Source organism: Burkholderia sp. D-99, from assembly GCF_011605345.1.
In the GTDB taxonomy this organism is placed as follows: Bacteria; Pseudomonadota; Gammaproteobacteria; order Burkholderiales; family Burkholderiaceae; genus Burkholderia.
The window spans coordinates 57672-112888 of sequence record NZ_JAAOXM010000019.1 but is presented as its reverse complement, the minus strand read 5'-3'; the positions used below and the strand labels follow the sequence as shown (position 1 = coordinate 112888).

Sequence of the window (55217 nt, the reverse complement as noted above, 5' to 3'; positions counted from 1 at the left end):
GCGGCGGCATCGGGCTGCCAGTCGAAGGCAATCAGACACATCGGGCGAATCTCTCGCAGGAAACATCGGGCGCCGGCTGCGACTCGCGAGCCGGCACGCGAACGGGTTGTCAGTGCGTCACGCTTCCGTCGGCCAGGCGTACGGCAGCGTATCGAATGCGAGCACCGGGCCGTCGGCCGAACCGAGGTGCACCGTGCCGTTGTCGAGCGCGGCGAGCTTGATTTCGACGAGCGCGTCGACGCCGCCCGCGGGCGCGGCCGCCGCGTTGACGATCATCCCGCACGGCTGACCGGGATCGTCGCTGTGGAACAGCTCGACGCCGGCATGCACGGTATCGGTCTCGCCGGCGACGTGCGCGAGCGCGGTGCGGCGCTTGATCGTGCCGCGGTACTGGCTGCGTGCGACGATTTCCTGGCCCGGGTAGCACCCCTTGCGAAAGTTAACGCCGCCGATCACGTCGAAGTTGACCATCTGCGGCACGAACTGTTCGACGGCAGGCTGCGTGATGCGCGGTTCGCCCGCGCGGATGTCGAGCCAGTCCCATACGGCAGGCGACACGACCGGCAGCGTAGCGCCGAGCGCGGCGAGGCGCGCGTCGACTTCCGCACGCGGGCCGATCCACAGATAGCGCTTGCGGCCGGCTGCATCGGGCACGCGGATCAGCGTCCCGGCCGGGCCGTCGACCTTCACGTGCACGCCGTCCGGCAGCGCGTCGAAGATGCCCGACAGCGCGTCGCGCACGTCGCCCGCGAAGCCGACCACCGCGAGCGCGTCGCTCGCATCCGTCAGTTTCGCCTTCGCACGCAGCACGAACATCGACAGCCGCTTCTGCACGGCGGGCTGCACGTCCTTCGATATCAGCAGGCGCACGCCGTGGCCGGCGCGCCACGTGAGGAACGACCCGAGGAGGCGACCCTTCGGCGAGCAATAGCCGGACAGCCGTGCGCTCGCGGCGTCGAGATGCTCGATGTCGTTGGTGAGCTGGCTGTGCAGGAACGTCGCGGCGTCGTCGCCGGCCACGTCGATCACGCCGAACTGCGGCAGCGGCATGCAGGCGCCCGGCGCGTCGAAATCAGCGGCCAACGGGCGGGGGAAAACGGGGAGCGAGGCAGATGCGGCCTGGGCAGCCGGTGAAGCGAACGGTGTGCTCATGGAATGAGGGAACAGTCAACCCTGACTTTGACGAAGGCGAGCAAGTATTATATGGGTCTTACCTGAGTCACGTTTCCATGTCCCTACTGAAGAAATGCGCCGCGACGATCGTGGCGCTGGCCGTCGTTGTGGCCGCTGCCGGCGCGGGCGGCGGGTATTACTGGGCAACCCGGCCGCTGTTGCTGGGTTCCGCATCGCTCGACGTCACGATCAAGCCGCGCAGCACCGTGAAGAGCGTCGCGCTGCAGCTCAAGCGCGGCGGCGTGCCGGTCGAGCCGTTCGGCTTCGTTGTGATGACGCGCGTGCTCGGGCTGTCGAGCCGGCTCAAGTCCGGCAACTACGAATTCAAGACCGGCATCACGCCTTACGAGGTCCTGCAGAAGATCGCGCGCGGCGACGTGAACGAGTATGTCGCGACGGTCATCGAAGGCTGGACCTTCAAGCGGATGCGCGCGGAACTCGATGCGAACCCCGATCTTGCGCACTCGACGACCGGCATGAGCGACGTCGAGCTGCTGCGCGCGATCGGCGCGTCGGACAACGCGGTGCAGCGCGGCAGCGGCGAAGGGCTGTTCTTCCCCGATACCTACCTGTTCGACAAGGGCACGAGCGACCTGAACATCTACCGGCGCGCGTACCATCTGATGCAGACGCGTCTCGACGAGGCCTGGGCCGCACGCGTGCCGGGCCTGCCGTACAAGACGCCTTACGAAGCGCTGACGATCGCGTCGATCGTCGAAAAGGAAACGGGCCATGCGGCCGATCGCGCGTTCGTCGCGGCCGTGTTCGCGAACCGGTTGCGCATCGGCATGCCGCTGCAGACCGATCCGTCGGTGATCTACGGGCTCGGCGATGCGTATGACGGCCGCCTGCGCAAGCGCGACCTGCAGGCCGACACTCCTTACAATACCTACACCCGACGCGGGCTGCCGCCGACGCCGATCGCGTTGCCGGGCGTTGCCGCGCTGCAGGCGGCGATCAATCCGGCACCGACGAGCGCGCTCTATTTCGTCGCGAAAGGCGATGGCACGAGCGTGTTCTCGGACACGCTCGGCGACCACAACAAGGCCGTGGACAAGTACATACGAGGTCAATAATGGCGAGCGGTAAATTCATCACGTTCGAAGGCATCGACGGGGCGGGGAAGACCACCCACCTGCAATGGTTCTGCGAACGCCTCCAGGGCAAGCTGGCCGCGGCCGGCCGGCAGGTCGTCGTCACCCGCGAACCGGGCGGCACGCAGCTCGGCGAGACACTGCGCGAGATCCTGCTGAACCAGCCGATGGATCTCGAGACGGAAGCGCTGCTGATGTTCGCCGCGCGTCGCGAGCATCTCGCGCTCGTGATCGAGCCGGCACTCGCGCGCGGCGACTGGGTCGTGTCCGATCGCTTCACCGATGCGACGTTCGCGTACCAGGGCGGCGGCCGCGGGCTGCCGCGTGACAAGCTCGAGACGCTCGAGCGCTGGGTGCAGGGCGGCTTCCAGCCCGACCTGACCGTGCTGTTCGACGTCGCGCCGCAGGTCGCGAGCGAGCGGCGCGGCGCCGCGCGCATGCCCGACAAGTTCGAAAGCGAGTCTGACGCGTTCTTTGCGCGCACGCGCGGCGAATACCTGCGGCGTGCGGAAGAAGCGCCGCACCGCTTCGCGATCGTCGACGCGACGCGGTCGATTCCCGAGATCCGCCAGCAGCTCGAGCGCGTGCTCGCCGCGCTGTAATTCGCAAGGAACGCACCCCATGATCTATCCGTGGCAGACCGACGACTGGAACCGCTTGCAGCAACTGCGTGCGCAATGGCCGCACGCGCTGCTGCTGCATGGCCAGGCCGGGATCGGCAAGCTGCAGTTCGCGCAGCATCTCGCGCAGGGCTTCCTGTGCGAATCGCCGCAGCCGAACGGCGAGCCGTGCGGCACCTGCGCGGCCTGCACGTGGTTCTCGCAGGGCAACCATCCGGATTACCGGATCGTGCTGCCCGAGGCGCTGGCGGGCGAGGCGCCGGGTGCCGCGGACGACGCGAAAGCGGCCGACGCGGACGAAGGCGGCAAGAAGACGCGTGCGCCGAGCAAGGAAATCAAGATCGAGCAGGTGCGCGCGCTGCTCGACTTCTGCGGGGTCGGTTCGCACCGCGGCGGCGCGCGCGTCGTCGTGCTGTATCCGGCCGAGGCGCTCAACGTCGCCGCGTCGAACGCGCTGCTGAAAACGCTCGAGGAACCGCCGTCCGGCGTCGTGTTCCTGCTCGTGTCGGCGCGCATCGACCGCCTGTTGCCGACGATCATCAGCCGTTGCCGGCAGTGGCCGATGACGGTGCCGGCACCCGACGTCGCGGAGGCCTGGCTCGCGGCGCAGGGCGTCGAGCATGCGAGCGCGCTGCTCGCCGAGGTCGGCGGCGCGCCGCTCGCCGCGCTGGCGCTCGCGAGCGACGAGAACCGCCCGCTGCGCGACTACACGCTCGGGCAGCTCGCGGCCGGTGCGGCATGCGACCCGTTCGCGTGCGGCGAGACGCTGCAGAAGCTGCCGGTGCCGCTGGTGCTCGGCTGGCTGCAGCGCTGGCTGTACGACCTGCTTGCGCAGCGGATGGCGGGCGCGCCGCGCTACTTCCCGATGCACGCGGCGGCGCTCGCGCGTTGCGCGGAAGCGGTCGATGCGAACGCGTTCGCGCGCTTCATGAAGGCCGTGACGCGGCAGCGGACGGTCGAGAACCATCCGCTCAACGCGCGGCTCGTATTCGAGGAATTGTTTCTCGGCTACCGGGAAATATTCGCGTGATCCGGCATTGTTTCTCGTGGGTTGTGAAACGATGACCGGCTCGCGCCGCGACGCGACTGTGGCCGGCCGGCCCGCGAACGCCGCCCGTTGGCGCATGCCGGCGTGCGCATGAGCGCACGCCTTACGTATTCAGGAAACACGATGTTCGTCGACTCTCACTGCCACATCAATTTCAAGGGCCTGGCCGACCGCCTGCCGGCCGTTCTCGAGAACATGCGCGAGCACGACGTCACGCACGCGCTGTGTGTGTCCGTCGATTTCGAGACGCTGCCGGAGGTCATTGCGATCGCGGACGCGCACGACAACGTCTATGCGTCGGTCGGCGTGCATCCCGATCACGAGGACGCGCGCGAGCCGACCCTCGCGGAGCTCGTCGAGCTGGCCGCGCACCCGAAAGTCGTCGCGATCGGCGAAACGGGCCTCGACTACTACCGTCTCGAGGGCCGCTCGATCGCCGACATGGAATGGCAGCGCGAACGCTTTCGCACGCACATCCGCGCGGCGACCGCGACGATGAAGCCGCTGATCATCCACACGCGCTCGTCGTCGGAGGACACGCTGCGGATCATGGCCGAGGAGCGCGCGGACGTGCCGGGCGGCGTGATGCACTGCTTCACCGAGCCGTGGCCGGTGGCCGAGCAGGCGCTCGCGCAGAACTTCCATATTTCGCTGTCGGGCATCGTCACGTTCAAGAACGCGACCGACGTGCAGGACGTCGCGCGACGCGTGCCGCTCGACCGGCTGCTGATCGAGACCGACTCGCCGTACCTTGCGCCGGTGCCGTATCGCGGCAAGCCGAATGAACCTGCGTACGTCAGCCATGTCGGACGCTTTATCGCGTCCGAGCGCGGGATCGCCGTGGAGGCACTGGCCGACGCGACGACGCAGAACTTTTTCCGGCTGTTCAAGATCGCCCGCTAACGACGTGCGCGCAGCCGACAACCCAGGGAAGGAGCCCACAACAATGACGAAGCCGACCAACCATCTGCCGAAACGTGCACTCGTTGCCGCCGCGCTCGTCGCGAGCGGCCTGTTCGCGGCAGCCGGCGCGCATGCCGAATCGCTCGATGCGATCGTCAAGGCCGTCAAGTTCGACGACATCGCCGACATCGGCAAGCAGCTCAAGAGCGGCAAGCTCGACCCGAACACGATCGCGCCGAATGGCGACCCGCTGATCGTGATCGCCGCGCGCGAGAAGTCCGACAAGGTCGCGGCGGCACTCGCCGCGACGCCGAACGTCGACCTCGAGAAGGAAGACAAGGCCGGCGAAACCGCGCTGATGCTTGCGTCGCTGAACGGCGACCTCGGCCTCGCCAAGGTGTTGATCGACAAGGGCGCGGAAGTCAGCAAGAAGGGCTGGGCGCCGCTGCACTACGCGGCCACCAACGGCCAGGACGCGGTCGTGAAGCTGCTGCTCGACCACGACGCGTATATCGATACCGCATCGCCGAACGGCACGACGCCGCTGATGATGGCCGCACGCGGCAACCATGCGTCGACGGTGACGCTGCTGCTCGACCAGGGCGCCGATCCGCAGGTGAAGAACCAGCTCGGCATCACCGCGCTCGAATTCGCGAAGCACTACAACGCGCCGGACGCGATCGAGATCCTGAGCAAGCGGACGACGCGCATCGGGGCGTCGACGCCGGGCGATGCGCAAAAGAGTGCAAAATGACGGTTTTCGGTGCGGCAGACGGTGCCCGCCTGGCCGGATTCCGGCCGGAGCAGGGTGTCCCGGTGCCGCGCCGGCCAAGGCAGCAGGCGGTCTCGGGCCGCATTGACATAAGGAACACCATGTTGCGCGCAATGTTTTGTGCCGCGGCGTTTGCCGTGCCGTTGTCGGCGGCGGCTTTCACGGGCGCGGATCTCGACCGGCTGTGCGCGAAGACGGACGTCAAGTCGCGGGCGTCGTGCGCGGCCTACATCGAAGGTGCCGCCGACGGCGTCTACAACACCATCGATGCGATCGGCGGCACGACGGGGCCGCGGGTCGGCCAGTATTTCTGCCTGCCGCCCGACATCCGGGCGCAGCAGATGACCGACGCGGTGCGCAAGTACATCGCGGAGAATCCGAAGCTGGCCGACTACAACGCGAGCACCGCGGTGTCGCTCGGTCTTGGCAAGGCGTTTCCCTGCAGGAGCGGCAGCTGATCTGACGCCGTGTCCGGGCACGCGTGGCCCGGACGTCGCCGACGCATCCAGGACGAGGGCTGCGCGCCTCATCACCCACGGGCGCCGATGATTTCAATCGAGGAACTGCAGCGCATCACCGATGCGCCGTTACATTCGTGGCTCGGCACGCTGGCCGTGTCGGTCATCGTCGTACTCGTCGTCGCGATCGTGCATCGTCTCGGCGCACGCATCGTCAAGCGCATCGCGCAGCCGTATCCGTTGATGAGCGCGATCCTGCGCTACATCGACAGGCCGTCGCTCGTCGTGCTCGCGCTGCTGGCGCTCGAATTCCTGTGGGTCCAGGCCGACGACGGCATGTCGTCCGTGCGCGGCATGCGCACGGCGGCGGCGGTCGGCTCCATCGTGTCGCTCACGTGGCTGCTGGTGCGGCTCGCGGTGGGCGTCGGCGATGCCATCATCCAGGCGCATCCGATCGACACGGCCGACAACCTTCAGGCCCGGCGCATCCATACGCAGGCCAGGGTGCTCGTGCGGACCGTGATGGTGCTGATCGTGATCATCGGCACCGGTGCCGCGCTGATGACGTTCCCGAACGTGCGCCAGGTCGGCGCGAGCCTGCTGGCGTCGGCCGGCGTCGCGGGCCTGGTTGCCGGTATCGCCGCGCGGCCGGTGCTCGGCAACCTGATTGCCGGGCTGCAGATCGCGCTCACGCAGCCGATCCGGCTCGACGACGTGGTCGTGATCCAGGGCGAGTGGGGACGCATCGAGGAAATCACCGGTTCGTTCGTTTCGGTGCGGCTGTGGGACCAGCGGCGCCTCGTCGTGCCGCTGCAATGGATCATCGAGAATCCGTTCACGAACTGGACGCGCAGCAGCTCGGAGATCATCGGCACGGTCTACCTGTCGGTCGATTACCGCACGCCGCTCGCGCCGCTGCGCGAGGAGCTCGCGCGGCTCGTCCATGCGGCGCCCGAGTGGGACGGCCGCGTGCAGGTGCTGCAGGTGACCGACGCGACGGAGCGCACGATGCAGTTGCGCGCGCTCGTCAGCGCGGCCGATTCGTCGTCGTGCTGGGACCTGCGCTGTCGCGTGCGCGAAGGGTTGATCGCCTACCTGCAGGACCGCTATCCGCAATGCCTGCCGCGCAGCCGGACGGAACTGTATCCGCATGATGCCGCACCGGACGCACCGAATCCCGAACGGCCGCATGCGCGGCCGCCTGCCGCCAGTACGGCGGCCAACACCGCAGCCGATCCGCAGGCCAACGAAGGCCGCTGAAAGCGGCCCGCATCTCTGCCCGCCACCGTCATGACCGCGCTGAAAACGCTCGCCATCGCCAATTACCGCTCGCTGCGCGAGCTGATCGTGCCGCTCGCGGCGCTCAACGTCGTCACGGGGCCGAACGGCAGCGGCAAGTCGAGCGTGTACCGCGCGCTGCGGCTGCTCGCCGACACCGCGCAGGGCCGCGTGATTCCGTCGCTCGCCCGCGAAGGCGGGTTGCCGTCGACGCTGTGGGCGGGCCCCGAGCGTTTCTCGCGCGCGATGCTGGCTGGCGATGTGCCGGTGACCGGCACGGTGCGCAAGGGGCCCGTGAGCCTGAAGCTCGGCTTCGCGTGCGACGATTTCGGTTACGCGATCGATCTCGGCTTGCCGGTGAAGAACGACGCGTCGATGTTCCGGCTCGATCCGGTCGTCAAGCGCGAATGCATCTGGGGCGGCGCGCTGCCGCGCCCGTCGACGCTGCTGGTCGACCGGCAGGGCGCGCAGATCCGCGCGCGCACCGCGTCGGGCGACTGGCGGACGATTCCGCAACCGGTTGCCAGCTTCGACAGCATGATGACCGAGTTCGCCGATCCGACCGGTGCGCCGGAAATGATTGCGATGCGCGAACGGATCCGCTCGTGGCGCTTCTACGACCATTTCCGGACCGATGCGCAGGCGCCGGCGCGGCAGTCGCACATCGGCACCCATACGCCGGTGCTCGCGGACGACGGCGCCGACCTGGCCGCCGCGCTGCAGACGATCCGCGAAATCGGCGATGGCGCGGCACTCGACGCGGCGATCGACGACGCATTTCCCGGCGCATCGGTCGAGATCGACAATCCGGGCGGCCGTGGCCGCTTCGACGTGCTGATGCGCCAGCCGGGGCTGCTGCGGCCGCTCGCGGCGGCCGAGTTGTCGGACGGCACGCTGCGCTACCTGCTGCTCGCGGCCGCGCTGCTGACACCGCGGCCGCCGGCGCTGATGGTGCTGAACGAACCGGAGACGAGCCTGCACCCCGATCTGCTGCCGGCGCTGGGACGCCTGATCGCGCAGGCGGCGAAGCGTTCGCAGGTGCTCGTCGTGTCGCACGCGGCGCGGCTCATCGCGACGCTCGAGCGCGAGGCCGGCTGCGAATCGCTGGTGCTCGACAAGCAGCTCGGCGCGACGGGGCTCGTCGATGCGGACACGCGCGACCTGCCGGCATGGAAGTGGCCGTCGCGCTGACAGGCGGAGCGGCATGCGTTCGGGCACGATCGTCGTGTCGGGGGCCGTATCGGCCCGGCGGGCGGAATGTATCCAGCCTGTAACAACACCCATAAAATGCAAGACGGGCGGTTCCGGGCAACGGGATCGCGAATAATGAAGAGATATCCGGCTGGCGCTGCATGGGGGCAAGCAGGGCGCGAAAGCGCAAGGGCCCGCCGGCCGTGCCGCAACGGACAGGACACAGGAGACGTGGACCATGAGAATTGCCCAGATCGCGCCGCTGACCGAATCGGTACCGCCGAAGCTGTACGGCGGCACGGAGCGCGTCGTGTCCTACATCACCGAGGCGCTCGTCGATCTCGGCCATGATGTGACGCTGTTCGCCAGCGGCGATTCGACGACGCGGGCGAAGCTCGAGCCGGTCTGGCCGCGAGCGCTGCGGCTCGACTCGTCGATCCGTGACCGGGTCGCGCCGCACATGCTGCTGATGGAGACGGTTGCGCGCCGTGCGAAGGACTTCGACGTGCTCCATTTCCACATGGACTACTACTCGTTCTCGGTCTTCAACCGGCAGGAAACGCCTTACGTGACGACGCTGCACGGCCGGCTCGACCTGCCCGAGCAGCAGCCGGTGTTCGACACGTTCAACACGGCGCCGGTGATCTCGATTTCGAACTCGCAGCGCCAGCCGTTGCCGCAGGCAAAATGGCTGACGACCGTCTACCACGGGCTGCCCGATACGCTGTACATGCCGCAGCCCGTCGAACCGCGCTACCTCGCATTCCTCGGCCGGATCTCGCCGGAGAAGCGCGTCGACACGGCGATCCGCATCGCCCGCCAGTGCGGGCTGCCGATCAAGATCGCCGCGAAGATCGACGCGGCCGACCAGGAATACTTCGAGCGCGAGATCAAGCCGCTCTTCGCGTTGCCGCACGTCGAATACGTCGGCGAGATCGCCGATCACCAGAAGGCCGAATTCCTGTCAGGTGCGCATGCGCTGCTGTTTCCGATCGACTGGCCGGAGCCGTTCGGCCTCGTGATGATCGAGGCGATGTCGTGCGGCACGCCGGTGATCGCGTTCAATCGCGGCGCGGTGCCCGAAGTGGTGGACGAGGGCGTGTCGGGATTCATCGTCGAGGATGAAATCAGTGCGGTGGCGGCCGTGAACCGGCTGCACCTGCTGCCGCGCGCGCGCGTGCGGCAGCGTTTCGAGGCACGCTTTACGTCGCGCCGCATGGCGCAGCAGTATGTCGACGTCTACCAGTCGGTGATCCGCGCGCAGAAACGCTCGCGCTTCAAGGTGATCGACTCGACGACCTGACGCGCGTCGCGTGCGGATAAAAAAAAGGCGATGTCCGCAAGGACATCGCCGTTTGTGCATGGCCCGCGCGCAATCCGCACGGGCCGCGCGTCAGCGTCAGATCTTCAGCTTCGAGACCTTCGTGCCGTTGATCGACACGTCGCCCATCAGGCCCGCGTTCGTCAGCACGACGACCTGGACCGGTGCGGTGGCCGTGGTCGTGTCGACCGCGCCGTTCGCGCCCATCTTCACGAGCGCGACCGACGCGCCGGCGCCGGCGGCCCAGCCGTCCGAGCCGCGGAATTCGTCGAGCGCTTCCTGCGTCATGAACAGGAACACGATCGCCTTCGACTGGGCACCGGCCTGCAGGCCGACCGACAGCGACGACGTGTTGTAGTAGCCGACCGTGCTGCCGCCGACGCGCAGTGCGCCGTTGCCGGACTGGCCGCCGACGATGAAGCCGGCCTGGATCACGTCCGGGAAGACGAGCACGCCGCGCGATTTCGCGACGAGTTCACGCGAACCCTTGACCGTGGAGTACATGCGCGACAGCGTGGCGTCGACGCTCGAGTCGATTGCCTGGCGCTTCGACGCGTTGGTTGCGGCGTTGTCCGGCTTGTCCGGGGTGGTGGTGCAACCGGTGAGCGCGAGGCTACCGACGATGAGCGCCGCGGCGGCTTTCAGCACAAGATTCCGTTTTTGCATCGTTCTTCTCCATCGGATGACGTTCGGAGTGAGTCTCGCTCAGGGAGCGGATCACGTCGGCAGTTATATCACAGCGGATTACAGCCTCTTTTCGTCGCGGCGTGAAAAAGCGTCAAATCGCTCGGGGATGTCGCGGCGTGCCAACGGACGAACCGGCGCCCGCATGCCGAGGCCGGGTCGGCATGCGGGAAACCGGCGGTCGATCGGATGGCCGCGCCTGCAGCGCGCATCAGTGCGTGACGGGCGGAACAGGCGGCTTGATCGGTGGGCGGCGCAGCGCGCGGCGGATCAGCGCGATCACGACGCCGAAGGCGAACAGGAACGCGGCCGGCACGACCCAGTAGCCGACGAACGCATGCCACAGGTAGCCCGCGAGCGTATTGCGGCGCAGCACGTATTCGTCTCTGGCCGCCTGCTGGCGCGACGCATTGGCGGCGAGCACGTCGGCCGGGCAGCCGGCCGCGCGTGCCTCGTCAGGATCCCCGTGGCACTTCGCGGCGGCGCCGGCTGCCTGCTGCGCGTCGGTGAGCTGCCAGGTGGTCAGCGCGAGTTGCAGGTCCGCCTTGTTGTAGGCCATTTCCTCGCGGATCTCGCGGACGGCGACGATCGCGACGGGCACGGCCCAGAACACGATCACGATCAGCCAGCGGCGGAACCAGCGGTGTTGTCTCCATGCCATCCATGCCTCCGTTTGACGCGCGTGCGCGTCCGTCTCGAGGGCGGCCCGATGGCGCTTCTTGTACTTGGATGGGCCGCGTTGCAGCCATCATAGAAGAAAACGCGGCGAATTGCCGCACCATGTGGCGGCGGCCGGTACGGTGGGCCGGGAAAGCGGGGCGGGAGAGGTCGGGGCGCGTCGATGCACGTGCAACGAAAACAAAAATGCCGCGCCCGCCGAAGCGGTGCGCGGCATTCGATACGGGAGCGCCGGAACTCAGGCGGCCGGCTGGCTGCTCAGGCAGCTCTTCATGAACGCCTTGCGGTCGTCGCCCTTCTTGCCGGTGGCCTGCGTGTTGCACGCCTTCATCTTGTCCTGCTGCGACATCGCCTTCGCGGGCTTCGCCGACAGGCAGTCCTTCATGAACGCCTTGCGTTCGTCGCCCGTCTTGCCGGCTGCCTGGGTGTTACAGGCCTTCATCTTGTCCTGCTGGCTGTTCGCCGCGAACGCGGGGGAAGCCAGCATGCCGCCGAGAAGCACTGCGGCTACGAGCGATTGGATTTTCATTTCGACACTCCCATGGGGTGAATTGCGTTTTATCGACGCCGTCACGAAGCACCGCGCGATGAGGATAGGGCCGCATCGCACGACGCGCTCCGATTATGGCAAATCAATGTGAAAACACCAAAACGGCACTTCCTATAACGTTGCGGATACCACGACCGTTGACGGCACACCCGGCCGGGCGATCGGGACAAACCATGAGGTGCGGCAGCCGGCCTCGGCCGCCGAGCCGGAACCAGCCGGATCCCGCCCGCAAGCCTTTACAATCGCGGCCATGAATACTCCGAATTCCGCATCTCCTTCGTCCGCGGTGGCCCTGCCGCGCATCGCCGTGCTCGCCACCGGCGGCACGATTGCCGGTGCCGCGCCCGACGCGGCCAGCACGGCCGGCTACCAGGCCGGCGCGCTCGGCGTCAATTTCCTGGTCGACGCGGTGCCGGCGCTCACGTCCGTCGCGCGCATCGACGCCGAGCAGATCGCCAGCATCGACAGCAAGGATCTCGCGCTGCCGCTGTGGAACACGCTCGCCGCGCGGATCGACGCGCTGATGGCCGACCCGGCAATCGACGGCATCGTGATCACCCACGGCACCGACACGCTCGAGGAAACCGCGTATGCGCTGCACCTGGTCGTCAAGGGCGACAAGCCGGTCGTGCTGACGGCCGCGATGCGGCCGGCGACCGCGCTGTCGTCCGACGGCCCGCTGAACCTGTTGAATGCGGTGACAGTAGCCGCGCATCCGTCCGCGCGCGGGCAGGGCGTGCTGGTCGCGTTCAACAACCGGATCCACGGCGCGCGCGACGTCGTGAAGACGAGCACCTATGCGGTCGACGCGTTCCAGTCGCCGGAACTCGGCGCACTCGGCTGGGTGCAGGACGGCCGGGTCGAATTTGCACGCCGCGTCACGCGTTCGCGCGACACGCAACTGGCGATCGCCGCAGCGTGGCCGCCCGTCGAAGTCGTCGCCAGCTATGCGGGCGTGACGCGTACGGCCGTCGACGCGCTCGTCGCAGCCGGCGTGCGCGGCCTCGTCGTCGCTGGCACGGGCAACGGCTCGATCCATGCGACGCTGCAGGCGGCGCTGGCCGATGCGGTGAACGCAGGCGTTGCGGTGGTGCGCGCGTCGCGCGTCGGGTCGGGGCACGTGATGCGCAACGGTGCCGCGAACGACGATGCGCTTGGCTTCGTGAGCGCGGGGTCGCTGGGCCCGTACAAGGCGCGGGTGCTGCTGATGCTCGCGCTCGCGAACGGCATTCATGGCCGCGACGAACTGCAACGCAGGTTCGATACGCTGTGAACGGCTGACCGATACGCGCGGTTCGGGCCGAGCGCGTCACCATGAAAAAAGGCAGGCCATCGGCCTGCCTTTTTTGCGTCGGTCAGTCCGGCACGAATGCTCAGGACTGCGGCGGAATCACGAGCTTCTGGCCCGGGTAGATCCGGTCCGGGCTCGACAGCATCGGCTTGTTCGCCTCGAAGATCGCCGGGTACTTGTTCGCGTCGCCATAGACTTCCTTGGCGATCGCCGACAGCGTGTCGCCCGGCTTCACGTCGTGGTATTGCACTTCCGGATCGTCCGGTTGCAGATCGTCGTCGTTGACGCCCGCGACGCCCTGCACGTTGCCGGCCGCAACCTTGACCTTCGCCTTCGTGTCGAGGTCGGCGACGCTGCCCGACAGCGTCACGGTGCGCGATGCGCCGTCGAACGCCACGGTCAGGTTCGACGTATCGAGACCCTGCGTGCTGATGTAGTTCTTGATGGCATCGGCCGCGGTCTGGTTCGCGGCATTCGGATCTTCCGCCGCTTGCGCGTCGGCATGACCCAGCAGTTTTTCACCCGCCTCTTTGATAAACGAAAGAAGACCCATCGTTGCACTCCTTAGGTGGTTGAAAAGAAAACGCGCCGTGAAGTGGCGAAAAAAACACCGCGCTGGGCGCGGTCACCGGAGGTGAGCGCAAGCGCGGCGGTTTTCTCGAAAGGCGTGGCGAAAGTGTAGGCGTTCATGACGACGATTGCATGAAAAATCGCACGCTTGAACGTAAAGAAATGTAATACGCGAAATCCGACAGGCGGACACCCGACGACGACGTCTGACCGACCAAGGCTTCCCCGGCGTCGCCGGGTGCCGCTGCGGACCCCACCACGCCGCTCTCAGCCCAGAGCGGCGTTTTTCGCCCCGTCCCGCATGCCGTCGGCAGTGCAGGGCGGGGCGCCCCACCGTGATGCGCGCGTGTCTCGCGCATCGAAGCGACCGGCCGTGCCGGTCACGTGTGTCGTTCGCGTGTCCGTCATCGCGACGGAACACGCGTTACTGCATCTACCCAAGGCAGCCGCTCGCGGCGGCATGCGTTCAGCCTGCCGTCTTCTCGATCTCGAAGTTCGACATGATCTCGAGCGCGCGCACGAGTGCCGAGTGATCCCAGGCCTTGCCGCCGTGCGCGGCACACACGCTGAACAACTGCTGCGCGCTCGCGGTGTGCGGCAGCGCGAGGCCGAGCTTGCGTGCGCCGTCGAGCGCGAGGTTCAGGTCCTTCTGGTGCAGCTCGATGCGGAAGCCCGGATCGAACGTGCGCTTCGTCATCCGCGCGCCGTGCACTTCGAGGATGCGCGACGCGGCGAAACCGCCCATCAGCGCCTGGCGCACACGCTCCGGATCCGCGCCCGAACGTGCGGCGAACAACAGCGCTTCGCCGACGGCTTCAATGTTCAGCGCGACGATGATCTGGTTCGCGACCTTGCAGGTCTGGCCCGCGCCGTTGTCACCGACGAGCGTGATGTTCTTGCCCATCTTCTCGAACAGCGGCTTCGCGCGCTCAAATGCCGCCTCCGGGCCGCCGACCATGATCGTCAGCGTCGCTTCGCGTGCGCCGACTTCGCCGCCGGACACCGGCGCGTCGAGGTAGTCGCAACCGAGTGCGTTGATCTGCTTCGCGAATTCCTGCGTGTCGAGCGGCGAGATCGAGCTCATGTCGATCACGAGCTTGCCGGCCGTCAGGCCCTTCGCGACACCGTCGTCGGCGAACAGCACGTTACGCACGTCGGGCGTATCCGGCACCATCACGACGATGACGTCCGCATTCTGTGCGACTTCGGTCGAGTTCGCGACGACCTTGGCGCTTGCGCGCAGGTCGTCCGGAATCGGGAACGCGCCGTTCACGACGAGCTGGTGGTCGCCCTTGAGCAGGTTGCGCGCCATGTGCGCGCCCATGATGCCGAGGCCGATGAAACCGATGGTTGCCATGTGAAAGTCTCCTATAGGGGCGTATGCGGAAAGGGCGGATCTCAGGCGGCGCGACGCGCCGAACCCGGTGCGCAGCCGGCGACGCTTTGCAGCCAGCCGAGGCCTTCCGTCGTGGTGGTGCGGGGCTTGTACTCGCAGCCGACGTAGCCGGCATAGCCGAGCCGGTCGAGCAGCGCGAACAGGAACGCGTAGTTGATCTCGCCGGTGCCCGGCTCGTTGCGGCCCGGGTTGTCCGCGAGCTGGACGTGCCCGATCGACGCGAGGTTGCGTTCGATCGTCGCGGCCAGTTCGCCTTCCATGCGCTGCATGTGATAGATGTCGTACTGCAGGAACAGGTTGTCCGAGCCGACCGCGCGGATCACGTCGAGCCCTTCCGACGAGCGGTTCAGCGCGAAGCCCGGGATGTCGAAGCTGTTGCACGGCTCGACGAGCAGGCGGATGCCTTCGCGCTTCAGCGCATCGGCGGCAAAGCGCAGGTTGTCGACGATCGTGACGAACGTCTTGTCGCGCGCCGTGCTCGCCGACGGAATCCCGACGAGGCAGTTCAGCTGCGGCACCTTCAGCGCCTTCGCGTACTCGATCGCACGGCCGACACCTTCCTGGAATTCGCCGACGCGATCGGGCAGGCACGCGATGCCGCGTTCGCCCTGATCCCAGTTGCCGGCGGGCAGGTTGTGCAGCACGAGGCGCAGGCGATGCGTTTCGAGCCGCTCGGCGAGTTCCTCTTTCGCGTACGGGTACGGGAACAGGAACTCGACGGCGTCGAAGCCCGCATCGGCGGCCGCCTTGAAGCGGTCGAGGAACGGCACTTCGTTGAACAGCATGGTCAGGTTTGCAGCAAACTTCGGCATGAGCTAAGCCTCTTCGGTCGGTCAGTCAAAAATGTCGTGCGGTTCAGTCGAGCATCGAGATCGCGGTCGGCGCGTGCTCGGCCTTTTCGGCGAGATCCTCGAATTCGTTGATCGCGTCGATTTCGGTGCCCATCGAGATGTTCGTCACACGCTCGAGGATCACTTCGACGACCACCGGCACGCTGAACTCTTCCGCGAGCGTTTGCGCCTGGCGCAGCGCCGGCTCGATCTCTTCCGGCTTGAACACGCGCAGCGCCTTGCAGCCGAGGCCTTCCGCGACGGCCACGTGGTCGACGCCATAGCCGTTCAGTTCCGGCGCATTCACGTTGTCGAACGCGAGCTGCACGCAGTAGTCCATGTCGAACGCACGCTGTGCCTGGCGGATCAGCCCGAGGTACGAGTTGTTCACGACGACGTGCACGTACGGCAGCTTGAATTGCGCGCCGGCTGCCAGCTCTTCAATCATGAACTGGAAGTCGTAGTCGCCGGACAGCGCGACGATCGGGCGGCTCGGATCCGCTGCACGCACGCCGAGCGCGGCGGGGATCGTCCAGCCGAGCGGGCCCGCCTGGCCGCAGTTGATCCAGTTGCGTGCCTTGAACACGTGCAGGAACTGCGCGGCGGCGATCTGCGACAGGCCGATCGTGCTGACGTAGCACGTATCGCGGCCGAACACCTTGTTCATCTCTTCGTACACGCGCTGCGGCTTGACCGGCACGTTGTCGAAGTGCGTCTTGCGCTGCAGCGTGCGCTTGCGTGCCTGGCAGTCGGCGACCCATGCGCTGCGATCCTTCAGCTTGCCGGCGGCCTTCCATTCCTGCGCAACCGCGACGAACAGTTCCAGCGCGGCCTTGGCGTCCGACACGATGCCGAGATCCGGGCCGAACACGCGGCCGATCTGCGTCGGCTCGATGTCGACGTGCACGAACTTGCGGCCCTTCGTGTAGACCTCGACGCTGCCGGTGTGGCGGTTCGCCCAGCGGTTGCCGATGCCGAGCACGAAGTCCGATGCGAGCATCGTCGCGTTGCCGTAGCGGTGCGACGTCTGCAGGCCGACCATGCCGGCCATCAGCGGATGGTCGTCCGGAATCGCGCCCCACGACATCAGCGTCGGGATCACCGGCACGCCGATCGTTTCGGCGAACTGGACGAGCAGGTCTTCGGCCGCTGCGTTGAGCACGCCGCCGCCCGACACGATCAGCGGCTTGTCCGCGTCGTTGAGCATCGTGAGCGCCTTCTCGATCTGCGCGCGGCTCGCCGCGGGCTTGTAGATCGGCAGCGGTTCATACGTGTCGATATCGAATTCGATTTCGGCGAGCTGCACGTCGATCGGCAGGTCGACCAGCACCGGGCCCGGGCGGCCCGAGCGCATCAGGTGGAATGCCTGCTGGAACACGCGCGGCACCAGCGCCGGTTCGCGCACGGTGACGGCCCACTTCGTGACGGGCTTCGCGATCGATTCGATGTCGACGGCCTGGAAGTCTTCCTTGTACAGGCGGGCACGCGGTGCCTGGCCCGTGATCGCGAGGATCGGAATCGAGTCGGCCGAGGCGGAGTAGAGACCGGTGATCATGTCGGTACCGGCGGGACCCGACGTGCCGATGCACACGCCGATGTTGCCCGGGGCCGCACGCGTGAAGCCTTCGGCCATGTGCGATGCGCCTTCGACGTGGCGGGCCAGCACGTGGCTGATGCCGCCCGACTTGCGCATCGCGGAGTAGAACGGGTTGATTGCTGCGCCCGGTACGCCGAACGCGGTCTGGATGCCTTCCTTCTCGAGCACGAGCACAGCTGCGTCGACGGCTCTCATCTTGGCCATGAATGTCTCCTTGAATGTGGCGGATTCTTGCGAATGGGTCTGTTGGGAACACTTTAGGGATGCGTGAAAGGTTTGATAAGATCAGCCGAAGTCGCTTTTTTCGAAACTAAAAGTATGGAATGACGGCCGGACGGGGCTTTCCGCCGGTGTCGGAACAGAGACGGAGACAGGAGATGGACCGCTTCAAGCAGATCGAGACGTTCGTGCGGGTGGCCGATGCCGGCAGCCTCGCGGCGGCGGCGCTCGAGGAGGGCGTGTCGCCGGTGGTGCTCGGGCGGCGCATCGACGCGCTGGAAAAGCGCCTCGGCGTGAAGCTGATGTACCGCTCGACGCGGCGGCTGGTCGTCAGCGAGGAGGGCGCCGCGTTCCTCGAGCGCTGCCGCGGGCTGCTGTCCGAATGGGACCAGGCCGAGAACGAGCTGGCCGCCGGGCGGCGCGCGGTCAGCGGGCACCTGATCGTGTCGGCGCCGGCTGCGTTCGGGCGCAAGCACGTCGCGCCGCACGCGCCGGGCTTTCTGGCCGACAAGCCCGAGATGCAGCTGTCGTTCAACCTGACCGACCGCGTCGTCGATCTCGTGCGCGAAGGTTACGACCTGTCGATCCGGATCGGCGGTGCCGTCGATCCGAACTTCGTCGCGGTGAAGCTCGCGTCGAACCGGCGCGTCGTGTGCGGTACGCCCGCGTATTTCCGCAAGCACGGCCGGCCGAAGTCGCTCGACGATCTGCTCAAGCACAACTGCCTTGCGTTCAACCTGCAGGGCGGGCAGAACCGCGGCTGGTATTTCCAGCGCCACGGCAAGATCGCGACGATGCGCGTGGCCGGCAACCTCGACTGCAACGACGGCGAACTGCTGCACCGCTGGGTGGCCGAAGGCCTCGGGCTCGGCTGGCGCTCCACTTGGGAAATCGCCGCGCAGCTCGAGACGGGCGAGCTCGAGACCGTGCTCGACGAGTATGCGCTGCCCGACTACGACATCCTCGCGGTCTACCCGCAACAGCGCTACGTACCGGCGCGCGTGCGCTACTTCATCGACTACCTGCGCGCCGCTTACGCCAGCCCCGGCTACTGGAGCACCACGCCGTAACCGGCGTGGGCCGTCCGGTCGAGGCTGCCGGGCCACAGGGCCACCCGGAGATTTTTTTACGCTTCAGGCGCGTGGCGCGGGAATAAACTCGACGCAACGACGGTAAGGTCATCAAGCGTGCACGTTGCCGGTCTGTCCGGGCATCGTGCGCGGAACGGGCGCGGCATCGGCCGCCGGGACCAGGGAGGTCATGTGGCGCAAGCCGGACAGGCGGTCGATGAACGGGTGGCAGACGACGCGGTCGCGCGCGGCGAGCGGTTTCGCGTGCTCGTGCTGCCGCATCTCGACGCCGCGTACAACCTCGCACGCTGGCTGAGCGGTAACCCCGGCGACGCGGACGACGTCGTCCAGGATGCGTGCATGCGCGCGCTGCGCTTCGTCGATTCGTGCCGCGGCGACAACGCGCGGCCGTGGCTGCTGACGATCGTGCGCCACACCTGGTACACGGAGTGGCGGCGCCGCACGCATGCGCACGAGGTCGCGCTGCCCGACACGCTGGACGACACCGACGTGCCCGACGACTGGCAGCCCGCCAGCGAGGATCCGCTCGCGCACTTGCTGCGCGGCGAGAACGTGCGGCTCGTGAACGCGGCGCTCGCGAAGCTGCCGCCCGAATACCGCGAGGTGCTCGTGCTGCGCGAGATGGAGGACCTGAGCTACCGCGAGATCGCGGCGATCGCGGACGTGCCGGTCGGCACGGTGATGTCGCGGCTCGCACGTGGCCGGCGCAAGCTCGCCGCGCTGCTGGGCGGCCCGCCGGCACCGGCGGCCGAAGGCAGGCCGGGCCGTACGCCGGCAGGCGGAACCGCATCGGAGGCTATCGATGGACTGTAACGAAGTGCGAGCGTTGCTGGACGCGGACGTCGACCGCGAGCTGTCGGCGCCCGACGCGTTGCGGGTCCAGCAGCATGTCGAAGGGTGCGAAGCGTGCCGCCATGAGCGCGCGCGGATCGTCACGCTGGTGCAGGCGGTGCGTCAGGCCGACTATCACCGTGCGCCGGATGCGTTGCGGGCCAGCATTCTCGCGAGCCTGCCGGCAGCGGCCGACGCGCCGGTGCGCGAGCAGGCGCGGGTGGAGCCGCAGTCCGGGCCAGGATCACAGCCGCAGCGGCAGCCGCAGCCGCAGCCGCGCCCGCGTGGCCGCCGCTGGTTCTCGTGGCTGACGGATCAAGGCGGGTCGGCACGTCCGGCGTCTGCCGGTACGGGGCCGCGCGTCGCCGCGCTGCCCGGCCTCGGTTGGGGCGTCGCGCTGCTGGTGGCGCTTGCCGCGGCGGGCGGGATGGCGTTGTCGGCGCGCCACGCCGACACCGACCGCACGGTCGACGAGCTCGTGTCGAGCCACGTGCGTGCCGACCTGTCGGCGCGCGACATCGACGTGATCTCGACCGACCGGCACACGGTCAAGCCGTGGTTCAACGGCCGGCTCGACTATGCGCCGCCGGTCGAGGACCTCGCGGCGAACGGTTTCGCGCTGGTCGGCGGCCGGCTCGACTACGTCGGGCGTCGTCGTGTCGCGGTGCTCGTCTACCGTTACCGGCAGCACGTGATCGACGTCTATGTGCGGCCGGCCGGGGAAGGGCCGGGGGCGTCGTACGCGACCGTGTCGCAGGGCTATGCACTCGACCGCTGGGACGCGGCCGGGATGACGTGGTGGGCCGTGACCGACGCCGAGCCGTCGGCACTTGCGGCGTTCAGGACCGCGCTCGACGCGCGGCTTGGCGGCACGCGCAGCGAGTGACGTCGCGACGGCGGGCTGAGGGCCCGCCGCACGCTTCCGTTCCGACCCTGACCGGAAAAAGGCCGGAGGGCGGCCCGCTTGCCCGGGCCTGCCCCTTCAAGTCTTTGAAAACATGGCCGAATCCGTGCGGGAATCGTCGAATGGCCTTGCATGCGCCCCGTATCCGGGTTAGAATCTTCGGCTTCTCACTTGCCACACCGGTTCAGACGCCCGGGTGGCTTTAATCCACAAGGAGTGTGTAATGCGTCATTACGAAATCGTATTCATCGTGCACCCCGATCAGAGCGAGCAAGTGCCCGCGATGATCGAGCGTTACAAGACCACGATCACGTCGCACGGCGGTCAGATCCACCGTGTCGAAGACTGGGGCCGTCGCCAACTGGCCTACATGATCGAGAAACTCGCGAAGGCTCACTACGTCTGCATGAACATCGAGTGCGACCAGACGACGCTCGACGAACTCGAACACGCGTTCAAGTTCAACGACGCCGTGCTGCGTCACCTCATCGTCAAGATGAAGAAGGCCGAAACCGGCCCGTCGCCGATGATGAAGGAAGTTCAGCGCGAAGAAGCCAAGAAGGCGGCTGCAGCTCAGCCGACCGAAGCGCAGGCTTAAGTTCGTCATTCATTAAGCCATCAAGGAGCGCGCCACTCACGTGAACAGGTTGCAATTGACGGCAAGCGTCGTCGAACGCGCACCGGTGCGATATACGCCGGCGGGTGTTCCGATCGCAAGCGCCACGTTGCATCACCGCACGGAAGTCGTCGAAGCAGGCATTCCCCGTCAGGTCGAAATGACGATCGAGGCGGTGGCGGCCGGTGAGGCGAGCGGCAGGCTGGAAAGTCGTGAAATGGGCGTCGAAACGCTGTTCACGGGCTTCCTGGCAAAGAAAAGCCGCAACGCGAGAACCTTGGTGTTTCACATCACAGCATTGCAGGACATTGGAAAGGACTGAAATCATGCCCCGCCCGACTGGTAAGAAATTCGACAAGCGTCGTCAGCAACAAAACCCGCTCTTCAAGCGCAAGAAGTTCTGCCGTTTCACGGCTGCAGGCGTCGAGCAGATCGACTACAAGGACACGGAAACGCTGAAGGACTTCATCGGCGAAAACGGCAAGATCACGCCGGCGCGTCTGACGGGTACGAAGGCGCACTATCAGCGTCAGCTCGACACGGCAATCAAGCGTGCGCGTTTCCTCGCGCTGCTGCCGTACACCGATCAGCACAAGGCGTAACTCGGCGACGCCATAAGGAGAATTCGAATGCAAATCATTCTGTTGGAAAAAGTCGCCAATCTGGGCAACCTCGGCGACATCGTCAAGGTCAAGGACGGTTACGCTCGCAACTTCCTGATCCCGAACCGCAAGGCTCGCCGTGCAACGAAGGAAGCGATCGCTGAATTCGAAGTGCGCCGCGCTGAACTCGAAAAGATCGCCGCTGAAAAGCTGGTGGCATCGCAGGCAGTCGGCGAAAAGCTGAACGGCCAGTCGTTCGAAATCACGCAGAAGTCGGGCGTTGACGGCCGTCTGTTCGGCTCGGTCACGAACGGCGACGTCGCGGAACTGCTGAAGAAGGCAGGTTTCGAAGTCGAGAAGCTGCAAGTTCGCATGCCGGAAGGCCCGCTGAAGATGATCGGCGAGCACAGCGTCCAGGTCGCGCTGCACACGGACGTCGTCGTCGACGTCACGATCAACGTGATCGGCGACCACGCGTAAGCGTACGCAAGCTTTCCGGGCGGCTTCCGTCGTCCGGACAAGGGCAGGCGCCCGGGCAACCGGGGCCTGCCTTTTTTATTGCCGCATCGCTGGCGGCCGGTATGGCGCCGTCCTGTGTAATTCGCGATAATCCCAACCCATGAACGCGCCGCAAGATCCCCAAATCGAATCGCTGAAAGTCCCGCCGCATTCGGTCGAAGCCGAACAGTCGGTGCTCGGCGGCCTGTTGCTCGACAACGCGGCATGGGACCGGATTGCCGACTTCCTGTCGCAGGGCGATTTCTATCGCTACGACCACCGGATCATCTACGAGCACATCGGCCGCCTGATCGCGTCGACGCGCCCGGCCGACGTCGTGACCGTGTACGAAGCGATGGTCACGTCGGGCAAGGCCGACGACGTCGGCGGGCTCGCGTACCTGAACGCCCTCGCGCAGAACACGCCGAGCGCGGCGAACATCCGCCGCTATGCGGAAATCGTGCGCGACCGTGCGGTGCTGCGCCGGCTCGTGTCGGTCGCAGACGAAATCTCGGCCGATGCGTTCAACCCGCAGGGCAAGGAAGTCCGCCAGCTGCTCGACGAGGCCGAATCGAAGGTGTTCTCGATCGCCGAAGAGGGCGCGCGCGGCAACCAGGGTTTCCTCGAGGTCGGCCCGCTGCTCACGCAGGTCGTCGAGCGCATCGATACGCTGTACCACACCGCGAACCCGAGCGACGTCACGGGCACGCCGACGGGCTTCGTCGACCTCGACCGGATGACGTCCGGGATGCACGGCGGTGAGCTGATCATCGTCGCCGGGCGTCCGTCGATGGGCAAGACCGCGCTGTCGATGAACATCGGCGAGTACGTCGCGGTCGAGTACGGGCTGCCCGTCGCGGTGTTCTCGATGGAAATGCCGGGTACCCAGCTCGTGATGCGTATGCTCGGCTCGATCGGCCGGCTCGACCAGCACCGGATGCGCACGGGTCGCCTGACCGACGAGGACTGGCCGAAGCTGACCCATGCGGTGCAGAAGATGAGCGAGGCGCAACTCTTCATCGACGAGACGGGCGGCCTGAACCCGATGGAATTGCGCTCGCGCGCGCGGCGTCTCGCGCGGCAATGCGGCAAGCTCGGTCTGATCATCGTCGACTACCTGCAGCTGATGTCGGGTTCGTCGCAAGGCGAGAACCGCGCAACCGAAATTTCGGAAATTTCACGTTCGCTGAAGAGCCTCGCAAAGGAGCTCGACGTGCCGGTGATCGCGCTGTCGCAGCTGAACCGTGGCCTCGAGCAGCGACCGAACAAGCGGCCGGTGATGTCCGATTTGCGTGAATCGGGCGCAATCGAGCAGGATGCGGACGTGATCCTGTTCATTTACCGCGACGAAGTCTACAATCCGGACAGCCCCGACAAGGGAACCGCCGAAATCATCATCGGCAAGCAGCGTAACGGTCCGATCGGCCCTGTTCGGCTCACGTTCCTGGGGCAATACACGAAGTTCGATAATTTTGCCGGGGCGCAGAACTTCCACGGCGAGTAGCGCCGGAAGTAAACCCTTATTTCGCCAAGCGTTGTATTCAATCCCGGCGCGCGCATATGCGCGCGCCGTGTCGCGATCGGAAACGGTACAATGTCGCCCGTTTTCGTGACAGTAGTTTGACAATCTCCCAGGAATCCCATGTTCGGTCGATTCATGCCCACCGAGGGCAAGTTCTTTGAACTCTTCAATGCGCACGCGAAGTACATCGTTTCCGGTGGCCGCGAGCTCGAACTGCTGATCGACAATCTCGCCGACGCCGAGATTCACAAGCAAAACGTGCAGACCGCCGAGAAGGCCGCCGACAAGCTCACGCACGAAGCGATCGATCTGCTGCACAAGACTTTCATCACGCCGCTCGATCGCGACGAGATCCACAAGCTGATCACGACGATGGACGACATCCTCGACCTGATGGAGGACGTCGCGACCGCCGTGTCGCTGTACGACGTGCAGTCGGTCACGTCCGAGGCGAGCCAACTCGCGCATATCGTCACGCAGTCGGCCCAGCACGTGCAGCAGGCAGTCGGGATGCTGTCCGACATGAAGCAGTCGGCGCAGATCCTCAAGCAATGCGAGGAGATCGACCGCTGGGAGTCGGAGGCCGATCGCGTACTGCGCGCGGCGATGTCGAAGCTGTTCCGCGAAGAAGACGACGTGAAGACGCTCATCAAGCTGAAGGCGATCTACGAGCTGCTCGAAGAGATCACCGACAAGTGCGAGGACGTCGCGAACATCATCGAAGGCATCGTGCTGGAAAACGCCTGAGCGGACCACGATGCATTCGATACAACTCGCCCTCTGGATGGTCGCGACGCTGGTACTCGTCGCGCTCGTATTCGATTTCATGAACGGCTTTCACGACGCGGCGAACTCGATCGCCACCGTCGTGTCCACCGGGGTGCTGAAGCCCCAGCAAGCCGTGGTGTTCGCGGCGGCGTTCAACGTCATCGCGTATTTCATCTTCCACCTGAAAGTCGCGCAGACCGTCGGTAAAGGCACGATCGATCCCGAGATCGTCGACCACTACGTCGTGTTCGGTGCGCTGATCGGTGCGATCGGCTGGAACGTGATCACGTGGTACTACGGGATTCCGTCGAGCTCGTCGCATGCGCTGATCGGCGGCCTCGTCGGCGCAGCGCTCGCCAAGTCGGGCTGGAGTTCGCTGAACATCGACGGGCTGCTGAAGACCGTCGCGTTCATCTTCATTTCGCCGCTGCTCGGCTTCATCCTCGGTTCGCTGTTCATGCTCGGCGTGTCGTGGCTGTATTTCCGCACCGCGCCCAGCAAGGTCGACCGGCGCTTCCGCCGGCTGCAGCTGCTGTCGGCCGGGCTGTACAGCCTCGGCCACGGCGGCAACGACGCGCAGAAGACGATCGGCATCATCTGGATGCTGCTGATCGCGTCGGGTTATGCGTCGGCGACCGCCGATGCGCCGCCGGCGTGGGTGATCGGCGCGTGCTACCTGTCGATGGGCCTCGGCACGCTGTTCGGCGGCTGGCGCATCGTGCGCACGATGGGCCAGAAGATCACCAAGCTCAAGCCGGTCGGTGGTTTCTGTGCGGAAACCGGCGGCGCGATGACGCTGTTCCTCGCGTCGTTCCTCGGCATTCCGGTGTCGACCACGCACACGATCACCGGCGCGATCGTCGGCGTCGGCGCGACGCAGAAGCTGTCGGCCGTGCGCTGGGGCGTGGCCGGCAACATCGTGTGGGCGTGGGTGCTCACGCTGCCGGCCTCCGCGCTGTTCGCGGCCGGTGGATGGTGGCTCGGGCATCAGATCTTCTGATCGCCAGCACTGTCGAACGGACATGAAATGCGCCGCAAGCCGAAAGGCTGCGGCGCATTTTCTTTTGGGGCGCGGGAATGTGCGGCGAACGGCAGGTGCAGTCGCGGGTGGCCGCAGGCGAGGGCGGAACGGGCTAGTAACTTCCGTTCGCGAACCGGGCAATCGGATCGTCTGTGGTGGCGGTGCGCGGGCTGACGGGCGCGGATTGCGTCGATGCGCGCAATACCTGCACGGGGGCTGGCTCGGCGCTGCGCGGTGACGTCGCCGCGACGGCGGGCGGCGGCTCCGCATCGAATGCGGCAGCCTGGGCAGCCGTCAGCGCCGTGGTCGGAATCCGTGTGCCGACCTCGGCCGGGCCGGCTGGCGCTGCATTTGCCGTCATGGCGGCGGTGCTCGTGCCGTCATTCACGGACGTTGCCTGCTGCTCAGGCGCCTGCATGCGCGGCGGCGGTTCATACGGGTCGGCCGACGCGGCCGCGGGGGCAACTGCTGCGGTCGATACGGCCTGCGCGGCCGGCATGACCGGTGCAGTTGCCTGGGTCGCGGCAGCTTGCGACGACGCATAGGCCGGCTGCCGCGGCGCGGAGGCCGTCACGACGACAGGGGCGGGCGCAACGACCGGCGCGCTGCGCGGCTCGTCGCGCTTCGCCTCGTAGGTCGGCGCATCGAACGGCGTTGGCGCCCCGCGCGGCGGCGCGACACGGCGAATGCCGTCGAAACGCTTGGCCCAGTACGGGTTCGTCAGGTAGTCGAGCCGCACGGTGCCGCCCGTCGACGGTGCGTTGACGAAGCGCAGCTTGCCGACATAGATGCCGACGTGCGAATGCGGCCGCCCGGTCGTGTTGAAGAAGATCAGGTCGCCCGGCGCAACCTGGTCGGGCTCGATCGACACGCCGCGGCCGCTCATGTCGGCGGTCGTGCGCGGCAGGTTCACGTCGGCCGCACGACCGATCACGTAGCGCACGAGCCCGCTGCAGTCGAAGCCGCTCGTCGGCGTGTTGCCGCCCCAGCGATACGGGACCCCGACGAGGCTCATCGCCTGGATCGAAATTTCTTCCTGGCCGACGCTGTGATCGACGAACTTCGGGAAATTGGCGGGGGCGGGGAACGCACGCGGTGTCGTGATCTTCATGCCCGAGGCGGGGCGCGATGCCGACTGCGGCGGCACGCTGGAGCAGGCCGCAAGCAGTGAAACGACAGCAACGGGAACCCAGATTCGAAGCATGGCGAGGCGGGCGAGCGCGGTACGCTCGCGAATCGTATGACAACAGACAGACCCGATGGTAGACGCTCCGGCGGGGCTTAATCAACCGTTCTTGAGAATTTACTTGAAGTTTCGCGCGTAAACCGGGTTGTTGCGTGACGATGTGTTACTTGTGTTTTCGACCCCAAATAAAAACGGCGCTCCGGAAACGGAGCGCCGTGTGGCGTCGACAGCCGGCCGCTCGGCCGGCTTGCGGTGTTACAGGATGTCCGACGCGTAGTCGGCAAGCCGCGAGCGTTCGCCGCGCGCGAGCGTCACGTGGCCGCTGTGGCCCCAGCCCTTGAAGCGGTCGACGACGTACGTGAGACCCGAGCTGCCTTCGGTCAGGTAAGGCGTATCGATCTGCGCGATGTTGCCGAGGCACACGATCTTCGTGCCCGGGCCCGCACGCGTGACGAGCGTCTTCATCTGCTTCGGCGTCAGGTTCTGCGCTTCGTCGATGATCAGGTACTTGTCGACGAACGTGCGCCCGCGCATGAAGTTCATGCTCTTCACCTTCAGGCGCGAACGGATCAGCTCCTGCGTCGCGGCACGCCCCCATTCGCCGGCAGCGTCGTCGGTCTTCTGCAGCACTTCGAGGTTGTCGTCGAATGCACCCATCCACGGCTGCATCTTCTCTTCCTCGGTACCGGGCAGGAAGCCGATGTCCTCGCCGACGGGCACGGTCGCGCGCGTCACGATGATCTCGTTGTAGCGCTTGTCGTCGAGCACCTGCGCGAGGCCGGCCGCGAGCGCGACGAGCGTCTTGCCGGTACCGGCCTGGCCGAGCAGCGTGACGAAGTCGATCTCGGGGTTCATCAGCAGGTTCAGCGCGAAATTCTGCTCGCGGTTGCGCGCGGTGATGCCCCACACGTTGTTCTTGTGGTGGCTGTAGTCGCGCAGCGTCTGCAGCAGCGCCGTCTTGCCGTTCAGTTCGCGGACGATCGCATGGAACGTCGGCTCGCCGTTCTGCGGCTCGAGATAGACGAACTCGTTGACGAGCATCGACGCGACGAGCGGGCCCGTCACGCGGTAGTACGTGGTGCCCGTCTTCGTGTCCTGCCAGCTCTCCATGCCCTTCGCATGCTTGGTCCAGAAATCCTGCGGCAGTTCGCGCACGCCGTTGTACAGGAGATCCGAATCCTCGAGCACCTGGTCGTTGAAGTAGTCTTCAGCGGGCAGGCCGAGCGCATGCGCCTTGATCCGCATGTTGATGTCTTTCGACACCAGCACGACCTGGCGGTCCGGCCGGTCGCGCTGCAGCGCGCGCACGACGCCGAGGATCTGGTTGTCGGCCTTGCCTTGGGGCAAGCCTTCGACGGGCGCGATGTCGGTGAGCTTCGTCTGGAAGTACAGGCGGCCGACCGCCTCGCGGCTGCCGAGGCGCGACAGCGGAATGCCGGCCGTGATCGGGCCTGCATCGGCGACCAGCGCGTCGAGCGTGCGGCTGACCTGGCGTGCGTTGCGCGCGACTTCGGACATCCCCTTCTTGTGGTTGTCGAGTTCCTCGAGCGTCATCATCGGCAGATAGACGTCGTGTTCCTCGAAGCGGAAGAGGCTGCTCGGGTCGTGCATCAGCACGTTGGTGTCGAGCACGAACAGTTTCTGCTGTTCGGCTTCGGCGGGCTTGCGGTTGCGCGACTTCGTCGCGGCGCCTGTGTCGCGCGCGGGAGCCGCGGCCGGTTTGTCGGCGGCCGGCTTGTCGTTGCGCGCGACGACCGGCGTCGCGGGTTCGGCGGGCGCCGGCATCGGCTGCAACAGTGCGGCCGTCTGTTTGGTCTTGCGACCGCGTGCGGGTGCGCTCGCGGTTTCCTGCGCCGAAGACGCGACGGCGCGCAGCGGCGCGGCCGTGTTCGCGGCTTCGATCATCGGTTGGGCCACGCTCGCCGGACCGTAGTCACCGGCTGTGGATGCGTCCCCTTCGGCGGATTTCTTCGCGGCTTTCGCGGGCCGCGCTTTCGCCTTGTATTCGTCGGGCGGCAGCAGGCTGCCGAGCTTGCTGGGGGGAGTAGGCAAAGGCATGGTGTCCCTCGGGAGGAATCGTGTCGCATGGCGTGCGCCGCTGATCGCATCCTGCGTGACGTAGACGCATGCAGTTTGCGCGCGGTGGCGCACAGGAATTTCGTCTAGCCGGTTCGCCTAAGTGTCGATCAGCTCCTTGACGGGGTGAGGGCCGGACCGAGGGCCGGCGCGCAATCCATAAAAAAAGCCGCTGCCCCGTCGACAGGGACATGCGGCTCGGCTGATACGGTCGTGATGCGCGTCAAGTGCCGGAAAGCATCGCATCGAGCACCGGCGCAGCTACGAGAAATATGGGGCGAACTGGCATTCATTGCGGCCCAATATAACGCGCCTCAAAGCGCTTGTACAGCACTTAGCACGTCGTCGACATGCCCCGGTACCTTGATGCCGCGCCATGCCTGACGGAGCACGCCGTCGGCGTCGATCAGGAACGTCGAGCGCTCGATTCCGCGTACTTCCTTGCCATACATTTTCTTCATCTTGATGACATCGAACAGCGCGCACAGCGCTTCGTCGGCATCGGAGATCAGCGGGAACGGTAGTTCGAGCTTTGCCTTGAAATTGTCATGCGAGCGCAGGCTGTCGCGCGACACGCCGATGACTTCCGCACCGGCTTTCTTGAACTTCGGATAGAGATCGCGGAACTGCAGCCCTTCGGTCGTGCAGCCCGGCGTGTTGTCCTTCGGATAGAAGTACAGCACGAGCTTCTTGCCTTTCAGGTCGGACAGCGAAATGTCGCCGCCCGTGGCCGGTGCGGTGAAATCGGGAACTTGACGGTCAACTTCGACAGACACGTGTTTCTCCTGTTGTTATGGAAAGGCGCCGCTGCGGCGGCGCGGTGCGGCGGGGCGTCGCGGCAGCGCGTGGCAACGGCGCTGCGGGCGACGCCGGCTCGCGCGCGAACTCAGTCGGGCTGGACGATCAGTTCGCCGGAGCGGCCGGGGATTTCGCCCCACGTGACAGGGTACGATGGCAGCGAGTCGCGGTCCAGCGTCGCGTGGTAGTCGCCCATCGTCGCAAACGTGTGGCCTTGCGCGCGCCAGCCGGCGAGCAGTTGCTCGAACACGGGCGCGAGCTTCTGGCCTTCCAGTTCCGCATGCAGCGTGAACACCTGGTCGTGCGGATTGGTTTCGGTGAACTTGAGGATGTGCGCGGCGACGTTGTGCGTGTCGACGCCGTCGATGCCGAGCACTTCGTCGAGCGTCGGCAGTGTGGTCGGCATCTGCACGTGCGACAGCGTGCGGCCATCGACGACGGGCAGGTACGGCGAATGGCCGCGCCCGTCGGATGCGTAGCGCATCCCCCATGCATCGATCTGCTCGAACGCGGAATCGTTCATCTGCCAGCCGGCCGCGCCGTGCGTGACGGGCGGCGCGCCGAAGATCTCGATGAAGCGCGCGTGGCTTTTCTGCATTTCACGCGCGGTCCAGTCGCGATCGCGCGCGCGGACGTTGTCTTGCCAGTACACGTGATCCCACGTGTGGATCCCGCATTCGAAGCCGGCCTCGTGGATCGCGCGCATGTCGCTGACCGCACGGCGGCCGATGTCGGGGCCCGGCAGCAGCACGCCGTACATCAGCTGCTTCACGCCGTAGTGCTCGACCACCGACGTGCGCGACACCTTCTTCAGGAAGCCCGGGCGAAACACGCGCCGCAGCGCCCAGCCCGTGTGATCGGGCCCGAGGCTGAAGAGGAAGGTCGCGCGCGCACTGAAGCGGTCGAAGATGCGCGCGAGGTTCGGCACGCCTTCGCGCGTGCCGCGCAGCGTGTCGACGTCGATCTTGAGAACGATGCGAGCCAAGCGAACGTCCCGGTCAGCCTTGCTGTTCGACGAGCGCGCGCGCGTCGGCGACGTGGCCGCGATACGCTTCGAAGATGTTGCGCAGCGCGTCGTCGAACGTTGCCTGCGGCGCCCAGCCGAGCTCCTGCATCGTGTTGTCGATCTTCGGCACGCGGTTCTGCACGTCCTGGTAGCCGTTGCCGTAGTACGCGCCGGAGGTCGTCTCGACGAGCTTCACCTGCTTGGCCGAATCGGCGTACTCGGGGAATTCCGCCGCCAGTTCGAGCATCTTGTGCGCGAGCTCGCGAACCGAGAAGTTGTTCTTCGGATTCCCGATGTTGTAGATCTTGCCCGACGCGACGCCGTTCGCGTTGTCGATGATCTTCATCAGCGCGCTGATGCCGTCGCCGATGTCGGTGAACGCGCGCTTCTGCGAGCCGCCGTCGACGAGGCTGATGTTCTCGCCGCGCACGATGTGGCCGAGGAACTGCGTGACCACGCGCGAGCTGCCTTCCTTCGGCGTGTAGATCGAGTCGAGGCCCGGGCCGATCCAGTTGAACGGGCGGAACAGCGTGAAGTTCAGGCCTTCCATCCCGTAGCCCCAGATCACGCGGTCCATCAGCTGCTTCGAGCACGCGTAGATCCAGCGCGGCTTGTTGATCGGGCCGTAGGTGAGCGCCGACGCATCCGGGTCGAACTGCTCGTCCGAGCACATGCCGTAGACCTCGGAGGTCGACGGGAACACGAGGTGCTTGCCGTACTTGACGGCCGAACGCACGATCGGCAAGTTCGCCTCGAAGTCGAGTTCGAATACGCGCAGCGGCTGCTGGACGTAGGTGGCGGGCGTCGCGATCGCGACGAGCGGCAGGATCACGTCGCACTTCTTCACGTGATACTCAACCCACTCCTTGTTGATCGTGATGTCGCCTTCGAAGAAATGCATCCGCTCGTGGTTGACGAGATCGCCAAGCCGGTCGGTCTGCATGTCCATGCCGAACACTTCCCAATCGGTGGTTTCAAGAATGCGCTTCGACAGGTGATGGCCGATGAAGCCGTTCACACCCAGGATCAGGACTTTTTTTGCTTTCATGAATGACGGGAAGAATGAATGAACTGCGCGAATTCCGCGGGCGTCACGACGGTTTCGCTGCCGTCGCGCTGCTGCCACAGCTCGAGAATGGATAGGGCGCGGCTGTCGCCGCAGACGCCGAATAGCGCATTATCGCTTACGTGCAGGCCGGGCGGCAAATCTGCCGCGGCCGCCGCCGCCGCGCTGCCGGGCGCCGCGAGGCGCGCGCGCGCGATCACGAAACGCGTGCCGTCGACGTCCGTGAATGCGCCCGGATACGGGGGCGCGACCGCGCGAACCAGGTTGTAGACCTGCGCGGCCGGCTTCGACCAGTCGACCCGGCCGTCTTCGGGCTTGCGCCCGCCGTAGTAGCTGCCGGTCGCGAGATCGTTCGGCAGGTGCGGCGCTTCGCCCGCGAGCAGCGCGGGCAGGACGCGCCAGAGCGTCTGCTCGGCGGCCACCGTGACCTTGTCGAACACCTGCGTGGCCGTGTCGTCCGGCAGGATCGGCACCGCGGTCTGGCCGATGATCGCGCCCGCGTCGGGCTTCGCGGCCATCTCGTGCAGCGTCGCGCCGGTTTCGGTTTCGCCGTTCAGCACGGCCCAGTTGGTCGGTACCCGACCCCGGTATTTCGGCAGCAGCGAACCATGCATGTTGAACGCGCCGCGCGGCGCGATCGCGAGCAGGTCCACCGGCAGCATGTGCCGGTAGTAGAACGAGAAGATGAAGTCCGGCTGCGCGTCGGATACCGCGCGGCGCAGCGCCGGATCGGCGGGGTCGGCCGGTGTGACGACCGGAATGCCGTGCTCGGCCGCAACCGACGCGACGCTGCCGAACCAGATGTTCTCGTTCGGGTTGTCCTCGTGCGTGACGACGAGCGCGACGTCGACGCCGCGCGCGAGCAGTACCTGCAGGCATCGCACGCCGACGTTGTGATAGGCGAAAACGACCGCGCGCGGCTTCATTGCCCGGCTCCCGCGCGGTTCGCGCCGGTCGGCACCGGCGGCACGCCGTCGTGCTGCTCGAGCACGGCCTGGATCAGGTAGCGCGGCCGTGCGCGCACCTGCTGGTAGATGCGGCCGACGTACTCGCCGAGCAGCCCGAGCGCGAAGATGATCACGCCGAGCAGGAAGAACGTGATCGCGAACAGCGTGAACACGCCTTGCACTTCAGCGCCGACGATGAAGCGTCGCACGAGCAGCAGCACGAACAGCGCGGCGGAGCCGAGCGACAGGATCACGCCGATGAACGACAGCCATTGCAGCGGCACGACCGAGAAGCCGGTCACGAGGTCGAAGTTCAGCCGGATCAGGCTGTACAGCGAATACTTTGATTCGCCGGCGAAGCGCTCTTCGTGCGCGACCTCGATTTCGGTCGGCTTCTGCGCGAACGTGTACGCGAGCGCGGGGATGAACGTGTTGACTTCGCCGCACACGTTGATCGTGTCGATGATGCGGCGGCTGTACGCGCGCAGCATGCAGCCCTGGTCGGTCATCTTGATGCGCGTGATGCGCTCGCGCAGCCGGTTCATCATCTGCGACGCCTTGCGCCGCCACAGGCTGTCCTGGCGCTGCTTGCGGATCGAGCCGACGTAGTCGTAGCCCTCGCGCATCTTCGCGATCAGCTTGCCGATTTCCTCGGGCGGGTTCTGCAGGTCGGCGTCGAGCGTGATGACGATCTCGCCGCGCGACTGCGCGAAGCCCGCGAGGATGGCCATGTGCTGGCCGTAGTTGCCGTTGAGCAGCACGACGCGCGTCGTGTCGGGCCGTACGTGGAACTGATCGGCGAGCATCGCGGCCGAGCGGTCGCGGCTGCCGTCGTTGATCAGGATCACTTCGTATGACGTGTCGAGTGCGTCGAGCGCCGGATACAGCCGCGCGAACAGCGCGGCGAGGCCGTCTTCCTCGTTGTACACGGGGATGATGATCGATACTTCGGGCCGGCCGGCGTCCAGGTGCCCGGCGCCCGGATGCCCGGCGCGTGCTTCAAGGTGACTCATGTACGCTTATTTTCCGTATTGTTCGCAAATCTGGTTGATGGCGTCGACCACGCGACGCACGTCGCCTTCCGTCATCTGCGTGAAGAGCGGCAGCGTGACGGTCGACGCGCCGTACCGTTCGGCGTGGGGGAACATGCCCTCCTTGAAGCCGCGTGCACGGTACAGCGTGAAAAGATGGATCGCCGGGTAGTGGATGCCCGTGCCGATGCCGTGTTCCTTCAGTTGCGCCATGAACTCGGCGCGCGTGATCGTGAGCCGCTCGAGCGGCAGCGTGATCAGGAACATGTGCCAGTTGCTGTTCTCGAAGTCGGCAACCGGCAGGCCGACGCCGAGCTTCACGGCCGCGCTGCCGTCGAACGCGTCGAAATACGCACGGGCGAGCGTGCGGCGCTGCGCGGTGAAGCGGTCGAGGTGCGGCAGCTGGCCGAGGCCGACGCGGGCGGCGACGTCGGTCAGGTTGTACTTGCCGCCGAGCACGTCGCAGTCCATCCCGTCGAAGCCGGTGCGCGTGATGCCCTGCAGCCGGTACTTCTGCGCGAGCGTCGCTTCGTCCTCGTTGTTCAGCACGAGTGCGCCGCCTTCGATCGTCGTCAGGTTCTTGTTCGCGTGGAAGCTGAACGACACGATGTCGCCGATCGCGCCGATGCGCTTGCCGTTCCACGTCGAACCGAACGCCTGCGCGGCGTCTTCGATCACGCGCAGCTTGTGTGCGCGCGCGATCGCGTACAGGCGGTCCATGTCGACCGGCAGGCCGGACAGGAACACGGGGATGATCGCCTTCGTGCGCGGCGTGATCGCCTGCTCGAGCTTGTCGAGGTCGATGTTGCGCGTGACGGGATCGATGTCGGCGAACACGGGCGTCGCGCCCGTTTCGATGATCACGTTGCTGGTCGAGACCCACGACGCCGGCGTCGTGATGACCTCGTCGCCGGCACCGACACCCGCGATGCGCAGGCCGATCTCGAGCGTGCAGGTGCCCGAATTGAACGCGCGGACCGGACGGCCGCCGCAGTACTCGGACAGCGCCGCTTCGAATTTCTGGCTCTGCGGGCCGGTGGTGATCCAGCCCGAGCGCAGCACTTCGACGACGCCCTGGATGGTTTCCTCATCGATCTCAGGGCGGGTGAACGGCAGAAACGGAGCGGTAGTCTGGCTCATGAACGCGTTGGCCTGTAATGGCGTGTAATAAAAGGGTCGGGCGATCCCGCCCGAAACCGGCATTAAACACCGGTTGGCGGATTCGCACCGTGATTTTTTGTAGGCAGCCGCTTAACGCGGCGAGGCGTGCTCAGCTTCGCGCGAGCACCAGCACCCCGATCAGGATGATGCCGATGCCGATGAGCCGCTGGACCGACAGCACCTCGCCGAACAGGTACCAGGCCGCGAACGCGTTGACGACGTAGCCGAGCGACAGCATCGGGTACGCGATCGACACGTCGACCCGCGACAGCCCGAGAATCCAGACCACGACGCTCAGCACGTAGCAGCCGAGGCCGCCGATGATCGGCAACTGGGTCGCGATCTTCAGGCCGACCGGAATGATGTTCGCACGGCTGAATTCGAAGTGCCCGACGGCGTTGACGCCGGCTTTCAGCAGAAGTTGCGCAACGGCGTTGAGCATCACGCCGGTGATGATGCAGACGAGTGAAACGGGATTCATGCGGCAGGCGTCCTTACGATTGCGGTTTCTCGACGATCACGCGGCGGTTGTCGCGCGCAATCACGCGCATCGGCACGTCTTGCTTGACCAGGGTGTCGTACTGGCCGGGCGACATGATCGCGAGCGCATGGGTTTCCTGCTTCCAGCGCGTGATCCATTCGTCGACGGTCGGAATCCACTTGTTCGGCTCCATCGAGATCCCGAACCCGAGCTCGTCCTGGCGCTGGACCATGATCGTCGTGTGACCCATATAGAACGGGAACGTGTGATCGAGCATCTCGACCGAGTAGAACGGCGTGTCGGGCGGCAGTTTCGCCAGTTCGGCGCGCACCGCCGGCGCGAGCAGCGCGCCCGAGCTGTAGCGGCCGAATTCGTCGTGCCCGGTGCCGCCGATCGTGCCGAAGGCGAGCCACGCGGCGCCGAACGCCGCGATCGCGGCCGCGACGCCCATGCGGCGATTCAGCCATGCGGCCGCGAGCGTCAGCGCGGCCGAGACCGCGAGGCCCGCGTACAGCCACATCTGGAACGCGCGGTACAGCGCGTTCGGCGTGCGTGCGTCGCCCAGGTACGCGAGGGAGATGAGCCCGAACGCCGCGACGACGAAGAACACGAGGTAGCCGAGCAGGTGGCGACGGAACCTGTCGGCGGTCATCAGCGGCAGGTACGCGCCGATGATCAGCGCGAGCGCCGGCGCGACCGGCAGCACGTACGAGATCAGCTTCGAATGCGACGCGCTGAAGAACAGGAAGATGAATGCGCTCCAGATCAGCAGCACGAGCATCGGCGAGAAGCCGTTCGGCTGGCGCGGCATCCGCAGCGCATGGCGGATGCTCTGCCACGCGATCGACAGCCACGGCAGGAAGCCGACCAGCAGCACGGGCACGAAGTAGTAGAGCGGGCCCGGGCGGTTCTGTTCCGGGGTCAGGTACCGGCGGAACTGCTGGACGATGAAGAAGAAGTTGAAGAATTCGGGGTTGCGCTGCTGGACGAGCACGAACCACGGCGTGACGATCGCGAAGAAGATCACGAGGCCGCTCACCAGGTACAGGCGCTTCCACAGCGCCCAGTCGCGCGCGATCAGCGTATAGAGTACGAGCACGGCGCCGGGCAGGATCAGGCCGACGAGGCCTTTGGACAGCACCGCGAACGCCATCGCGGCCCAGCACGCCCACATCCAGCCGCGCACCGCGGCCGGACGCAGCCCGGGCCGTTGCGCGAGCAGCAGCGAGCAGAGCGACAGCGCCATCCAGAACGCGAGCCCCATGTCGAGCGCGTTGAAGTGGCCCATCAGGTTCCAGTACGGCGAACACGCGAGCACGACGGCTGCGAGGAAGCCCGACAGCGGGTTGAACAGGCGCGCGCCGGTGTAGCCGACGAGCAGCACGCCGGCGAAGCTCGCAACGGCCGTGTAGAGGCGCGCCTGCCATTCGCCGATGCCGAACCACGCGAACGTGAGCGCATTCAGCCAGGTCTGCAGCGGCGGCTTCTCGAAGTATTTGTAGCCGTTGTAGCGCGGCGTGATCCAGTCGCCGGTGACGAACATCTCGCGCGCCATTTCCGCGTAGCGGCCTTCGTCGCTCGGGATCAGGTGGCGCAGCCCGAGCGGCGCGAACCAGACGATCGCGAGCGCGACGACGAGGAGGACGAGCGTGATGCGATTGAGCGGTAGCCTCGACGGCGTATCGTTCATGGATTTTCAGCCTGTTGGTTGTTGTGACGGGCCGCCGGCGGGTTGCGCCGGGGGCGGGCGGCCTGGCCGGGCCGATCGGGGGGATCGACCCGCTGCGCCGGCCCGAGTTTTACCGCATCGGGGATTAACGTTCAATTAAGAGCGCGGCGGCGACCTTGCGACCCTCGGCCATCAGGATGTTGTAGGTGCGGCAGGCGGCCTGGAAATCCATCGTCTCGACGCCGATCCGCTTGGCCGTGAGCGCCGCGACGAGCCGCGGGTGCGGGAAGCGCAGCCGCGCGCCGCTGCCGAAGATCACGAGTTCGGGCGTCGGGTCGAGCAGCATCGCGAAATGCTCGGGCGCGAGCGCGTCGAACGACGACACGGGCCACGGCTGGACCGGCACGCCGGGCAGCACGATGACGCTCGTTTCATGGCGTTCGAGATTGACGTCGACATAATCGGGGCCGTAGCCGGTGACGGTGTTGAGCGCGCCGCTCGCGTCCTGGTGCAGTTTCAAATCGGTATTCCGCGGTTCCGTAGGGGGAATGTGTCGCAGGGCCACACGGGCCCGGATGGCCGGTTTCGCTTGCCTGCGCACGCGGGACGCCTGACGGCGTGGGCCCGGCGCGGCTATGGTGCATTGCGAAAGTCAGCCAAAATCCGCTAAATTATAACTTTTTGGTCGCCCCCGGGCGCCACTTGCGTCGCGCGTCGCCACAAGCCGCGCCCGACCGCCCGCTTTTTCCCAGTCTAGACAGCGCGCACAGACCGGCCGCTTTCCAGTTTTGATCCCGTCCCCCCGGCCGCAAGGCCAACCCAGGAACCGTGTCGTCGTGAAACCGATTCAGAAGTCGAACAAGCTGCTCAACGTCTGCTACGACATCCGTGGCCCGGTGCTCGAGCACGCGAAGCGCCTCGAGGAAGAAGGCCACCGCATCATCAAGCTGAACATCGGCAACCTCGCGCCGTTCGGTTTCGACGCGCCGGACGAGATCATCCAGGACATGATCCGCAACCTGCCGACGTCGTCCGGCTATTCGGATTCGAAGGGCGTGTTCTCGGCGCGCAAGGCCGTGATGCACTACACGCAGGAAAAGGGCGTCGTGGGCGTCGGCCTCGACGACATCTACATCGGCAACGGCGCGTCCGAGCTGATCGTGATGGCGACCCAGGCGCTCTTGAACGACGGCGACGAAGTGCTGCTGCCGGCGCCCGACTACCCGCTGTGGACGGCGGCGGTCAGCCTGTCGGGCGGCACGCCGGTGCATTACATCTGCGACGAGCAGAACGCCTGGATGCCCGATCTCGACGACATCCGCCGCAAGATCACGCCGAACACGAAGGCGATCGTCGTGATCAACCCGAACAACCCGACGGGCGCGCTTTATTCAGACGAATTGCTGCTCGAACTGCTCGAGATCGCGCGCCAGCACGGGCTGATCGTGTTCGCCGACGAGGTGTACGACAAGATCGTCTACGACGGCCTCGAGCACACGGCGCTGGGTTCGCTGTCGGAGGACGTGATTACCGTCACGTTCAACAGCCTGTCGAAGAGCTATCGCTCGTGCGGCTACCGGGCGGGCTGGATGGCCGTGTCGGGCCTGGGCGGCGACAACCGCCGGCGCGCGAACGACTACCTCGAGGGGCTCGGCATCCTGTCGTCGATGCGCCTGTGCGCGAACGTGCCCGGGCAGTTCGCGATCCAGACGGCGCTCGGCGGCTACCAGAGCATCAACGAGCTGATCGTGCCGAGCGGGCGCCTGTACAAGCAGCGCGAGCTCGCGTACGACATGCTCACGTCGATCCCGGGCGTGACCTGCGTGAAGCCGCAGGCCGCGCTGTACATGTTCCCGCGCATCGACCCGAAGCTTTATCCGATCCAGAACGACCAGCAGTTCATTCTCGACCTGTTGCTCGAGGAGCGCGTACTGCTCGTGCAGGGCACGGGCTTCAACTGGACGACGCCGGATCACTTCCGCGTGGTCTTCCTGCCGAACCTCGATGACCTGACCGATTCGATCAACCGGATTGCACGCTTCCTCGACGGCTACCGCAAGCGCCATTCGGCCTGAGCGGCAAGACCACACGGCACTCACTACTTCTTACTCATCGATCACACGCAGCATGGAACCGATCAAAGTTGGCCTGTTGGGCTTCGGCACGGTGGGCAGCGGCACCTTCACGGTGCTGGGCCGCAACCAGGAAGAAATCAAGCGACGCGCGGGGCGCGGTATCGAGGTGACGCGCATTGCGGTGCGCAACCCGGCCAAGGCGCTGGCTGCGCTCGGCGGCGATGCCGGCGCCGCGCAGATCACCGACGACTTCAACGCGGTCGTCGACGATCCGTCGATCGCGATCATCGCCGAGATGATCGGCGGCACGGACGTCGCGCGCGACCTCGTGCTGCGCGCGATCGCGAACGGCAAGCATGTCGTGACCGCGAACAAGGCGCTGCTCGCGGTGCACGGCACCGAGATCTTCGAGGCCGCGCGCGCGAAGGGCGTGATGGTCGCATTCGAGGCGGCCGTCGCCGGCGGCATCCCGATCATCAAGGCGCTGCGCGAAGGCCTGACCGCGAACCGCATCCAGTACATCGCGGGCATCATCAACGGCACGACCAACTACATCCTGTCGGAAATGCGCGATCGCGGGCTCGACTTCGCGACCGCGCTGAAGGCCGCGCAGGAGCTCGGCTACGCGGAAGCCGATCCGACCTTCGACATCGAAGGCGTCGACGCCGCGCACAAGGCGACGATCATGAGCGCGATCGCGTTCGGCGTGCCGGTGCAGTTCGACCGCGCGTACGTCGAGGGCATCAGCAAGCTCGACGCGACCGATATCCGCTACGCGGAAGAGCTCGGCTACCGGATCAAGCTGCTCGGCATCACGCGCCGCGCCGAAAACGGCATCGAGCTGCGCGTGCACCCGACGCTGATCCCGGAGAAGCGCCTGCTCGCGAACGTCGAGGGCGCGATGAACGCGGTCGTCGTGCATGGCGACGCGGTCGGCACGACGCTGTACTACGGCAAGGGCGCGGGCGCGGAGCCGACCGCATCGGCCGTGGTCGCGGATCTCGTCGACGTCACGCGCCTGCACACGGCGGATCCCGAGCATCGCGTGCCGCATCTCGCGTTCCAGCCCGACAGCCTGTCGAACACGCCGATCCTGCCGATCGAAGAAGTGACGAGCGGCTACTACCTGCGCCTGCGCGTCGCCGACCAGACCGGCGTGCTGGCCGACATCACGCGCATCCTCGCCGCATCGGGCATCTCGATCGACGCGCTGCTGCAGAAGGAATCGGAGCAGGTCGACGGCACGAACGGCGAGACCGACATCATCCTGATCACGCACGAGACGATCGAGAAGAACGTGAATGCAGCGATCGCGCAAATCGAGAGCCTCTCGACGGTGGTATCGAAGGTGACGAAGCTGCGCATGGAAGCGCTGAACTGAGCTGAGGACGACATGAACTACATCTCCACGCGCGGCGCCGGTATCGGCGAGCGCCACACGTTCTCCGACATCCTGCTCGGCGGTCTTGCGAAGGACGGCGGGCTCTACCTGCCGTCCGAATATCCGAAGGTGTCCGCCGACGAGCTCGCGCGCTGGCGCACGCTGTCGTATGCGGATCTCGCGTTCGAGATCCTGGCGAAGTTCTGCGACGACGTGCCGGCCGACGACCTGCGCGCGATCACGCGCCGCACGTACACGGCCGACGTGTACCGCAACACGCGCCATGGCGAGAACGCGTCCGACATCACGCCGCTGAAGACGCTCGGCACCGAGAACGGTGCGGCGCTGTCGCTGCTCGAACTGTCGAACGGCCCGACGCTCGCGTTCAAGGACATGGCGATGCAGCTGCTCGGCAACCTGTTCGAGTACACGCTCGCGAAGCACGGGCAGACGCTGAACATTCTCGGCGCGACGTCCGGCGACACGGGCAGCGCGGCCGAATACGCGATGCGCGGCAAGGCCGGCGTGCGCGTGTTCATGCTGTCGCCGCACAAGAAGATGAGCGCGTTCCAGACGGCCCAGATGTTCAGCCTGCAGGATCCGAACATCTTCAATCTCGCGGTCGAAGGCGTGTTCGACGACTGCCAGGACATCGTGAAGGCGGTCTCGAACGATCACGCGTTCAAGGCGCAGCAGAAGATCGGCACGGTCAACTCGATCAACTGGGCACGCGTCGTCGCGCAGGTCGTGTACTACTTCAAGGGCTATTTCGCGGCGACGCAGTCCAACGACGAGCGCGTGTCGTTCACGGTGCCGTCGGGCAACTTCGGCAACGTGTGTGCGGGCCACATCGCGCGGATGATGGGGCTGCCGATCGCGAAGCTGGTGGTTGCGACCAACGAGAACGACGTGCTCGACGAGTTCTTCCGCACGGGCGCGTATCGCGTGCGCAGCGCCGAGAACACCTATCACACGAGCAGCCCGAGCATGGACATCTCGAAGGCGTCGAACTTCGAGCGTTTCGTGTTCGACCTGCTCGGCCGCGATCCGGCGCGCGTGATGCAGCTGTTCCGCGACGTCGAGGAGAAGGGCGGCTTCGATCTCGCGGCGAGCGGCGATTTCGCGCGCGTCGCCGAGTTCGGCTTCGTGTCGGGCCGCAGCGGCCACACGGACCGCATCGCGACGATTCGCGACGTGTTCTCGCGTTACGACACGATGATCGATACGCACACGGCCGACGGCGTGAAGGTCGCGCGCGAGCATCTCGACGCGGGCGTACCGATGGTCGTGCTCGAGACGGCGCAGCCGATCAAGTTCGGCGAGACGATCCGCGAAGCACTCGATCGCGAAGCCGAGCGTCCGGCCGCATTCGACGGGCTCGAGGCGCTGCCGCAGCGTTTCGAGGTCGTGAACGCCGACGCGCAGCAGGTGAAGGACTTCATCGCCGCCCATACGGGCGCGTGACGCACGGCCGGGCCGCAGGCCCGGCTGCGCAGGACGGCCGGAATGCCGATTCGTCGAACGGATCGGGGTTCCGGCCGTTTCGTTTGGCGGTGCCGCGCGGCGCAGGTGTTCGCAGCGCGCCGCGCGGCTGCCGCCGCATCGCGTGCGAAACAAGTGCCAGACCCGCGCGTTCGCGCGAATCACAGTTTCCGCATGTCCGCCATATCGCGCGCCCGCGCGACGGCGTCGCTACAATGACGTATTGAATCCAACGATCCCCGATTCCATCGATGTCGAACCCGAATCCCGCGGCGCCGCGCGCGCCGATGCTGTCGACCGCCGAGGCACTTGCCGCGCTGCTCGATGCCGCGAAGCCGCTGCCCGGCGTCGAGACCGTCGCCACGCTCGATGCGCTCGGCCGCGTGCTGGCGGCCGACGTAAGTTCGCCGCTCGACGTGCCGCCGATGCATACGAGCGCGATGGACGGCTATGCGGTGCGCGTCGCCGACCTGCTGCATGGCGATCGGCGGTTGCCGGTGTCGCAGCGCATTCCGGCCGGTCATCCGGCCGAACCGCTCGCGGCCGGCACGGCCGCGCGGATCTTCACCGGTGCGACCGTGCCGCCCGGCGCCGACGCCGTCGTGATGCAGGAGCAGGCGTCGGCCGACGGCGACGCGGTGGAGATCCTGCACACGCCGAAGGCCGGCGAATGGATCACCGCACAGGGCGCGGATATCCGGCAGGGCGCGGTGATCCTGCCGGCCGGCACGCGGCTCACGCCGCAGGCGCTCGGTCTCGCCGCATCGGTCGGCTGCGCGCAGTTGCCGGTCGCGCGGCGGATTCGCGTCGCGGTGTTCTTCACCGGTGACGAACTGACGATGCCGGGCGAGCCGTTGAAGCCCGGCGCGATTTACAACTCGAACCGCTTCACGTTGCGTGGGCTGCTGGAGCGGCTCGGCTGCCACGTGACCGACTACGGGATCGTGCCCGATTCGCTCGCCGCCACGCGCGATACGCTGCGTGCGGCCGCGCGCGACCACGACGTGATCCTGACGAGCGGCGGCGTGTCGGTTGGCGAAGAGGATCACGTGAAGCCGGCCGTCGAGGCCGAAGGGCGGCTCGCGCTGTGGCAGATCGCGATGAAGCCCGGCAAGCCGCTTGCCTATGGCGCGGTGCGCCGCGGCGACGATCGCCCCGATGCGCACTTCATCGGGCTGCCCGGCAACCCGGTGTCGAGTTTCGTCACGTTCCTGCTGTTCGTGCGGCCGTTCCTGCTGCGCCTGTCCGGTGTGCGTGACGTCGCGCCGCGCGCGCTGTCGCTGCGTGCCGATTTCTCGCAAGGCAAGGGCGACCGGCGCAACGAATTCCTGCGTGCGCGCGTGAACGCGGCCGGCGGGCTCGACCTGTTCCCGAACCAGAGCTCGGCGGTGCTGACGTCGACGGTGTGGGGCGACGGCCTGATCGACAACCCGCCGCAGCACGCGATCAGCGCCGGCGAGACCGTGCGTTTCATTCCGTTTTCCGAACTGCTGTCGTAACGCGACGGCTTCCCGAACCATGAAGATTCAGCTGAAATTTTTTGCAAGCGTACGCGAGGCACTGGGTGTCGCCGACGAGCAGGCCGACGTGCCGGACAGCGTCACGACCGTGGGCGACGTGCGCGCATGGCTGCGCGTGCGCGGCGGGGCGTGGGCCGAGACGCTCGCGGAAGGGCGCGCACTGCGCATGGCGTGCAACCACGAGATGACCGATCCCGACACGCGGCTGACCGAAGGCTGCGAAGTCGCATTCTTTCCGCCGGTGACGGGCGGTTGAGGCACTGGCGATGGCAACGGTACGAATCCAGACCGACGACTTCGATCTGAACGCCGAGGTCGCGGCATTGCGCGCGCGCAATCCGAAGATCGGCGCGGTTGCGTGCTTCGTCGGCACCGTGCGCGATTTGAACGAAGGCGATGCGGTTGCCGCGATGGAGCTCGAGCACTATCCGGGAATGACCGAGAAGGCGCTCGAGAAGATCGCCGCCGAGGCCGGCCGGCGTTGGCCGGGCATCGACGTCGCGATCGTGCATCGCGTCGGCAAGCTGCTGCCGCTCGACCAGATCGTGATGGTCGCAACGGTTGCGTCGCACCGCGGCGATGCGTTCGCGTCGTGCGAGTTCGTGATGGACTACCTGAAGACCGAAGCGCCGTTCTGGAAGAAGGAAACCACACCGGAGGGCGAGCGCTGGGTCGATGCGCGCAGCACCGACGATGCCGCGCTTGCCCGCTGGGGAATCGAATCGGGCAATACGCGGCGCTGAGCGCGCCGTCAGGATCGTGCGACAAGGTGCCGCATGCGCGCAAGCGCCGAGCGTGACGGCTGCCCGTTACGCGTCCGGATCGACGCTGCGCCCGATGATCTTCGTCGGAAACGGCTCGCCGCGGGCACGCGACGGCAACGCGTGCGGATCGTCGCCCCCGTCGTCCCCGCTGCGCCGGCGCGGCGCGATCGCGTCGAGCAGCGCCTGCTGCTCGGGCGGAATCTGGTAATCCCAGCCGAACCGGCTCAACTGCAGGCTCTGCGCAATCCGCAGCGCCGGCTCCATGAAGCGGATCGCCGCGCTCGGCGCGTAGCGCGCCTCGACGGTCTTCAGGAACAGCGACAGCCAGCGGCTGAAATGAGCCGGCTCGATCCCGTCGAGCGGCTGGTGCGCCTGCTGTACGTTGCCGCGATAGCCCTTGGTGCCGAGCACGAGGCTCGACCAGAAGGTGACCATCTTCGGCAGGTGGTCGTCCCAACGGCCGGCCAGCTTCGCGTCGAACACGGGCCCGAGCAGCGGATCGGCGCGCACGCGGTCGTAGAACGCGTAGACGAGATCGCGGATGTTCTCTTCGGTCGGCTCGGTGTCGCGAGGGCGGGCCGGTGCGGTATCGGGCGAGGCAGGCAGGACGGTCATGGCAAAAAGGGCCGGGAGAGAGGGGCGGCAACGGGGCGGCGGCGCGGGCATCGTGCAGGACGCCGGCCGGATTTTGACGCAAAATAGCGTCCAACAACCCCTGACAAACGTGTAGATGTCACGCATCTTATTGCGCACGCGCCATCCCGGCAACCCGGGGCCGCGGAACAGGGCTGTCAACCGGCCCCGTGCGCATCCCGATCGGCCCGGCTCACGTAATTGGGACACGACCGATCTTTTCCGTATTCACCCATGAGACTCACCGACTACACCGACTATTCGCTGCGCGTGATGCTGTACCTTGCCGTGCGCGGCGAGGGACTCGCGACGATCCAGGAGATTTCGGATGCCTACGGCATCTCGAAGAACCATCTGATGAAAGTCGTGCAGCAGCTCGGCGAGCTGGGGTGGGTCGACACCGTTCGCGGCCGCAACGGCGGGCTGCGCCTGTTCCCCGAATCGCTGCAACTGACCGTCGGCCAGGTCGTGCGCGCGACCGAGAGCGATTTCGCGCTGGTCGGCTGCTTTTCGGCCGAGGGCGAGTCGCGCGGCTGCGTGATCGAGCCGCAATGCCGCCTGAAGGGCGTGCTGGCGGCTGCGCGCGATGCGTTCTTCGCCGAACTCGACCGTCACACGCTCGGCGAACTGGTCGAACCCGCTTCGCCGCTCGCGGCGTTGCTCGGCATTCGCCCGGTCGTGCGTGTGCATGTCGCGCCGTCGCCGGAAGACGCGCCTGCATCCGTCGAGCCGCCGTCGGCGGCCGGCTGATACGCGATCGCCGCGTGCCGCGATCCGGCGGTGGCCCGTCCCGGGGCCGCTTCGAGGATATCCATCGATTTTTGCGCTGAATCAACCCGAATTTCGCTTGAAAGCCGCATAACCATCCTCATCTTGGTGTTAATCGAAAATTGGAGGTCTCGACTAAATGAGAATCGACAAGCTCACCACCAAGTTCCAGGAAGCACTCTCTGACGCGCAAAGCCTCGCGGCTGGCCGCGACAATCAATACATCGAACCCGTTCACGTGCTGGCCGCGCTGGTTGCGCAGCAGGACGGTTCCGCCCGCTCGCTGATGTCGCGCGCGGGTGTTCACATCCAGGCGCTGCAAGGCGCGCTGAACGAAGCGATCTCGCGCCTGCCGCAAGTGACGGGTACCGGCGGCGACATCCAGATCGGCCGCGAACTGGCCGGGCTGCTGAACCAGGCCGACAAGGAAGCGCAGAAGCTCAACGATACGTTCATCGCGAGCGAGATGTTCCTGCTCGCCGTGTCCGACGACAAGGGCGAAGCCGGCAAGCTCGCGCGCCAGCACGGCCTCACGCGCAAGTCGCTCGAAGCCGCGATCGCCGCGGTGCGCGGCGGCTCGCAGGTGCACAGCCAGGACGCGGAAAGCCAGCGCGAGGCACTGAAGAAGTACACGGTCGACCTGACCGAGCGCGCCCGTGCGGGCAAGCTCGATCCGGTGATCGGCCGTGACGACGAAATCCGCCGTTCGATCCAGATCCTGCAGCGCCGCACCAAGAACAACCCGGTGCTGATCGGCGAGCCGGGCGTCGGCAAGACGGCGATCGTCGAAGGGCTCGCGCAGCGGATCGTCAACGGCGAAGTGCCCGAGACGCTGAAGGGCAAGCGCGTGCTGTCGCTCGACATGGCCGCGCTGCTCGCCGGCGCGAAGTATCGCGGTGAATTCGAGGAGCGCCTGAAGGCCGTGCTCAGCGACATCGCGAAGGACGAAGGCCAGACGATCGTCTTCATCGACGAAATCCACACGATGGTCGGCGCGGGCAAGGCCGAGGGCGCGATGGATGCAGGCAACATGCTGAAGCCGGCGCTGTCGCGCGGCGAACTGCACTGCATCGGCGCGACCACGCTCGACGAATACCGCAAGTACATCGAGAAGGATGCCGCGCTCGAGCGCCGCTTCCAGAAGGTGCTCGTCGACGAGCCGAGCGTCGAGGCGACGATCGCGATCCTGCGCGGGCTGCAGGAGAAGTACGAACTGCACCACGGTGTCGACATCACCGATCCGGCGATCGTCGCCGCGGCCGAGCTGTCGCACCGCTACATCACCGATCGTTTCCTGCCCGACAAGGCTATCGACCTGATCGACGAAGCCGCTTCGAAGATCAAGATGGAAATCGATTCGAAGCCCGAAGAGATGGACAAGCTCGACCGCCGGCTGATCCAGCTGAAGATCGAGCGCGAAGCCGTGAAGAAGGAGCAGGACGAAGCGTCGCAGAAGCGCCTGCAGCTGATCGAGGAAGAGATCGACCGCCTCGGCCGCGAATATGCGGACCTGGAAGAGATCTGGATCGCCGAGAAGGCCGCGGTGCAGGGCAGCGCACAGCTCAAGGAAGAGATCGAGAAGGTGCGTGCGGACATCGCGCGTCTGCAGCGTGACGGCAAGCTGGAGAAGGTCGCCGAACTGCAGTACGGCAAGCTGCCGCAACTCGAGGCGCAACTGAAGCAGGTCACGCAGGCTGAAGAGCAGGAGCAGCACAACCCGACGCGTCCGCGCCTGCTGCGCACGCAGGTCGGCGCCGAGGAAATCGCAGAAGTCGTGTCGCGTTCGACCGGGATTCCGGTGTCGCGGATGATGCAGGGCGAACGCGAGAAGCTGCTGCACATCGAGGAAAAGCTGCACGAGCGCGTGGTCGGCCAGCATGAGGCGATCAGTGCGGTGGCCGACGCGATCCGCCGTTCGCGTGCGGGTCTCGCCGATCCGAACCGTCCGTACGGCTCGTTCCTGTTTCTCGGCCCGACGGGGGTCGGCAAGACCGAGCTGTGCAAGGCGCTCGCGTCGTTCCTGTTCGATTCGGAAGAGCACCTGATCCGCATCGACATGAGCGAGTTCATGGAGAAGCACAGCGTCGCGCGGCTGATCGGCGCGCCGCCGGGCTATGTCGGTTACGAGGAAGGCGGCTACCTGACGGAAGCCGTGCGCCGCAAGCCGTACAGCGTGATCCTGCTCGACGAGATCGAGAAGGCACACCCGGACGTGTTCAACGTGCTGCTGCAGGTGCTCGACGACGGCCGCATGACGGACGGGCAGGGGCGCACGGTCGACTTCAAGAACACGGTGATCGTGATGACGTCGAACCTCGGCTCGCAGGTAATCCAGGCGATGACGGGTGCGCCGCAGGAAGAGATCAAGGACGCGGTGTGGCTCGAGGTGAAGCAGCATTTCCGCCCCGAGTTCCTGAACCGGATCGACGACGTCGTCGTGTTCCATGCGCTCGACCGCAGCAACATCGAGTCGATCGCGAAGATCCAGCTGGCGCGCCTGCACGATCGGCTCGCGAAGCTCGACATGGCGCTCGAGGTGTCGGAAGCGGCGCTCGAACAGATCGGGAAGGTCGGTTACGATCCGCTGTTCGGTGCGCGGCCGCTGAAGCGCGCGATCCAGCAGGAGATCGAGAACCCGGTCGCGAAGCTCATCCTCGCGGGCCGCTTCGGTCCGAAGGACGTGATTCCGGTCGACATCCACGACGGCAAGTTCGTGTTCGACCGCGTCGTGCACTGATCGTCTGCCTTGGCCGCCCACCCGGTTCGCGCCGGGCGCGCAAAAACAAACACCCCGCCTCGGCGGGGTGTTTGCTTATGGAGCGTTGCAACGACGCAGGGCTTCAGCCCTGCTTGTTGCCGCCGAACATGCCGGCGATCTGCGACAGCGAGCCGAGCACGTTCGACGGGTCGACCTGGGCCTGGCCGTCAGCCGGTACTGCGCCGTCCGGCGTCGCGTGGTTGACGACGTGCGGCAGCACCTGCGCGAGGACGGTCGAGGCCATCGACGGGTCGACGCCGAACTTGCTCGCGAGCGCACCGATCGCGTCCGAGCCCAGCACGTTTTGCAGCGCGTCCGGCGAGATCGGCTGGTTCTGGCCGGTGCCGACCCACGAGCCGATGACGTCGCCGGCGCCGCCGGCCTTGAACTTCTCGATCAGGCCATTCAGGCCGCCCGGTTGGTTGTTGATGAATTCGAGCGCGGTCGTGATCAGCGCGCTTTGCGAGTTGCCGCCGGCCTGGCCGCCGAGCAGACCGCCAACGATGTCGAGGAGACCCATGGTTCTTCACCTTTACCGATAAGGGCGCCACGCTGTGGGCGCCCGTTGAACGAATGCCGCGCGCACGCCGTCGCGCGCGCGGCGCACATCAGGCGCCCGACGCCGCGGCGGCGGAGGCTGCCTTGTCCTTCTTGTTTTTCTTCTTCGAACCCTTCGTCGCTTTTGCCGACGACGCTGCGGCCGGTGCGCTTGCACCTGCATCGGCGGATGCCGCCGCTGCGGCCGCTGCTTTTTCCTTCTTCGACGCGCGCTTCGCCTTGGCCGGTTTCGCCGCCGCATCCGGTGCGCTTGCCGCCGGGGCCGGCGTCGCAGCCGTCGTGCCGGCCGTCGCGGTCGTGGACGTCGATGCAGTGCCTGCCGACGTCGTTGCCGACGTGGTAGCCGATGTCGTCGCGGCCGGCTTCGACAGCTTCACGCCCTTCGGCGGGGTCGACGAGCCGCCGATCGTCAGGCCGTTCTCTTCGAGATGCCCGACCGATTTCGTGCCGAGGCCCTTGACGCGGTTCGCGAGATCGTCCGCATCCTTGAACGGGCCGTTCTTGGTGCGTTCGTCGATGATCGCCTTCGACTTCACGGGCCCGAGACCCTTCACGGATTCGAGCGCGGCCTGGTCAGCCGAGTTGACTTCGACGGCCGCGGCAAGGCCTGCGGCGAGCGACAGCGATAGCGCGACGAACAGCATCAGCAGCTTTTTCAGCATGGCAAAGGCTCCCTGGTTCTGACGGATGAATGGCTGTTGCAACGGACGGTGGGGCGAGACCCGGCCGGGCGTCGCCGTTAAGCATAGGACAAATGCGTGCCCTTTTTAAGACAGGCTGACCGAATCTTGCTGAAGGCTTGCGGCGCTGTAAAGACCGAAACCCGTGCCGGGCGGCGATTTTGACCATTCTTTACGGTGTCGCGGGTTGTCGTCGCGCTGGCCGTTCGAAAGCGCTTGACTTAGAGTTGGCTCTAACTCCTAACCTTGTTCCTGCCATGTCCAAAACCGTATCCCAACCTTCCGCCACCGGTCCGCTGACGATCGGGCAAGTCGCCGAGCTGACCGGCCTGTCGACGCATACGCTGCGGTACTACGAGCAGGCCGGCCTGCTGCGCGCGATTTCGCGCACGGCGGCCGGGCACCGGCTCTATGCGCCGGCCGACCTTGACTGGCTGGCCTTCGTGATGCGCCTGAAGGCGACCGGCATGCCGATCGCGCAGATGCAGGCATTCGCGGCGCTGCGCGCGCAGGGCGAGCCGACCTTCGGTGCGCGGCGCAGCCTGCTGGTCGCGCATCGCGATGCGGTGCGCGCGCATCTCGCGGAGCTGCAGGCGAGCCTCGACGTGATCAGCGACAAGATCGCGTACTACGAGGCACAGGAGCGCGATACGGCACGACGGGCAAAACCAACTCACTCTCCATCGGAACAGGACGGACACAATGGAACGACTCGTTGAAGACCGCTACACGCGCGGCTGGAACAAACTGAAGGAAATCGACGGCGAAGTCGGTGAGCGCGTGATCGCGGCCCTCGCGCCGATCGCGCCGGACTTCGGGCGGCTCCTGGTCGAGTTCGGTTTCGGCGATATCTACAGCCGGCCGCAGCTCGACCTGAAGGCGCGCGAGATCGCGACGATCGCGGCGCTGGCCGCGCTCGGCAACGCGCAGCCGCAACTGAAGGTGCATATCGAGGCCGCGCTGAACGTGGGCTGCACGCGCGACGAGATCGTCGAGGTGTTCATGCAGATGGCCGTCTATGCGGGGTTTCCGGCCGCGCTCAACGCGCTGTTCGCCGCACACGAGGTGTTCATGCGGCGCGACGAAGCGGCCGCGCAGGCCGCATGAGAGCAGACGCTCCGGTGCGTCACGCGCGGTGGGGCGCGACGATCCGGTGCTTCGCGATGCGCCGGTACAACGTCGCGCGCGAGATGCCGAGTGCCTGCGCAGCCGCGTCGGGCCGCCAGCGGTGCGCGGTAAGCGCTGCGACGACGCGGCCGCGTTCGTCGTCAGGCAGGGTGCCGGTCGATGCGCCGCCAAGCTGCGCGGCGATATCGGCCGGCAGGTCATGCCGCGTCACGCGCGCGGCGTCGCATACCGCGCACGCATAGCGCAGCACGTTGCGCAACTGGCGCACGTTGCCGGGCCACGGGTACGCGGCGAGCTGTTCGGAGAGCGTTGCATCGAGCGTCAGCACGTGGCCGGTTGCCTGTGCCTCCTCGGCGAACACGGTGGCAATCACGTCGCGCACGTCCGCGCGTTCGCGCAGCGGCGGCAGTTCGAACGTCGCGCCGCTCAACCGGTAGTACAGATCCTCGCGGAACGTGCCGTCGGCCACCATGCGCGCGAGATCGCGGTGCGTCGCGCAGATTACGTCGAGATCGACGCGTACCGGCGTATCGCTGCCGAGCGGCACGACCTCGCCATCGGCGAGCACGCGCAACAGGCGCGTCTGCAGCGCGAGCGGCATGTCGCCGATTTCGTCGAGGAACAGCGTGCCGCCGTCGGCGAGCGCGATCTTGCCGCGCGCGCCGTGCTTGCGTGCGCCGGTAAACGCGCCGGCCGCATAGCCGAACAATTCGCTCTCGATCAGTGCTTCCGGCAGCGCGCCGCAATTGACGGCGACGAACGACCGCGTGCGCCGCGCGCCGGCGTCGTGGATCGCGCGCGCGAACACTTCCTTCCCCGCACCGGTTTCGCCGAGCACGAGAATCGGCAGGCGCTTGCTCGCGACACGCAGCGCGAGTTCGGCCTGTTGCGCGATCTGCACGTCATTGCTGTGCAGGAACGGCGTCAGCGCGCCGACGTGACGTTGCGCGGCGCCCGGGCGGCGCGACGCCGTGCCGGGTTCGCGGCCGGTGCGCCGTAGCGGCGCACGCAGCCGCGCATAGAGCGGCGCGCCGGTCGCGCGCAGCCGCAGCGCAACGATCGCATCGAGCCGCGCGGCATCGCGCAGCGGCATCTCGGTCGCATCGAAGATCTCGTCGATATGGCGCGGTTCGCGCAGCGCCGGCAGCGCGTCGCGCGCCTGCCGGTTCGCGGCGACGATATTGCCGCATTCGTCGAACGCGATCAGCCACTCGGGTTGCGCTTCGACGTAGTGACGATTCGGATGCCCGAACAGGATCCAGTGCTGCGCGGTGCTGTGCACGAAGTAGCCGTCCTCGATCAGCGCCGCGCTCTGCAGCACGAGCTGATAGACGAGACGCTGGCTGTCGCGGCCGTCGGGTGAATGAACGGCCGACGCGTCGAGCACACCGATCAGCTCGCCGCCCGGCGAGAAGATCGGCGCTGCGCTGCAGGTGAGCGTCGTGAATGCCGCGCGAAAGTGATCGGTCTTGTGCACGGTGATCGGCGCGAGATCGGTCAGCACGTTCGCGACACCGCATGTGCCTTCCTCGCTTTCCGACCAGCACGAGCCGATGTGCAGCCCCGCATGGCGGAAGTCGTTGCGGCGCTCGCGGTCGATCCGGTAGTCGATCGTCACGCCGTGCGCGTCGGTCAGCATCACGCAGTAGTCGGCGACGCGGATCATGTCGTGCAGGCGCGTCAGGCACTGGCCCGACGCGCGCAGGAAGGCCTCCTCCTTGTCGCGCACTTCGCGCAGCTCGGCCGCGGTCAGCACGCGCGGGCCGATCGACGAAGCGGGGTCGAGACGGTAGCGCTCCAGCGACCGTTGCCACGAGGACACGAGGCGCGTGGATTCGGCCGGCGCGGGCAGGCGTCCGGCGAGCGCGCCGAGCACACGGTCGGCGTGCTGGGCCTGGGGGACGGCGTAGGGCATGGTCGGCTCCGGTTCCGTACGGCGGGGAATGCGATGTTCTTGTAGCACATCCCGTTCGACGGATCACATTGCATCGCAGCACGCGACGGGCGTGAGACGTTCGTCTCACCGGTATCGCGGGCCGTCTCGCGTCGCTGAGACGCGTTCGTGTGCGACACGCGGAGGTCGGCCGGCATGACGCGGCTCGCGCGGCGCCGCGATACCGCGGGGTTTGCGGGCACCGCGGCGCGCTCGCACCGGCGTCGCGATGGCCGTTTCGTCGCATTGACGCGGTGAGACGAACGGGCCGGATTGCCGCGTGCACCGTGCTTCCGGCAGCGAATCGGGGGCGCCGCCACGAGCGCCGCGCCAGCGTGCACACGGGTTTCACGGTCATCGCATGCACGATGGCACGCCGCTTGCAGAGATCACGGACAGGTCGGCGCGGTCGCGTCGGCGATGAGGATCCGCCGCCCGGCGATGGCAGCGGACGAGACAGGCAGGGCCGCGGCGTACGCCAATGCGCCGGGGCCGGCCAACTGGATGGAGACGAACCCGTGACGACGCCCGTTACCGTCGGCGTGATCGCAAACCCCGCATCGGGGCGCGACATCCGCCGCCTCACGACGCATGCCTCCGTGTTTCCGACGGCGGAGAAGGCGAACATGATCGTGCGCCTGCTGGCCGGCCTCGGCGCGATGGGCGTCGAGCGCGTGCTGACGCTGCGCGACCGGACGGGCATCGCGACGCTGCTGCTGCGCGCGCTCGACACGCATCGTGCGGTCGCGCCGCACGAGCGCTGGCCCGAGGTCGAGTTCGTCGACCTGCCGATCACCGACACCGTTGCTGACACGCAGGCCGGCGCCGCGTACCTGCACCGGATGGAAGTCGCGTCGATCGTCGTGCTCGGCGGCGACGGTACGCATCGCGCCGTGGCCGCGCACTGCGGCGCGACGCCGCTCGTCGCGCTGTCCACCGGCACCAACAACGCGTTTCCCGAACATCGCGAAGCAACCGTCGCCGGCGTCGCGGCAGGACTCGCCGCGACCGGCGCGGTGCCGGCCGAAGTCGCGTTCACGCGCAACAAGCGGCTCGTCGTGCGCTGCGTCGCAGGCGCGCAGCCGGGGCGCGAGGAGATCGCGCTCGTCGACGTGTGCGCCGCGCGACAGCGTTTCATCGGCGCCCGCGCGATCTCGGGATCCGACGATATCGATTCGCTCTACCTGACGTTTGCGGAACCGGACGGGATCGGCCTGTCCGCGCTCGGCGGCGCGTGGGCGCCGCTCGAACGCAGCGCGCCGCACGGGCTCGCGATGCGTTTCGCGGCCGACGGCAAGACGGCCGGCACGCCGCTCGTCGCGCCGATCGCACCGGGCCGCGTCGACCGCGTGGTGATGCGCAGCTGCGAGCGGCTCGAACCGGGTGCATGGCAGGCGATCCCGTTCGAGCGCGGCACGCTCGCGTTTGACGGTGAGCGCGAGATCGAGGTCGCGCGCGGCGATCGCTACGAGATTTCGCTCGACTGGCGCGGGCCGCTGACGGTCGACGTCGGCCGCACGCTGCGCTACGCGTCGTCGCGGCAATTGCTGCGCGATGCCGGCGCATGGCACGACTGAGTACCCGGGTTCCTGAACGACATTTCGACATCCATAACGATCATCAAGGAGACATTGCCATGACAGCCCCACTCGAAGGACAGGTCGCCATCGTCACGGGCGGCGCGCGCGGCATCGGCCGCGGCATTGCGCTGACGCTTGCCGGCGCGGGCGCCGACATCCTGCTGGCCGACCTGCTCGACGACGCGCTCGACGCCACCGCGCGCGAGGTACGCGCGTTCGGCCGCCGCGCGGCGGTCGCGAAGGTCGACGTCACGCAGGCCGCGCAGGTCGACGCGATGGTCGCGCAGGCGCTCGCCGAATTCGGCCGGCTCGACATCCTCGTGAATTGCGCGGGCGTGATCAGCATTCATCCGGTCGGCGAGCTGACCGAACGCGACTGGGATTTCGTGATGGACGTGAACGCGAAAGGCACGTTCCTCGGCTGCCGCGCGGCGCTCGCGCATCTGAAGGCGCAGGGGCGCGGCCGGATCATCAACGTCGCGTCGATCGCGGGCAAGGAAGGCTTTCCGAATCTCGCGCACTACAGCGCATCGAAATTCGCGGTCGTCGGCTTCACGAACGCGCTCGCAAAGGAGCTCGCGCGCGACGGCGTGACCGTCAATGCGATCTGCCCCGGCATCGTCCGTACCGACATGTGGGACCGGCTGTCCGACGCATGGAAGACCGGTGGCGAAACGGTCGAGGAATCGTGGCAGCGGCACCAGTTGACGCTGATTCCGCAGGGCCGCGCGCAGACGCCGGAAGACATGGGCCGGCTCGCGCTGTTCTTCGCAACGATGGACAACGTGACGGGCCAGGCCGTGAACGTCGACGGCGGCTTCACGTTCCACTGACGGCCGCAGGCCGTGCAATCCGTCGCCGCGGCCCGGCCGCGGCGGCATTCGCAGTCAGACCTACCCAGGAGACACACATGACCGTTTCGACCCAGCTCAGCAGGGAAAAACTGCTGGACGCCTACCGGCTGATGCGCACGATCCGCGAATTCGAGGAGCGCCTGCACGTCGAGTTCG

General features: G+C 66.7%; 58 protein-coding genes and 1 pseudogene (2 of these 59 cut by a window edge). 34 read left to right on the top strand and 25 right to left on the bottom strand.

Annotated elements, in window-relative coordinates:
- Both HAV18_RS37760 and HAV18_RS37755 read right to left on the bottom strand, forming a co-directional pair.
- Positions 1-41: the beginning of an NRDE family protein gene (locus HAV18_RS37760; protein ID WP_043188136.1), read on the bottom strand. The gene continues 805 nt to the left of window position 1, outside the view; the window shows 41 of its 846 coding nt (coding positions 1-41); it begins with the start codon at positions 39-41; its stop codon lies off the left edge, out of view.
- Positions 42-117: 76 nt separating this feature from the next.
- Positions 118-1152: a folate-binding protein YgfZ gene (locus HAV18_RS37755; RefSeq protein ID WP_166965855.1), complete on the bottom strand. Its 1035-nt coding sequence runs from the start codon at positions 1150-1152 to the stop codon at positions 118-120.
- A gap of 77 nt (positions 1153-1229) precedes the next feature.
- On the opposite strand from HAV18_RS37755, the gene mltG reads away from it, so the two are divergent.
- The 9 genes from mltG to HAV18_RS37710 all read left to right on the top strand — a co-directional run bounded on the left by mltG (position 1230) and on the right by HAV18_RS37710 (position 9840).
- The gene (gene mltG, locus HAV18_RS37750; RefSeq protein ID WP_166965853.1) at positions 1230-2249 is read left to right on the top strand and encodes an endolytic transglycosylase MltG; all 1020 of its coding nucleotides are present in this window, start codon (positions 1230-1232) and stop codon (positions 2247-2249) included.
- The gene (tmk, locus tag HAV18_RS37745; RefSeq protein WP_166965851.1) at positions 2249-2869 is read left to right on the top strand and encodes a dTMP kinase; all 621 of its coding nucleotides are present in this window, start codon (positions 2249-2251) and stop codon (positions 2867-2869) included. The genes mltG and tmk overlap by 1 nt, the downstream gene beginning before the upstream one ends.
- Before the next feature lie 19 nt (positions 2870-2888).
- Positions 2889-3917 (top strand): DNA polymerase III subunit delta', encoded by a 1029-nt coding sequence (locus tag HAV18_RS37740; protein ID WP_166965849.1) that lies wholly within the window; start codon positions 2889-2891, stop codon positions 3915-3917.
- 141 nt (positions 3918-4058) lie between these two features.
- On the top strand, positions 4059-4838 hold the full coding sequence (locus HAV18_RS37735; RefSeq protein WP_166965847.1) for a TatD family hydrolase: 780 nt from the start codon (positions 4059-4061) through the stop codon (positions 4836-4838).
- Between the two features lie 43 nt (positions 4839-4881).
- Positions 4882-5592: an ankyrin repeat domain-containing protein gene (locus tag HAV18_RS37730; RefSeq protein ID WP_166965845.1), complete on the top strand. Its 711-nt coding sequence runs from the start codon at positions 4882-4884 to the stop codon at positions 5590-5592.
- 119 nt (positions 5593-5711) lie between these two features.
- A complete protein-coding gene (locus tag HAV18_RS37725) occupies positions 5712-6068 on the top strand; it encodes a Rap1a/Tai family immunity protein (protein WP_059506076.1) in 357 nt (118 codons plus the stop codon).
- A gap of 87 nt (positions 6069-6155) precedes the next feature.
- Complete coding sequence (locus HAV18_RS37720) at positions 6156-7328, top strand: mechanosensitive ion channel family protein (protein WP_166965843.1); 1173 nt, start codon at positions 6156-6158, stop codon at positions 7326-7328.
- A gap of 30 nt (positions 7329-7358) precedes the next feature.
- On the top strand, positions 7359-8537 hold the full coding sequence (locus tag HAV18_RS37715; RefSeq protein WP_166965842.1) for an AAA family ATPase: 1179 nt from the start codon (positions 7359-7361) through the stop codon (positions 8535-8537).
- Positions 8538-8775: 238 nt separating this feature from the next.
- Positions 8776-9840 (top strand): glycosyltransferase family 4 protein, encoded by a 1065-nt coding sequence (locus tag HAV18_RS37710; RefSeq protein WP_166965840.1) that lies wholly within the window; start codon positions 8776-8778, stop codon positions 9838-9840.
- A gap of 96 nt (positions 9841-9936) precedes the next feature.
- Here the strand turns inward: HAV18_RS37710 and HAV18_RS37705 are convergent, their stop codons facing one another.
- The 3 genes from HAV18_RS37705 to HAV18_RS37695 all read right to left on the bottom strand — a co-directional run bounded on the left by HAV18_RS37705 (position 9937) and on the right by HAV18_RS37695 (position 11749).
- Entirely contained in the window at positions 9937-10524 is a 588-nt protein-coding gene (locus tag HAV18_RS37705; RefSeq protein ID WP_011352325.1) for a YSC84-related protein, read from the bottom strand.
- A gap of 229 nt (positions 10525-10753) precedes the next feature.
- The gene (locus HAV18_RS37700; protein WP_166965839.1) at positions 10754-11203 is read right to left on the bottom strand and encodes a hypothetical protein; all 450 of its coding nucleotides are present in this window, start codon (positions 11201-11203) and stop codon (positions 10754-10756) included.
- 255 nt (positions 11204-11458) lie between these two features.
- A complete protein-coding gene (locus HAV18_RS37695) occupies positions 11459-11749 on the bottom strand; it encodes a PsiF family protein (RefSeq protein ID WP_166965838.1) in 291 nt (96 codons plus the stop codon).
- A gap of 271 nt (positions 11750-12020) precedes the next feature.
- On the opposite strand from HAV18_RS37695, the gene HAV18_RS37690 reads away from it, so the two are divergent.
- A complete protein-coding gene (locus HAV18_RS37690) occupies positions 12021-13043 on the top strand; it encodes an asparaginase (RefSeq protein WP_166965837.1) in 1023 nt (340 codons plus the stop codon).
- A gap of 100 nt (positions 13044-13143) precedes the next feature.
- Here the strand turns inward: HAV18_RS37690 and lysM are convergent, their stop codons facing one another.
- The 5 genes from lysM to gcl all read right to left on the bottom strand — a co-directional run bounded on the left by lysM (position 13144) and on the right by gcl (position 17658).
- Complete coding sequence (gene lysM / locus HAV18_RS37685; protein ID WP_034181228.1) at positions 13144-13614, bottom strand: peptidoglycan-binding protein LysM; 471 nt, start codon at positions 13612-13614, stop codon at positions 13144-13146.
- Between the two features lie 11 nt (positions 13615-13625).
- Positions 13626-13751, bottom strand: coding sequence for a hypothetical protein (locus HAV18_RS40235; RefSeq protein ID WP_277399336.1), 126 nt, complete (start codon positions 13749-13751; stop codon positions 13626-13628).
- 346 nt (positions 13752-14097) lie between these two features.
- Positions 14098-15003 carry a 2-hydroxy-3-oxopropionate reductase gene (locus HAV18_RS37680; protein WP_347814800.1) on the bottom strand — a complete coding sequence of 302 codons (906 nt, stop codon included), beginning with the start codon at positions 15001-15003 and terminating at the stop codon, positions 14098-14100.
- A gap of 26 nt (positions 15004-15029) precedes the next feature.
- Complete coding sequence (gene hyi / locus HAV18_RS37675; protein ID WP_011657073.1) at positions 15030-15839, bottom strand: hydroxypyruvate isomerase; 810 nt, start codon at positions 15837-15839, stop codon at positions 15030-15032.
- Between the two features lie 43 nt (positions 15840-15882).
- On the bottom strand, positions 15883-17658 hold the full coding sequence (gene gcl, locus HAV18_RS37670; protein WP_166965835.1) for a glyoxylate carboligase: 1776 nt from the start codon (positions 17656-17658) through the stop codon (positions 15883-15885).
- A gap of 173 nt (positions 17659-17831) precedes the next feature.
- Between gcl and HAV18_RS37665 the strand changes: the two genes are divergently transcribed.
- The 10 genes from HAV18_RS37665 to HAV18_RS37620 all read left to right on the top strand — a co-directional run bounded on the left by HAV18_RS37665 (position 17832) and on the right by HAV18_RS37620 (position 25505).
- Positions 17832-18743, top strand: coding sequence for a LysR family transcriptional regulator (locus tag HAV18_RS37665; RefSeq protein ID WP_166965834.1), 912 nt, complete (start codon positions 17832-17834; stop codon positions 18741-18743).
- Between the two features lie 192 nt (positions 18744-18935).
- Complete coding sequence (locus tag HAV18_RS37660) at positions 18936-19577, top strand: RNA polymerase sigma factor (protein WP_166965833.1); 642 nt, start codon at positions 18936-18938, stop codon at positions 19575-19577.
- Positions 19567-20481, top strand: coding sequence for an anti-sigma factor (locus HAV18_RS37655; RefSeq protein WP_166965832.1), 915 nt, complete (start codon positions 19567-19569; stop codon positions 20479-20481). The genes HAV18_RS37660 and HAV18_RS37655 overlap by 11 nt, the downstream gene beginning before the upstream one ends.
- 241 nt (positions 20482-20722) lie before the next feature.
- Positions 20723-21097: a 30S ribosomal protein S6 gene (rpsF, locus tag HAV18_RS37650; protein WP_006402295.1), complete on the top strand. Its 375-nt coding sequence runs from the start codon at positions 20723-20725 to the stop codon at positions 21095-21097.
- 40 nt (positions 21098-21137) lie between these two features.
- Positions 21138-21437, top strand: a complete 300-nt coding sequence (gene priB, locus HAV18_RS37645) for a primosomal replication protein N (RefSeq protein ID WP_011657069.1) — start codon at positions 21138-21140, stop codon at positions 21435-21437.
- 4 nt (positions 21438-21441) lie between these two features.
- Complete coding sequence (rpsR, locus tag HAV18_RS37640; RefSeq protein ID WP_006486248.1) at positions 21442-21717, top strand: 30S ribosomal protein S18; 276 nt, start codon at positions 21442-21444, stop codon at positions 21715-21717.
- A gap of 27 nt (positions 21718-21744) precedes the next feature.
- Complete coding sequence (gene rplI / locus HAV18_RS37635; protein WP_166965830.1) at positions 21745-22197, top strand: 50S ribosomal protein L9; 453 nt, start codon at positions 21745-21747, stop codon at positions 22195-22197.
- Between the two features lie 139 nt (positions 22198-22336).
- Complete coding sequence (locus HAV18_RS37630; RefSeq protein ID WP_048246838.1) at positions 22337-23719, top strand: replicative DNA helicase; 1383 nt, start codon at positions 22337-22339, stop codon at positions 23717-23719.
- Between the two features lie 138 nt (positions 23720-23857).
- A complete protein-coding gene (locus HAV18_RS37625; protein WP_166965829.1) occupies positions 23858-24484 on the top strand; it encodes a DUF47 domain-containing protein in 627 nt (208 codons plus the stop codon).
- A 10-nt stretch (positions 24485-24494) separates the two neighbouring features.
- Positions 24495-25505: an inorganic phosphate transporter gene (locus tag HAV18_RS37620; RefSeq protein WP_166965828.1), complete on the top strand. Its 1011-nt coding sequence runs from the start codon at positions 24495-24497 to the stop codon at positions 25503-25505.
- 133 nt (positions 25506-25638) lie between these two features.
- On the opposite strand, the gene HAV18_RS37615 is transcribed toward HAV18_RS37620, so the two are convergent.
- Positions 25639-26730, bottom strand: a complete 1092-nt coding sequence (locus tag HAV18_RS37615; RefSeq protein WP_166965826.1) for an NlpC/P60 family protein — start codon at positions 26728-26730, stop codon at positions 25639-25641.
- Between the two features lie 237 nt (positions 26731-26967).
- A complete protein-coding gene (locus HAV18_RS37610; RefSeq protein WP_166965825.1) occupies positions 26968-28770 on the bottom strand; it encodes a PhoH family protein in 1803 nt (600 codons plus the stop codon).
- Here HAV18_RS37610 and HAV18_RS40115 point away from each other — a divergent pair.
- Positions 28666-28910 (top strand): annotated as a pseudogene (locus HAV18_RS40115) (hypothetical protein); the annotation flags it as partial. The gene HAV18_RS37610 and the pseudogene HAV18_RS40115 sit on opposite strands and share 105 nt — an antisense overlap.
- Before the next feature lie 192 nt (positions 28911-29102).
- Here HAV18_RS40115 and HAV18_RS37605 read toward each other — a convergent pair.
- The 9 genes from HAV18_RS37605 to HAV18_RS37565 all read right to left on the bottom strand — a co-directional run bounded on the left by HAV18_RS37605 (position 29103) and on the right by HAV18_RS37565 (position 37467).
- On the bottom strand, positions 29103-29564 hold the full coding sequence (locus HAV18_RS37605; RefSeq protein WP_006756046.1) for a peroxiredoxin: 462 nt from the start codon (positions 29562-29564) through the stop codon (positions 29103-29105).
- Between the two features lie 110 nt (positions 29565-29674).
- Positions 29675-30571, bottom strand: a complete 897-nt coding sequence (locus HAV18_RS37600; RefSeq protein WP_166965823.1) for a polysaccharide deacetylase family protein — start codon at positions 30569-30571, stop codon at positions 29675-29677.
- A gap of 13 nt (positions 30572-30584) precedes the next feature.
- On the bottom strand, positions 30585-31640 hold the full coding sequence (locus HAV18_RS37595; RefSeq protein WP_166965822.1) for a bifunctional UDP-4-keto-pentose/UDP-xylose synthase: 1056 nt from the start codon (positions 31638-31640) through the stop codon (positions 30585-30587).
- Positions 31637-32584, bottom strand: coding sequence for a formyltransferase (locus tag HAV18_RS37590; RefSeq protein ID WP_166965821.1), 948 nt, complete (start codon positions 32582-32584; stop codon positions 31637-31639). The genes HAV18_RS37595 and HAV18_RS37590 overlap by 4 nt, the downstream gene beginning before the upstream one ends.
- Positions 32581-33618 (bottom strand): glycosyltransferase, encoded by a 1038-nt coding sequence (locus HAV18_RS37585; RefSeq protein ID WP_166965820.1) that lies wholly within the window; start codon positions 33616-33618, stop codon positions 32581-32583. Before HAV18_RS37585 ends, HAV18_RS37590 begins: the two co-directional genes overlap by 4 nt.
- Positions 33619-33624: 6 nt before the next feature.
- Positions 33625-34776 (bottom strand): DegT/DnrJ/EryC1/StrS aminotransferase family protein, encoded by a 1152-nt coding sequence (locus HAV18_RS37580; protein WP_166965818.1) that lies wholly within the window; start codon positions 34774-34776, stop codon positions 33625-33627.
- A 130-nt stretch (positions 34777-34906) separates the two neighbouring features.
- A complete protein-coding gene (locus tag HAV18_RS37575) occupies positions 34907-35278 on the bottom strand; it encodes an SMR family transporter (protein ID WP_166965816.1) in 372 nt (123 codons plus the stop codon).
- A 13-nt stretch (positions 35279-35291) separates the two neighbouring features.
- Positions 35292-36968 carry a glycosyltransferase family 39 protein gene (locus HAV18_RS37570; RefSeq protein ID WP_166965814.1) on the bottom strand — a complete coding sequence of 559 codons (1677 nt, stop codon included), beginning with the start codon at positions 36966-36968 and terminating at the stop codon, positions 35292-35294.
- A gap of 124 nt (positions 36969-37092) precedes the next feature.
- Positions 37093-37467 carry an Mth938-like domain-containing protein gene (locus tag HAV18_RS37565; protein WP_166965812.1) on the bottom strand — a complete coding sequence of 125 codons (375 nt, stop codon included), beginning with the start codon at positions 37465-37467 and terminating at the stop codon, positions 37093-37095.
- Positions 37468-37783: 316 nt separating this feature from the next.
- Between HAV18_RS37565 and HAV18_RS37560 the strand changes: the two genes are divergently transcribed.
- The 6 genes from HAV18_RS37560 (at position 37784) to HAV18_RS37535 (ending at position 44148) form a co-directional block, all read left to right on the top strand.
- Complete coding sequence (locus HAV18_RS37560) at positions 37784-39022, top strand: pyridoxal phosphate-dependent aminotransferase (protein WP_166965810.1); 1239 nt, start codon at positions 37784-37786, stop codon at positions 39020-39022.
- Between the two features lie 52 nt (positions 39023-39074).
- Complete coding sequence (locus HAV18_RS37555) at positions 39075-40403, top strand: homoserine dehydrogenase (protein WP_166965808.1); 1329 nt, start codon at positions 39075-39077, stop codon at positions 40401-40403.
- A 12-nt stretch (positions 40404-40415) separates the two neighbouring features.
- Complete coding sequence (gene thrC / locus HAV18_RS37550; protein WP_166965806.1) at positions 40416-41867, top strand: threonine synthase; 1452 nt, start codon at positions 40416-40418, stop codon at positions 41865-41867.
- 269 nt (positions 41868-42136) lie between these two features.
- Positions 42137-43384 (top strand): gephyrin-like molybdotransferase Glp, encoded by a 1248-nt coding sequence (gene glp / locus HAV18_RS37545; RefSeq protein WP_166965804.1) that lies wholly within the window; start codon positions 42137-42139, stop codon positions 43382-43384.
- Between the two features lie 19 nt (positions 43385-43403).
- Positions 43404-43661: a molybdopterin converting factor subunit 1 gene (moaD, locus tag HAV18_RS37540; protein ID WP_011352296.1), complete on the top strand. Its 258-nt coding sequence runs from the start codon at positions 43404-43406 to the stop codon at positions 43659-43661.
- A 10-nt stretch (positions 43662-43671) separates the two neighbouring features.
- A complete protein-coding gene (locus HAV18_RS37535) occupies positions 43672-44148 on the top strand; it encodes a molybdenum cofactor biosynthesis protein MoaE (RefSeq protein WP_166965802.1) in 477 nt (158 codons plus the stop codon).
- Between the two features lie 66 nt (positions 44149-44214).
- On the opposite strand, the gene HAV18_RS37530 is transcribed toward HAV18_RS37535, so the two are convergent.
- Positions 44215-44784 carry a group III truncated hemoglobin gene (locus HAV18_RS37530; RefSeq protein ID WP_166965800.1) on the bottom strand — a complete coding sequence of 190 codons (570 nt, stop codon included), beginning with the start codon at positions 44782-44784 and terminating at the stop codon, positions 44215-44217.
- A 252-nt stretch (positions 44785-45036) separates the two neighbouring features.
- Between HAV18_RS37530 and HAV18_RS37525 the strand changes: the two genes are divergently transcribed.
- Both HAV18_RS37525 and clpB read left to right on the top strand, forming a co-directional pair.
- The gene (locus HAV18_RS37525) at positions 45037-45552 is read left to right on the top strand and encodes an Rrf2 family transcriptional regulator (protein WP_166965799.1); all 516 of its coding nucleotides are present in this window, start codon (positions 45037-45039) and stop codon (positions 45550-45552) included.
- Between the two features lie 157 nt (positions 45553-45709).
- Entirely contained in the window at positions 45710-48307 is a 2598-nt protein-coding gene (gene clpB / locus HAV18_RS37520) for an ATP-dependent chaperone ClpB (protein ID WP_166965797.1), read from the top strand.
- Positions 48308-48410: 103 nt separating this feature from the next.
- Here clpB and HAV18_RS37515 read toward each other — a convergent pair whose 3' ends face one another.
- Positions 48411-48848, bottom strand: a complete 438-nt coding sequence (locus tag HAV18_RS37515) for a YidB family protein (RefSeq protein ID WP_011352291.1) — start codon at positions 48846-48848, stop codon at positions 48411-48413.
- A gap of 88 nt (positions 48849-48936) precedes the next feature.
- Positions 48937-49548: a helix-hairpin-helix domain-containing protein gene (locus tag HAV18_RS37510; RefSeq protein WP_166965795.1), complete on the bottom strand. Its 612-nt coding sequence runs from the start codon at positions 49546-49548 to the stop codon at positions 48937-48939.
- Between the two features lie 275 nt (positions 49549-49823).
- Between HAV18_RS37510 and HAV18_RS37505 the strand changes: the two genes are divergently transcribed.
- Together HAV18_RS37505 and HAV18_RS37500 are read left to right on the top strand one after the other, a co-directional pair.
- Positions 49824-50285: a MerR family transcriptional regulator gene (locus tag HAV18_RS37505; protein WP_166965794.1), complete on the top strand. Its 462-nt coding sequence runs from the start codon at positions 49824-49826 to the stop codon at positions 50283-50285.
- The gene (locus HAV18_RS37500; RefSeq protein WP_166965792.1) at positions 50269-50673 is read left to right on the top strand and encodes a carboxymuconolactone decarboxylase family protein; all 405 of its coding nucleotides are present in this window, start codon (positions 50269-50271) and stop codon (positions 50671-50673) included. Before HAV18_RS37505 ends, HAV18_RS37500 begins: the two co-directional genes overlap by 17 nt.
- A 19-nt stretch (positions 50674-50692) precedes the next feature.
- Here HAV18_RS37500 and HAV18_RS37495 read toward each other — a convergent pair whose 3' ends face one another.
- The gene (locus HAV18_RS37495; RefSeq protein WP_166965790.1) at positions 50693-52609 is read right to left on the bottom strand and encodes a sigma-54-dependent Fis family transcriptional regulator; all 1917 of its coding nucleotides are present in this window, start codon (positions 52607-52609) and stop codon (positions 50693-50695) included.
- 536 nt (positions 52610-53145) lie between these two features.
- Between HAV18_RS37495 and HAV18_RS37490 the strand changes: the two genes are divergently transcribed.
- The 3 genes from HAV18_RS37490 to HAV18_RS37480 all read left to right on the top strand — a co-directional run.
- Entirely contained in the window at positions 53146-54204 is a 1059-nt protein-coding gene (locus HAV18_RS37490) for an NAD(+)/NADH kinase (protein ID WP_166965788.1), read from the top strand.
- 59 nt (positions 54205-54263) lie between these two features.
- The gene (locus HAV18_RS37485) at positions 54264-55040 is read left to right on the top strand and encodes an SDR family NAD(P)-dependent oxidoreductase (protein ID WP_166965787.1); all 777 of its coding nucleotides are present in this window, start codon (positions 54264-54266) and stop codon (positions 55038-55040) included.
- A 77-nt stretch (positions 55041-55117) separates the two neighbouring features.
- Positions 55118-55217, top strand: partial view of a thiamine pyrophosphate-dependent dehydrogenase E1 component subunit alpha gene (locus HAV18_RS37480; protein ID WP_166965785.1) — the 5' end (the start) only. The gene runs 884 nt beyond the window's last position; 100 of the gene's 984 nt are visible here — the first part of the coding sequence; the start codon lies at positions 55118-55120; the stop codon falls past the right edge of the window.

What these genes read in the sequence shown, in the direction of transcription:
- HAV18_RS37730 (WP_166965845.1), top strand. Translation starts at nt 4,882, where the DNA reads ATGACGAAGCCGACCAACCATCTGCCGAAACGTGCACTCGTTGCCGCC.
- HAV18_RS37715 (WP_166965842.1), top strand. Translation starts at nt 7,359, where the DNA reads ATGACCGCGCTGAAAACGCTCGCCATCGCCAATTACCGCTCGCTGCGC.
- glp (WP_166965804.1), top strand. Translation starts at nt 42,137, where the DNA reads ATGTCGAACCCGAATCCCGCGGCGCCGCGCGCGCCGATGCTGTCGACC.
- thrC (WP_166965806.1), top strand. Translation starts at nt 40,416, where the DNA reads ATGAACTACATCTCCACGCGCGGCGCCGGTATCGGCGAGCGCCACACG.
- HAV18_RS37655 (WP_166965832.1), top strand. Translation starts at nt 19,567, where the DNA reads ATGGACTGTAACGAAGTGCGAGCGTTGCTGGACGCGGACGTCGACCGC.
- HAV18_RS37740 (WP_166965849.1), top strand. Translation starts at nt 2,889, where the DNA reads ATGATCTATCCGTGGCAGACCGACGACTGGAACCGCTTGCAGCAACTG.
- rpsF (WP_006402295.1), top strand. Translation starts at nt 20,723, where the DNA reads ATGCGTCATTACGAAATCGTATTCATCGTGCACCCCGATCAGAGCGAG.
- HAV18_RS37720 (WP_166965843.1), top strand. Translation starts at nt 6,156, where the DNA reads ATGATTTCAATCGAGGAACTGCAGCGCATCACCGATGCGCCGTTACAT.
- rplI (WP_166965830.1), top strand. Translation starts at nt 21,745, where the DNA reads ATGCAAATCATTCTGTTGGAAAAAGTCGCCAATCTGGGCAACCTCGGC.
- HAV18_RS37495 (WP_166965790.1), bottom strand. Translation starts at nt 52,609, where the DNA reads ATGCCCTACGCCGTCCCCCAGGCCCAGCACGCCGACCGTGTGCTCGGC.
- HAV18_RS37510 (WP_166965795.1), bottom strand. Translation starts at nt 49,548, where the DNA reads ATGCTGAAAAAGCTGCTGATGCTGTTCGTCGCGCTATCGCTGTCGCTC.
- HAV18_RS37485 (WP_166965787.1), top strand. Translation starts at nt 54,264, where the DNA reads ATGACAGCCCCACTCGAAGGACAGGTCGCCATCGTCACGGGCGGCGCG.
- HAV18_RS37710 (WP_166965840.1), top strand. Translation starts at nt 8,776, where the DNA reads ATGAGAATTGCCCAGATCGCGCCGCTGACCGAATCGGTACCGCCGAAG.
- gcl (WP_166965835.1), bottom strand. Translation starts at nt 17,658, where the DNA reads ATGGCCAAGATGAGAGCCGTCGACGCAGCTGTGCTCGTGCTCGAGAAG.
- HAV18_RS37500 (WP_166965792.1), top strand. Translation starts at nt 50,269, where the DNA reads ATGGAACGACTCGTTGAAGACCGCTACACGCGCGGCTGGAACAAACTG.
- HAV18_RS37525 (WP_166965799.1), top strand. Translation starts at nt 45,037, where the DNA reads ATGAGACTCACCGACTACACCGACTATTCGCTGCGCGTGATGCTGTAC.
- HAV18_RS37705 (WP_011352325.1), bottom strand. Translation starts at nt 10,524, where the DNA reads ATGCAAAAACGGAATCTTGTGCTGAAAGCCGCCGCGGCGCTCATCGTC.
- HAV18_RS37610 (WP_166965825.1), bottom strand. Translation starts at nt 28,770, where the DNA reads ATGCCTTTGCCTACTCCCCCCAGCAAGCTCGGCAGCCTGCTGCCGCCC.
- tmk (WP_166965851.1), top strand. Translation starts at nt 2,249, where the DNA reads ATGGCGAGCGGTAAATTCATCACGTTCGAAGGCATCGACGGGGCGGGG.
- HAV18_RS37580 (WP_166965818.1), bottom strand. Translation starts at nt 34,776, where the DNA reads ATGAGCCAGACTACCGCTCCGTTTCTGCCGTTCACCCGCCCTGAGATC.
- HAV18_RS37725 (WP_059506076.1), top strand. Translation starts at nt 5,712, where the DNA reads ATGTTGCGCGCAATGTTTTGTGCCGCGGCGTTTGCCGTGCCGTTGTCG.
- HAV18_RS37575 (WP_166965816.1), bottom strand. Translation starts at nt 35,278, where the DNA reads ATGAATCCCGTTTCACTCGTCTGCATCATCACCGGCGTGATGCTCAAC.
- HAV18_RS37555 (WP_166965808.1), top strand. Translation starts at nt 39,075, where the DNA reads ATGGAACCGATCAAAGTTGGCCTGTTGGGCTTCGGCACGGTGGGCAGC.
- clpB (WP_166965797.1), top strand. Translation starts at nt 45,710, where the DNA reads ATGAGAATCGACAAGCTCACCACCAAGTTCCAGGAAGCACTCTCTGAC.
- HAV18_RS37695 (WP_166965838.1), bottom strand. Translation starts at nt 11,749, where the DNA reads ATGAAAATCCAATCGCTCGTAGCCGCAGTGCTTCTCGGCGGCATGCTG.
- HAV18_RS37625 (WP_166965829.1), top strand. Translation starts at nt 23,858, where the DNA reads ATGTTCGGTCGATTCATGCCCACCGAGGGCAAGTTCTTTGAACTCTTC.
- HAV18_RS37690 (WP_166965837.1), top strand. Translation starts at nt 12,021, where the DNA reads ATGAATACTCCGAATTCCGCATCTCCTTCGTCCGCGGTGGCCCTGCCG.
- rpsR (WP_006486248.1), top strand. Translation starts at nt 21,442, where the DNA reads ATGCCCCGCCCGACTGGTAAGAAATTCGACAAGCGTCGTCAGCAACAA.
- lysM (WP_034181228.1), bottom strand. Translation starts at nt 13,614, where the DNA reads ATGGGTCTTCTTTCGTTTATCAAAGAGGCGGGTGAAAAACTGCTGGGT.
- mltG (WP_166965853.1), top strand. Translation starts at nt 1,230, where the DNA reads ATGTCCCTACTGAAGAAATGCGCCGCGACGATCGTGGCGCTGGCCGTC.
- HAV18_RS37620 (WP_166965828.1), top strand. Translation starts at nt 24,495, where the DNA reads ATGCATTCGATACAACTCGCCCTCTGGATGGTCGCGACGCTGGTACTC.
- HAV18_RS37665 (WP_166965834.1), top strand. Translation starts at nt 17,832, where the DNA reads ATGGACCGCTTCAAGCAGATCGAGACGTTCGTGCGGGTGGCCGATGCC.
- HAV18_RS37590 (WP_166965821.1), bottom strand. Translation starts at nt 32,584, where the DNA reads ATGAAGCCGCGCGCGGTCGTTTTCGCCTATCACAACGTCGGCGTGCGA.
- HAV18_RS37735 (WP_166965847.1), top strand. Translation starts at nt 4,059, where the DNA reads ATGTTCGTCGACTCTCACTGCCACATCAATTTCAAGGGCCTGGCCGAC.
- HAV18_RS37530 (WP_166965800.1), bottom strand. Translation starts at nt 44,784, where the DNA reads ATGACCGTCCTGCCTGCCTCGCCCGATACCGCACCGGCCCGCCCTCGC.
- HAV18_RS37615 (WP_166965826.1), bottom strand. Translation starts at nt 26,730, where the DNA reads ATGCTTCGAATCTGGGTTCCCGTTGCTGTCGTTTCACTGCTTGCGGCC.
- HAV18_RS37505 (WP_166965794.1), top strand. Translation starts at nt 49,824, where the DNA reads ATGTCCAAAACCGTATCCCAACCTTCCGCCACCGGTCCGCTGACGATC.
- HAV18_RS40235 (WP_277399336.1), bottom strand. Translation starts at nt 13,751, where the DNA reads ATGAACGCCTACACTTTCGCCACGCCTTTCGAGAAAACCGCCGCGCTT.
- moaD (WP_011352296.1), top strand. Translation starts at nt 43,404, where the DNA reads ATGAAGATTCAGCTGAAATTTTTTGCAAGCGTACGCGAGGCACTGGGT.
- HAV18_RS37700 (WP_166965839.1), bottom strand. Translation starts at nt 11,203, where the DNA reads ATGGCATGGAGACAACACCGCTGGTTCCGCCGCTGGCTGATCGTGATC.
- HAV18_RS37570 (WP_166965814.1), bottom strand. Translation starts at nt 36,968, where the DNA reads ATGAACGATACGCCGTCGAGGCTACCGCTCAATCGCATCACGCTCGTC.
- hyi (WP_011657073.1), bottom strand. Translation starts at nt 15,839, where the DNA reads ATGCCGAAGTTTGCTGCAAACCTGACCATGCTGTTCAACGAAGTGCCG.
- HAV18_RS37630 (WP_048246838.1), top strand. Translation starts at nt 22,337, where the DNA reads ATGAACGCGCCGCAAGATCCCCAAATCGAATCGCTGAAAGTCCCGCCG.
- HAV18_RS37515 (WP_011352291.1), bottom strand. Translation starts at nt 48,848, where the DNA reads ATGGGTCTCCTCGACATCGTTGGCGGTCTGCTCGGCGGCCAGGCCGGC.
- HAV18_RS37535 (WP_166965802.1), top strand. Translation starts at nt 43,672, where the DNA reads ATGGCAACGGTACGAATCCAGACCGACGACTTCGATCTGAACGCCGAG.
- HAV18_RS37755 (WP_166965855.1), bottom strand. Translation starts at nt 1,152, where the DNA reads ATGAGCACACCGTTCGCTTCACCGGCTGCCCAGGCCGCATCTGCCTCG.
- HAV18_RS37585 (WP_166965820.1), bottom strand. Translation starts at nt 33,618, where the DNA reads ATGAGTCACCTTGAAGCACGCGCCGGGCATCCGGGCGCCGGGCACCTG.
- HAV18_RS37595 (WP_166965822.1), bottom strand. Translation starts at nt 31,640, where the DNA reads ATGAAAGCAAAAAAAGTCCTGATCCTGGGTGTGAACGGCTTCATCGGC.